Origin of the sequence: Aurantibacter crassamenti, from assembly GCF_016811105.1 — a bacterium.
Classification (GTDB): Bacteria; Bacteroidota; Bacteroidia; order Flavobacteriales; family Flavobacteriaceae; genus Aurantibacter_A; species Aurantibacter_A crassamenti.
Genome location: NZ_JAFBGM010000001.1, coordinates 115,344 through 173,014, shown reverse-complemented (window position 1 = coordinate 173,014; position 57,671 = coordinate 115,344). Strand labels below are relative to the sequence as shown.

Sequence of the window (57,671 nt, the reverse complement as noted above, 5' to 3'; positions counted from 1 at the left end):
GAAAAGAGTAGTAGCTAAAAAAGTAACAGCTAAGAAGACTGTTGCTAAAAAAGCGGCTCCAAAGAAAAAGGCAGTTGCTAAAAAGGCAGCTCCTAAGAAAAGAGTAGTAGCTAAGAAAGTAACGGCTAAGAAGACTGTTGCTAAAAAAGCGGCTCCAAAGAAAAAGGCAGTTGCTAAAAAGGCAGCTCCTAAGAAAAGAGTAGTGGCTAAAAAAGTAACAGCTAAAAAGACTGTTGCTAAAAAAGCTGCTCCAAAGAAAAAGGCAGTAGCTAAAAAAGCAGCTCCTAAGAAAAGAGTAGTAGCTAAAAAAGTAACAGCTAAGAAGACTGTTGCTAAAAAAGCGGCTCCAAAGAAAAAGGCAGTGGCTAAAAAGGCAGCTCCAAAGAAAAGAGTAGTAGCTAAAAAAGTAACAGCTAAAAAGACTGTTGCTAAAAAAGCGGCTCCAAAGAAAAAGGCAGTAGCTAAAAAGGCAGCTCCTAAGAAAAGAGTAGTAGCTAAAAAAGCAGCTCCTAAGAAAAGAGTAGTAGCTAAGAAAGCGGCTCCTAAGAAAAGAGTAGTAGCTAAGAAAGCGGCTCCTAAGAAAAGAGTAGCAGCTAAGAAAGCAGCTCCTAAGAAAAGAGTAGCAGCTAAAAAAGCAGCTCCTAAGAAAAGAGTAGCAGCTAAAAAAGCAGCTCCTAAGAAAGTAACTGCTAAGAAATCTACAGCTAAAAAAACAACTAAAGTAATGGTTGTTCGTAAAACTACTGGTAGAAGAGCAAGAGCTTAAGTATAAGATTCTCTTAACGAGTTTTCATAAAAACCATCTGCTTTAATGTAGATGGTTTTTCTTTTGGGGTATTCCCAAATGATATGAATACAAAAAAACGGCCCTGATTTTGAATCAGAGCCGTTTTTAATTTATTACCCGAAGGTTGATGTTATTACATCATGCCTGGCATACCGCCGCCATGTGCATGACCACCAGCTGCAGGAGCTTCTTCTTTGATATCAATCAAAGCACACTCTGTAGTTAAGATCATACCAGCTACAGAAGCTGCATTCTCTAATGCTACACGTGTTACTTTAGTTGGATCAATGATACCAGCTTTAAGCATGTCAACATACTTATCCGCTTTAGCGTCATAACCAAAATCACCTTTACCTTCTTGTACTTTTGCCGCAACAACAGAACCTTCACCACCAGCATTTTCTACAATTGTACGCAATGGTGCTTCAATAGCACGTGCTACAATTTGTACGCCAGTTTCTTCATCTGCATTATCAGTTGCAATTTTAGCAAGAGCACTTTTAGCGCGAATTAAAGCAACGCCACCACCAGCTACAATACCTTCTTCAACTGCAGCACGTGTTGAGTGCAATGCATCATCTACACGGTCTTTTTTCTCTTTCATTTCAACTTCAGAAGCAGCACCTACATAAAGTACAGCTACACCGCCAGCCAATTTAGCCAAACGCTCTTGAAGTTTTTCACGATCGTAATCAGAAGTAGTAGTCTCAATTTGAGATTTTATCTGATTCACACGAGCTTTGATGTCTTTTTTAACACCTTCACCGTTTACGATTGTTGTATTGTCTTTGTCTACAGTTACACTACCTGCAGTACCTAACATATCTAAAGAAGCATTTTCTAAAGAGAAACCTCTTTCTTCAGAGATTACAGTACCACCAGTTAAAATAGCGATGTCTTCTAACATTGCTTTTCTTCTGTCACCAAAACCTGGTGCTTTAACTGCAGCGATTTTTAAACCACCTCTTAATTTGTTTACTACTAAAGTAGCTAAGGCTTGACCATCAACATCTTCAGCAATAATCAATAAAGATCTTCCGGCTTGTGCAACTGGCTCAAGAATTGGAAGTATCTCTTGTAAGTTTGAAATCTTTTTGTCAAACAATAAGATGTATGGATTCTCTAATTCAGTAACCATTTTGTCAGTATCCGTAACGAAGTACGGAGAAAGATAACCACGATCGAATTGCATACCTTCAACAACATCTACATATGTATCTGTTCCTTTAGCTTCTTCAACAGTAATTACACCTTCTTGACCAACTTTACCAAAAGCTACAGCGATAAGATCACCAATTGTTTCGTCATTGTTCGCAGAAATTGAAGCTACTTGCTTAATTTTTTCTGAAGAGTCACCTACTTTTTTTGATTGCTTAGCAAGGTCAGCAACAATAGCTTCTACTGCTTTGTCAATACCTCTTTTCAAATCCATTGGATTTGCACCTGCTGCAACGTTTTTCAATCCTTCTTTTACGATAGACTGTGCTAAAACGGTAGCGGTAGTTGTACCATCACCAGCAAGGTCGTTGGTTTTAGAAGCAACTTCTTTAACCATTTGCGCACCCATATCTTCGATAGGATCCGATAACTCAATTTCTTTTGCTACAGATACACCATCTTTAGTTACTACAGGTGCTCCGAATGATTTACTGATAATAACATTTCTTCCTTTTGGGCCTAATGTTACTTTTACTGCATTTGCTAAAGCATCAACGCCTCTTTTGAGTCCGTCACGTGCTTCAATATCAAACTTAATATCTTTTGCCATTATAAATATATTTTTTTAGTTGGGTTATACGATTGCAAAAATGTCACTTTCGCGCATCATTAGGTAATCGCCGCCGTCAAGCTTTAATTCAGTACCTGAGAATTTTCCGTAAAGTACAGTATCTCCTACTTTTACTGTTACCTCATAGTCTTTAGTACCTGGGCCTACAGCCACAACTTTTCCTTTTTGAGGTTTCTCTTTTGCTGTTTCTGGAATAATAATTCCAGACGCTGTTTTAGTTTCAGCTGCCATAGGTTGTACGAGTACCCTATCAGCAAGCGGCTTAATGTTAACTTTGGCCATATTTCTAGATTTTTAATTTAATTAAGGTTCGGGCTATAACAGACAGAAATTGTGCCACTACGCAAAACCTGACATATTGTAAAACAAAAATGCCAGCTTGTCATTAAGCTGGCATTTGAATGTCATGTATGTTGTATCTGCTATAGACTGTCAGTTGGGTCAGTACCCTCTGTTGCCGGAGTAGTTACCGGCGCAGCTTCAGGAATTGACTCTGGTATTGTCTCAGGAATTACATTCTCAATATCATCACCATCAAGTAGTTTTGAGTCAACGGTACCGAAGTCACCTTTTAAAGCAACGTTTGATGCTAATATTAATACGATTAATAGAATGGCTAGTGTCCACGTACTTTTATCTAAAAAGTCACCCGTTTTTTTGACACCACCTACTACTTGGCTACCGCCACCACCGAAAGATGATGATAATCCGCCTCCTTTTGGATTTTGAACCATAATGACCAAAACCAATAGAAAACAGACAATGATAATTAACATTAAAAATATATTGAAAGTACCCATTTTGCTACTTATTTTCTTGTTGTAATTTCTTTACTGCCCGAATTCGGTCTGCAAAGAAACCACTTTTTTCCGGATATTTCAAACTTAATATTTTGTAAGCCTGTATGGCGTTCTTGTACTTTTTTTGCTCTAAATATACCCGAGCCAAAGTGACTGTCATTAATTCGTTTTTATCGATTTTAACTGAGTCTTTAATCTTTACCTGAGCCACATTCTCTTTGGGCTCTATTTTTGGCTTGTCTTCTAAAAATCGATCGATTAAATCAAACTTCTTCTTTTTAGTTGGATCTTCTTCAAGCGGGAACTCAATAGGTTCTATTTCTGCTTCTTCTACTACGGGTTTCGTTTCACTACGGTCTATTGATTTTAGCGTGGTTACCTGTAGCCATTCCGAAAACGAATATTTCTCTTTTTTAGTGAAGGGTAGGGGGGCGCCAAGCTCTAATTCTTTTTCTGCTTCTTTTTTCGATTTAAAAAGCTTTGGGTCTAAAATGGTATCAGCATCTTTTAAGTTTCTCGGTAAGGGTGCATCTTCTGAAGGTTCAATCAGGCTTTTTCCTTCTTTTTTCTCCGGGATGATTTCTTCTAATACAACATCGGTTTCTACCAAAGGTGTTGTTTTGCCTGAAATGGTATCGGCAATACTATTTTGAATAAATTCTGGAGAGGTGATAAACTCAAACAAAATATCACGATCCGCTGTATGTGCTGCCGTAACTTTTAGCGCATCATTGTATTTGAAACTGTGATTATTTTTTAGTCCTTTTAAATGCAAAGCACGTGCCGCTTGAAAATACGGATAGGTAGCAAGAACATCTGCAAGATCATTGGTGGCGTCTTGTGAAATGGCGTCATCTGGATGTTGTAGTAGTTGAGAAAATTCTTGTACGTTCATGTTTTGGTTACTTCTTGTTGTGCGCCTAAAACTTATACTATTACCAATCTGCTAATGAGGCATTAAAAATGTCTTGTGTAATTCGCTCAAAAATTACTTCAAGGGCTTCATCTTTTACCGAAGGTAAATTCTGAGCTGCCGGAAAATCATAGAAAAATGAAAAGCGTGTTTCAAAATCAGCATCTTCTTTGGTGCGATTGTAAAACCGAACTTTTACCGCCATTGATAATCGGTTTTGAGCAGCTGTCTGTTGTGCAGTTGCCGTCATTGGTGAAACTCTATATTCTACAATCTCGCCTTCATATAATAAATCTGCTGTGCCAGAATTAGTTAAATCTAAACTGGTTTGGTTCATGATTCTTTCTTGTAGCGCTTGAGTGAAATCTCTTTCTAAGCCGGGTTCAAAAATAGAACCGGGACTCTGGGTTGCAAAATTTTGAAAATTAGGAACCTGAAAAGTTTCTGCCGTACCAATATTACCACCTGTAAAATTATAAATGCCACAACCACTTAAAAATGTAGTGCAAATTGCCACTACGAGAATACTAAGGGTGCGTTTTATTTTTGCAATTTCTACTCTCAAATTTCTACTTTTTAAAATAACACTACAAATCGTATTGCTTAATTTTTCTGTACAAGGTTCGCTCTGATATACCCAGTTCAGTTGCGGCAGCTTTTCGTTTGCCTCGGTTACGCTCTAACGATTTTTTAATGAGTTCTACTTCTTTCTCTTGTAAAGATAGTGTTTCCTCTTCTTCAATTTCTTCTGCAAAATGATATCGGTCATCTTGTTGTTGCTGAAGATAAGGCTGCTCTTCATTGGGTTGTGGCAGTTGTAAAACTTCTAATGAGTCTGCAATTTCTTCCTCTTCTTGATCCTCATCTTTTTCATTGTTTCCGTAAATTTTCTGGATCAATGTTTCGTTTTCTTCTTGTACTTTTTCTGTGTCATTATTCTTGAGTAGAGAAAGGGTCAACTTTTTTAAATCGTTGAGGTCACCCTTCATGTCAAAAAGAACTTTGTACAGTATTTCGCGTTCGTTACTGAAATCGCCTTCTTTTTTTCCTTTACCGATAACAGCTGGTAAATTAGAATTGTTTGAATTGGGTAAGTATCCATTTAAAGTAATTAATGAAATACTTCTACCTTCTTCAAGCACTGATATTTGCTCAGCAATATTTCGCAATTGTCTGATGTTACCTGGCCATCTGTATTTTAGCAAAAGTTGCACAGCATCATCTTCTAATCGGATTGTTGGCATTTTATATTTCTTGCCAAAATCTGAAGCGAACTTGCGAAACAATAAATGAATGTCTTCTTTTCTTTCGCGCAACGGTGGAATACCAATTTCAACAGTACTCAATCGATAGTACAAATCTTCACGAAATTTTTCTTTCTCAATGGCTTCAAACATATTCACGTTTGTAGCTGCCACAATTCGTATATCTGTTTTTTGAACTTGCGAGGATCCTACTTTTAAGAATTCACCATTTTCTAAAACTCGCAATAATCGTACTTGAGTTGTTAGTGGTAGCTCACCTACTTCATCTAAAAAAATTGTACCACCATCTGCAACTTCAAAATAGCCACTACGGGTTTGAGTAGCACCGGTAAAGGCACCTTTTTCATGACCAAAAAGTTCACTGTCTATTGTGCCTTCTGGAATTGCACCACAGTTTACAGCAATATATTTTGCATGCTTTCTGTGTGAAAGTGCATGTATTATTTTGGGGATAGACTCTTTACCTACACCACTTTCACCTGTCACCAATACCGAAATATCAGTGGGTGCAACTTGTGTTGCTTTTTCAAGAGCACGATTGAGTTTTGCATCGTTACCAATGATCTCAAAGCGTTGTTTTATAGCTTGTATATTACTCATTAGCTGCTTATCTTCTTGTGATTTTTATTACTAAATCACATTAATTATTATGGCTTAGGCCTACTGCTGTGCCAATTAAAGTAGCAGAGGTACATTCTTCCATTTTTACATTTACAAAATCACCTAGTTTGTAATTTTCTTTCGGAAAAACGGCTACGGTATTGTGTTCGTTTCTACCCATCCAGTGGTTCTCATTCTTTTTTGAGGTGCCTTCAATGAGTATTTCTTGTGTTTTGCCAATATGTTGTGTGGTACGTATTTTACAATGTTCACGCTGCACCGCAATAACTTCAGCTAATCTTCTTTTTTTAATGGCTAGCGGTACATCATCTTCTAGTTTTCTTGCCGCAGCGGTTCCTGGTCTTTCAGAATATGCATACATATATCCGAAATCGTATTTCACATATTCCATTAAAGACAGCGTGTCTTGATGATCTTCTTCAGTCTCAGTCGGAAAACCAGTAATCATATCTTGCGAAATAGAACAATTCGGAATGATTTTTCTGATGTTGTCTATCAGTTCAAAATATTCTTCACGGGTGTGTAATCGGTTCATTTCCTTTAAAATACGGTTGCTTCCGCTTTGTACTGGTAAATGAATGTAATTGCAGATATTCTCATGTTTTGCCATGGTATGAATGACATCTAAGGTCATATCTTGCGGATTAGAAGTTGAAAAACGAATACGCATTTTAGGTTGGGCAAGTGCCACCATTTCTAATAACTTAGAAAAGTCAACGGCCATTGCTTTTTGCATTTCAGAGGCATTGGTGAAATCTTTTTTCAAGCCACCCCCATACCAAACATAGCTGTCTACATTCTGACCTAAGAGCGTAATTTCTTTATAACCTTTATTCCATAAATCATTAACCTCTTCAAGAATTGACTGCGGATCTCTACTGCGCTCACGACCTCTTGTAAAAGGTACTACACAAAAGGTACACATGTTGTCGCAACCTCGTGTAATGGAAACAAATGCATTTACCCCATTGGTGTTTAACCGAACTGGTGCAACATCACCATAAGTTTCTTCTTTTGAAAGAATAACATTTACAGCATTTCGGCCTTCATCAATCTCTTGTATAAGATTTGGCAAATCTTTGTAGGCATCTGGCCCTACGACCATATCTACTATTTTTTCTTCTTCAAGAAATTTATCTTTTAAGCGTTCTGCCATACAGCCCAATACACCCACTTTCATGTGTGGCTTCGTTTTTTTAATGGCATTGAATTTCTCTAAACGCTTACGAACTGTCATTTCAGCTTTCTCACGAATAGAACAGGTATTCACTAAAACCAAATCTGCCTCTTCTAAAATATCAGTAGTGTTGAATCCTTCTTTAGATAAAATGGACGCAACAATTTCACTATCTGAAAAGTTCATAGCACACCCATAGCTCTCAATATACAGCTTGCGAGTGTTTGTATTCTTGTTTTCTATTGCCAAGGTGGTACCTTGAACTGATTCGTCTATGATTTTCTCCATCTATAAAAATATACCTACCTTAAAATAGGGTTTGCAAAGATAGTACTATATTCAAAAACGTGACAATATGACAGTGTTTTTTAGCACTAATTTAAGTATCGTGTCGTTAATGCTTAACTATTTAGTATAAATCAAAAACCATCGCATGAATTTTGAAACTGTAATAAATAAAATCAATGAGAAGCCGAATCTTGACTTCGGAAGTATTTTTTCTAGGTCTATAGACTTATTTAAACTGGTTTGGGTACAAGGCTTAGTAACATTACTGTTAACAATGGTATGTATGTTACCCTTTTATATAATCTTGTATTTGCCAATGATAGCAATGGGTATTTCTAGTCCTGAGACCTTGCAAGCTGGTGAATTGCCTCCTGCTACGGCTGTTATGATGTTTGTTTTAATGCCATTTTTCATGCTTGCAGTTATGATTATAAGTATTGCTTTAAACGCTGCTTTCTTGCGCATTTGCAAGCAGAAAGATTTAAATGAGATGGCTAAAGAGAATTACTTTTATTATTTGAAAGGAAAAAATTTAGGCAAGTTATTGCAACTTTCTTTGTTGTGCTTGGCGATTTCAATTTTAGGTATGTTAGCTTGTGGTGTTGGACTTATCTATGTTGTTGTGCCTATGTCGCTTATTCCTGCTTTTTTAGCTTTTGATGAAGAATTATCACCTATGGAAATGGTTAAAGCAAGTTTTAAACTAGGAAATAAAAATTGGCTTGTCATCTTCGGATTGATCATAGTAATGAGTTTTATTGCACAACTAGGTATGATTCTATGCTTTATCGGTGTCTTATTTACCGCGATGTTAGCTAAAGTTCCTGTCTATTTTATGTACAAAGACGGTGTAAGCTTTCCGGTGGAAGAATAGGTAAATTGTTTTCCGTTGGTCGATCCATAACGCAACCTTTTACAGGGCTAGCCATCTAAATAGCACAACCCTACAAAAAAATGAAGTTATGAAAAAGCTGTGTTTATTAGTGCTATTTGCTATAAGTTTAGTATTTGTTTCGTGCAGTGATGATGATCCAAATTCAGAACTGTATGCAGATTATGTAGTTGCTACTCCAGTGATGATGAGTCAATCGGAGTTTCGAAATAGTATTGACGTTTTACCCCCACAACCCATTAAAGAGTCTGGTAAAATTTATGCCTACAAGAATTACATTTTTGTAAATGATAAGTATGAAGGAGTTCATGTAATTGATAATTCAGACCCGAGTGCACCTAATAAAATCAATTTTATAAAAATTGCCGGTAATGTAGATATCTCTGTGAAAGACGATTATTTATATGCAGATAGTATTATGGATTTGATTGTATTTGATATTTCAGATATTACGGCAATTAAAACTGTAAATAGGTTAGAAAATGTTTTACAACAATATTTGAATTGGCCTATTGAAGCTGATATTTTTAATTGGGAGTCTACAGGTAATGGTGATGTTCAGGTTGGTTGGGAAACTAAAACTGAACGTATGTTGATTGCGGATTATGAAGAAAGATTTCTTTTTAGAGATGGTGACGTTGCTTTAGAGAATTTAAGTACTGCTGATGGTGCAACTGGGCAAGGTGGTTCATTGGCTCGGTTTAAAATTGTTAATGATTTTCTCTATGCTGTTGATAGTCACTACATCAATATTTTTGAGATTTCAGATTTAGCCAACCCATTAGATTTAGAAGATATTTATGCTGGGTTTGATATTGAGACCATCTTTAATAGAGGGCAACATTTGTTTTTAGGCAGTATGCGTGGGATGTATATCTATGATATTTCATCACCTGCAAAACCCGAATTTGTTTCAGAGTTTGAACATGGCACCGCTTGCGACCCAGTGGTTGTTGATGGTGATTATGCCTATGTTACTTTACGAGGCGGTAATAATTGTGGCGCTACTGAAAGTGGATTATTTATTATTGATATTACGAATATTAGTAATCCAACATTAACCACTTCGTATGCCATGGATAGCCCCTATGGTTTGGGTATAAAAGATGAAAAACTATTTATTTGTGATGGTGATTCTGGTTTAAAAGTCTATGATAAAACCGATGTTGAAAATCTAGTATCACTAAATCATTTTGAAAATATAAATACGTTTGATGTGATTCCGTTAGCTGAAAGTCTTTTGATGATAGGCGACCAAATTCTATACCAATACACGTATTTAGATAACAATATTGAGTTGATCAGTACGTTAGATTTGAACTAGTTCGCTAAAAGAATGATGTCTAAACACTCCTTTTTTTAGGGGTGTTTTTTTTATCTATACATTAAGGTACGACTTGATATAAATTTTTTCATATACATTTGTGCCCTCAAATTTAATTACATGGCTAAGAATTTAGTAATCGTTGAGTCACCTGCAAAGGCAAAGACTATAGAGAAGTTTCTCGGAAAAGATTTTAAGGTAGAGTCCAGTTTTGGGCATATCGCAGATCTTCCTTCAAAGGAGCTTGGGGTTGATGTTGATAACAATTTTGAACCCAAATATATAGTTGACGAAGACAAGAAAGCTCTAGTCAAAAAATTAAGAGATTTAGCTAAAAAAGCAGACACCATATGGCTCGCGAGTGATGAGGATCGCGAGGGTGAGGCCATATCTTGGCACTTAAGCGAAACATTGGGTCTTGATAAAGACAAAACCAAAAGAATAGTTTTTAACTCCATTACTAAATCAGCTATTCAGAAGGCTATTGAGAATCCGAGAGATATCAATTATAACCTTGTGAATGCACAACAAGCACGAAGAGTATTGGATCGATTGGTGGGGTATCAACTTTCACCAGTGCTATGGAAAAAAATAAAACCAGGTCTTTCTGCTGGGCGGGTACAATCTGTTGCCGTTCGATTAATTGTAGAGCGTGAAAGAGATATAGAAGGCTTTACACCTGAAGCATCATTTAAAATAGCTGCTGAATTTAAAACAGAAACAGGAAGCGTTTTTCAAGCAAAACTAAATAAGACTTTTAAAACCAAAAAAGAGGCGCAAGCCTTTTTAGATACAAACTTAGGTGCAAATTTTTCGGTTGGTAATCTTGATAAAAAACCAGCAAAAAAATCACCTTCAGCTCCGTTTACAACTTCTACTTTACAACAAGAAGCATCCAGAAAATTATATTTTTCAGTAGGTAGAACAATGCAGGTTGCACAACGTTTGTATGAAGCGGGTCTTATTACCTATATGAGAACAGATAGTGTGAATCTATCTAGCGAAGCAATTAATGCTGCTAAAGATGCTATTGTTGAAAATTACGGTGAATCATATAGTACTATTAGAAATTTCAAAGGAAAATCTAAGGGTGCACAAGAAGCGCATGAGGCCGTAAGACCTACTGATATGAAAAATCAATCGCCTTCTTTAGAACGCGATCAGTCTAAATTATATGATTTAATTTGGAAACGTACTATTGCCTCACAAATGAGTGATGCGCAATTAGAACGTACCAACGTAAAAATAAAAGCCAGCACGCATAGCGATGATTTTTCTGCTAATGGTGAGGTAATTAAGTTTGATGGTTTCCTTAAAGTTTATATGGAAGGATTGGATGATGAAGATCAAGCTGAAGAACAAGAAGGTATGTTACCAGCGATGAAAGTTGGTGATGCTTTGTCTAACAATTATATTACTGCAACAGAGCGTTTTACAAGACCACCTTACCGTTATACGGAAGCATCCTTAGTAAAAAAGTTAGAAGAGCTTGGTATTGGTAGACCATCTACATATGCACCAACTATTTCAACAATTCAGAATAGAAAGTATGTTGAAAAAGGTACTATTGAAGGCGTTGAGCGTTCATATGCACAATTACTTTTAGCTGATAATACTATTGCAGAAAAAAAATTGACGGAAACTATTGGTTCTGATAAAGGTAAATTAGTACCGACTGACATTGGTATGATTGTAAATGATTTCTTAGTGAGTCATTTTGCGAGTATTCTTGATTATAATTTCACTGCTCGAGTAGAAGAGAATTTTGATGAAATTGCAGAAGGATCTGAAGATTGGCAAAAAGTTATCAAAACATTTTATAATGATTTTCACCCTAAAGTACTAGATGTTGAAGAAAATGCGGATCGAGCTAGTGGTGAACGTGTTTTAGGTAAAGATCCAAAAACAGGCAGACAGGTTTCTGTTCGTTTAGGTCGTTTTGGACCAATGGTTCAAATAGGTACAGTAGATGAAGAAGAAAAACCTTTGTTTGCAAGTCTATTGCCAGAACATTCTTTGAATACAATTAGTTTTGATGAAGCCATGGTGCTTTTTGAATTGCCTAGAACTTTAGGGGATTACAAAGGTGAAGAGGTGCTTGCAAACGTTGGTCGTTTCGGACCATATGTGAAATTTGGTGATAAGTTTGTTTCACTTGCAAAAGGTGAAAGCGCTTTTGATGTAGATTTAGAAAGAGCTATTGAACTTATTGTTGAAAAAGAAAAGGCAGATGCTCCTATTTATTCTTATGAAGACAAAGATGTTACCAAAGGTACAGGTCGTTTTGGACCTTTTATCAAATGGGATGGCATGTTTATTAATGTCAATAAAAAGTATGATTTTGATAACCTTTCAGAAGCAGACCTTGTTGAATTAATTGAGACTAAAAAGCAAAAAGAGATTGATAAGGTTGTGCAAAACTGGGAAGATGAAGGTATTCGTATTGAAAAAGCGAGATGGGGCCGTCACAATATTATCAAAGGTAAAATAAAAGTAGAAATTGCAAAATCTGTTGATGCTACAAAAATAACACTTGAGGCTGCCAAAGATTTTATAGAGAAAAAGACACCTAAGAAAAAAGCAAAAGCTAAGCCAAAAGCAAAGGCGAAAGCAAAACCAAAGGCAAAAAAGTAATTGTTTAAGCTTAATTAGTCTTATCAGTTTTAACTGCTGGAAAAAAAAGGTTAGGTAATCTTATAAGTTTGAGCCCTAAAATTAATTTTTAGGGCTTTTTTATGTCTTTTATTTTCCCAATTAATATTCTTTTGAGAATTTCGATTTTACAGTTGTTCCGTAAATGTTAACCAAATAACTTTGCAAGTGAACACTAAACAGCTACTACATGGCTTTTGATTTTTTGGTTCCGGTTGCCGATAAGGTTTTGGCACACTGTGAATTATTACCTGAACAATCGATTGGAAAAAATATTTACGTACATACAGCGCAAAAAGGTTTGCCTGTTTTGGCCAATGCCTCTATGGCAATTGTTGGTGTAAGAGAATCGCGAAATGCCTTTGAAAAGAAAACAGAAAAGCTAGATACTACTGGCATTCGTATTCAATTGTATAAGCTATTAATGGGCAATTGGAATTCTACTTTGGTAGATATGGGCGATATTGAAGAGGGTGAAAGTGTAGAAGATACCTATTTTGTGGTTAAAGAAATTGTCGCTGGCCTACTTGAAGAAAATATAATTCCGATTATTATAGGCGCTACACAAGATATAACCTATCCAACATATAGAGCTTTTGACGGAATAAGAAGTATGATAAATCTGGTATCTATAGATAGTAGATTTGACTTTGGAATGGATGATGAATTGATATCTTCTCATTCTTATATGAGTAAAATTATTACGGATAAACCCAATAATTTATTCAATTTTTCAAATTTAGCATACCAAAGTTACTTCAATGCACAAGAAGAAATGGACCTTATGGAGCGCCTATTTTTCGATGCTTGTAGGCTAGGCGAGCTAACTGCAGATATTAGTGTAGCAGAACCAACCTTGCGTGATGCCAATATGGTAAGCTTAGATGCAAGAGCAATTAGAGCATCTGAAATGGGTATGTCTGATAACTTTTCACCTAATGGTTTAACAGGTAGAGAAATTTGTGCTTTATCAAGATATGCAGGTTTAAGTGATCGAGTTGATGTGTTTGGTGTGTATGAAATGGATAATAATATGCAGTCATACCAACTTGTTTCACAGATAATTTGGTACTTTATTGAAGGTTATAATTTTAGGGTTAAAGAATCACCTTACCTAAATAAAGAAGACTTTGTTAAATATAATGTGCCAACAGAAATTGAAAATTTAGTTTTTTATAAAAGTAATCTTACCAATAGATGGTGGATAGAACTACCTTCTATTTACGGATCACATACTAAAACGAATACGATGTCGTTATTACCTTGCACCGAAAAAGACTACTTAGATGCATGTGATCAAAATATTCCAGAACGCTGGTTTAAAGCCTATAAGAAAGGGTATAATTGATCAAGTTTTTTTTTTAAGTATCATGGTGTTCCATACAATATTTTACACAAAAAGCAGTTTTAGTGAGTAGAAAAATATTGTGTTTACAGTTTTTAACCATAATCGAAATTAACCTAAAGTATGAAAAAGCTATTGTTATCATCTATAGCGTTTGTCTTTTTACTCACCAGTTGTGGGTCTAAGACAAAAGGAGAACTAATCGGAGCTCAAGGAAAGCGTTGGTATCCGGAGAAACCTTATGGAATGGAGTTGATCCCTCAGGGGTCATTCATTATGGGTAAGAGTGAAGAAGATCAAGCGAAAGTTCTCAACGCACCAACTAAAACTGTTACCGTACGATCATTCTATATGGATGACACCGAAATCACAAACAGCGAATATCGTCAGTTTGTAGAATGGGTAAAAGATTCTATTACTAGAACTAAATTAGCAATTCTTGCAGATGAGCTTGGTTTAGGTCCAGAAGATGGTGGAATCGGTGAGTACGCATTTAAAGATGCAGATACTACCAAATCTTCTGCATATGACAAGTACATGTTAGATAATTATTCTGGTATGGGCGAAACTGGTTATGAAGGAAGAGGTCTGAATTTAGATGAAAATCTAGTTTGGGATACTTCTGAATATCCAGATGAGTACTATACTGAAATAATGGATTCTTTATATATTCCTGAAGAGGAGTCTTATAATGGTCAACGTACAATTGACGTTACTAAATTAAAGTATAAGTATAGCTGGATGGATATCGAAGCTGCTGCTCGTTCTAGAAACGGTAGAAGAAAAGATTTTATCAGACACGAAGAGTTAGAAGTTTATCCTGATACTACAGTTTGGATTCGTGATTTCGAATACTCTTACAATGAGCCAATGCACAATGATTATTTCTGGCATGATGCTTATAGTGATTATCCTGTTGTTGGAATCTCTTGGGAACAAGCAAGAGCATTCTGTAACTGGAGAACAAAATTCAAGAATGACGATCAAAAAGAAAAAGGTAAACAATTTGTAAACCAATTTAGATTGCCTACTGAAGCGGAATGGGAGTATGCAGCTAGAGGTGGTATCGAAGGTGGTACATATCCTTGGGGTGGCCCATATGTTATTAGCGATACGGGTTGTTATATGGCAAACTTTAAACCGCAACGTGGTGATTATGCAGCAGATGCAGCATTATATACTGTAGAAGCTAAATCTTACGAGCCAAACGATTTTAACCTATACAACATGGCTGGTAATGTTTCTGAATGGACAAATTCAAGTTACGATGCAGATTCATACGACTATGTATCTACAATGAACCCAAATGGTGGTGGCGGTGCAAATGCTAGAAAAGTTATACGAGGTGGTTCTTGGAAAGATGTTGCTTATTTTTTACAAGTAAGTACAAGAGATTATGAATACGCTGATTCTGCTCGTAGTTATGTAGGTTTTAGAACTGTACAAGATTACATGGGTGAAGAAGATTCAACACAATAAAATATAAAAAATCCTAAATACAATACATCGATTTAAAACGTATATAAAATCGGAGGTATTAAAAGTTAACCAAATCCTTATTATTAACATTAAACTTAAATTAAATTAAAAATTATGGCACAGTCAAAAGCAACAAAGAAATTATTTAACATGGCCTACGGCCTAGGAGCATCGATTGTAATTATTGGTGCATTATTCAAAATCTTACACTGGGAGTTCGGTCCACTTACAGGTGGTTTATTACTAGCGGTAGGTTTAATTACTGAAGCACTTATTTTTGCTATTAGTGCATTTGAACCTTTAGATGATGAGTACGATTGGTCTTTAGTATACCCAGAATTAGCTGGTGGTGCTTCTCAAGACAGAGGTAATGAGCTTAATGCAATTAAAGAATCAGAAGCTTCATTGTCTGGTAAATTAGATGAATTATTAAAAGAAGCTGGTGTTGATGCACAACTTATGGAAAGTTTAGGATCTAGTATCAGAAACTTTGAAGGTGCTGCTAAAGGAATTGCTCCTACAGTTGACGCTATGGAATCTACTAGAAAATATTCTGATGAAATGGTTCAGGCTGCTTCTCAAATGGAATCTTTGAATAGTTTATATAAAGTACAATTAGAAAGTGCTAGCAAACAAGCATCTGTGAATGAAGAGCAATTGCAAAATGCTGCTGCTTTAAAAGATCAAATGCAGTCTTTAGCTACTAACCTTTCTTCATTGAATGGAGTATACGGTGGTATGTTAAGCGCAATGACCAAAAGCTAATTAGTTTTAGTTAAATAACCCCAAATTTAGTATTAATTAAAAACTAATTAGAAAACATGGCAGGAGGAAAACAGTCACCAAGGCAGAAAATGGTAAACCTAATGTATTTGGTATTCATTTGTATGCTAGCCCTAAATATGAGTAAAGAAGTTCTCGCGGCGTTCGGTATTATGAACGAACGTATGGAAGCTTCTAACGCTAAGACCATAGAAAGTAATGAAACTTTCTTAGCTAGTCTTGGTACTAAAGCATCTGAAGATGCAGCTAAGTATGATAAGCTGTACAAAGATGCACAGAAGATCAAAGAAATGTCGAAAGACTATTATGACTATATCGAAAGTCTAAAATCAGGTATGATGGAAGGTGTTGAAGACCCGAAAGATTACGCTGTAATGGACAAGTCTGATTGGTTAGATCAAAAACTTTTTCAAGGCGATGCACTTGGAGAAGGTGGTAAAGAGTTCATGAAAAGATTGAATGATTACCGAACAAACGTTGCAGCTATTGCACCTGCTAGTGTTAAAGAAGCAGTTAAGACTCGTTTCGAAACTGGTGATGCTAATGGTAAAGTTGAAAAACGTGATGGAACTAAGCAAGATTGGATTAACTATCATTATGAAGGTTTTCCACTTGTAGCTTCTTTAGCTAAATTAACTGCGCTTCAAGCAGATGTTAAGGCTACTGAAGAAGATGCTTTAAAATCAATGTTAGCAGGTGAGTTAACTGAACAAGTTTCATTAAAGAACTTTGCGACATCTCTTATGGCAAGCAAGTCTGCTTACTATACTGGAGAAAAGTATGATGGTAAAATTATCATTAGTAAAACTGATAATTCATCTACACCAGTAAGAGCTGAATTGACTTTAGACGGTAGAAAACTTTCTGAAGGAAAAGATTATAAGATTGAAGCTGGTGGTATTAAAATGCTAATTGGTTCTGGTAATGCTGGTGATCATGAAGTAGCAGGTAAATTATTCTTTAAGCAAGATGGTGATGAGATTGAAGTGCCAGTGAAAAATTCATTTGCAACTATTTCTAAGCCTAACGCAGCTTTAATTGCTGCTGATAAAATGAATGTTGTTTACCGTGGTGTAGCTAACCCTATGTCAATTTCAATACCTGGTATACCTAATAACAAAGTACGTGCTTCTGCACCTGGTTTAAAACAGAGTAATGGTAGTAAGTATATCATGAATCCTGGTACAGGTAGAACAGTTACTATTACTGCTTCTGGTACTTTACCTGATGGTCAATCAATATCTTCTAAATCTGAGTTCAGAATTAAAGATATACCAAGACCTTCTGGTTCTGTTAGAGGTGAAGCGGGTAGCATTAAAATGCCAAGAAAGAACTTAGAAGTTGCTACCATTGGTGCAATGCTAGAAGATTTCGATTTTGATTTGAATCTTGCAGTAAGCGGATTTAAATTGAAAGTACCTGGTCAGCCTACAGTTGCTGTAAACGGTGGTAAATTAGATGCTAGAGCTAAGTCTGCTCTTAAGAGAGCTAAAAGAGGTGACGCTGTTCAAATCTTTGACATCAACGCTTATATTACAAATAACAAGAGTTATAAATTGAAAAAAGTATCTCCAGTAGTTGTGGAGATTACAAACTAATAATTAATTGAATTCCGGACAATCTTATCGGTTGTCCGGTTATTTTAAAGTCAAACAGACATGAATTGGAAAAATGTTTTATTGATCGGGGCCGTTACCATATTGCCCGCATCTATGATGGCTCAAGCGAACTTATTGAACGCTAAAAAGCCAGAAGAGATTGGAATTAAAACTGAAGCTCAAAAAGCTTTAGATAATGATACTCCACTTGAATATGGTTATGTAGATGATAGAGATATTCTATGGTCTAAAACTACATGGGAGACTATTGACCTTGATGAACGTGTCAATTTTCCAATGTATTACCCTATCGATACTATTGATATAGGTGCAGATAGAAGATCTTTGTATGATGTATTTATTAAAAATATCAAGAACGGAAAACTTCAAGATGTTTATGTAGATTCATATTTTACTGAGAAAAGAAAATTCTCTGATTTGCAAGCTACCTTAAGAAAAGTAGATACTACTGATCTTGGTTATGAGCAAATCAATGCTGGTGAAGAACTTTCAAGAGAGTTTGTTAACGAGCGTGATCTTACAGCTGCAGATATTGAAGAATATCGTATTAAAGGTATGTGGTATTTTGATAAGCGACAAGGTGAATTAAAATACCGTTTATTAGGTATTGCACCGGTTGCACCAGACGTTAACTTTATAGATGATGACTCTATGGCTCCGGGTGAGTCTTTGGTTGAACTTTTTTGGGTATGGTACCCAAGTGCCAGGCAGATTTTACATGAAGCTAAAGTTTTCAACCAACGTAATTCAGCGCAACCTATTTCTTATGATGCACTGTTGAATTCTCGAAGATTTAGTGGAGTTATTTATAGAGAAGATAATGTTCATGGTGATCGTAAGGTCAATGATTATATATCTGATAATGCATTGTTTCAGTTATTAGAGGCTAAACGAATTAAAGAAGCCATTAGAGACAGGGAACAAGATATGTGGTCTTATTAAGACAGAATTTATTCCAATTCAATAGATTTAAAAGCCCCAACAGCAATGTTGGGGCTTTTTCATTTCAACAATGCCAGCAACAATAGCTAACTTTGTAAAATGGTAGATTATTTGGTAGTTGGTTTGGGTTTAGCGGGAGTTACTTTTTGTGAAACCTTAGAGAAAAATGGTAAATCATTTCAGGTCATTTCTGACGCTTCGCAGACTTCTTCTCAAGTTGCCGCTGGCATGTACAATCCGGTAATTTTGAAAAGATTTTCATTAACATGGAAAGCACTTGAGCAAATGCAAATGGTGGTTCCGTTTTACTCGAAAATCGAAAAAAGGCTAAATGTTGAACTAGACGAAAAACTATCAGTTGTTAGAAGATTTGCATCCATTGAAGAGCAAAACCTTTGGTTTGAAGCTTGTGATAAAAACGGAATGCAACAGTTTTTATCCACAGAAATAATCCAGAATAATAACCCGAAAATTGACGCTCCATTTGGATTTGGGGAGGTTATAAATACTGGAAGAATCAATACAAAACTACTATTAGACGTTTATAAAAATGATTTAATTGAAAAAGGTAAGTTTGAAAACGAGACTTTTGATTATAATCAGCTTACTTTTTCAGAGAATAGTATTTCATATAAAGGAATTTCTGCAAAACATATAGTTTTTGCAGAAGGTTTCGGTCTTCACAACAATCCTTATTTTAATTATTTACCATTAACGGGTACAAAAGGTGAACTACTTACCATTAAAGCGCCTGATTTAAAAGAAACACGTGCTGTAAAGTCATCTATATTTATTATTCCGATTGGTAATGATTTGTATAGAGTTGGGGCAACCTATAAATGGAAAGACAAAACAAACCTACCAACAGCGGATGCTAAACGTGAACTTTTAGAAAAATTGAATACATTTTTGAAATGTGACTATACTGTTGTAGATCATGTTGCTGGTATTCGCCCAACGGTTACTGATAGACGCCCTTTGGTTGGCAGACACCCAGAACATCAAAATTTATATGTTTTAAATGGATTTGGCTCTAGGGGAGTGATGATTGGCCCGTTTGTTTCAAAAATGCTTTATGAATTTATTGAACAAGAAAAACAGCTTGATGCTGAAATTAACATCGACCGATTTAAAGTTAAATATTTAAAAAATTAATTTTTTAGTGCCTGCGGATTGTAATGAATGAAAAAATTAATCCAAATATTACGTGAGATTCGAATTATAAATGGCATAAAGGCAATTAGCGTTGCAATAATTGAAATAAAGATACCAATTAAAGAAGCCTTGAAAACAAAATAAGAAATCACAAAAGCGGCTACAGCAAAAGCAATTCCAACACTATAACTTACATACATAGCTCCAAAAAAGAAAGAAGGCTCAATCTTATATTTTGTATTGCAATGTGAACATCTTTCATGCATTTCAAAAATATTAGACATATGATAAGGGTTTTTATCCTTATACATGCTTTCTTCATGACATTTAGGACAACTTCCTGTTAAAATGCTGTACGCTTTCGATCCTTTTTTTAACATTTGCAAAATCTTTTCACAAAGATACTATTTTGCCTTTTTATTGGTAGCAATGACCATTGTATAATTCAATTCTGTAATCGGTCTTATTTATACCTCGTATTTTTAATAGAATACACTATATAGATGTGAAAAAGCAAAATTTTAGCACAAAATTTAATCAATAATAATCAAATAGCTTGATCGCAATTCTATGTTAAACGTACACAATCTTTCAGTCTCTTTTGGCGGCGAATACTTATTTGAAGAAATATCATTTCGTTTGAATGGTGGTGATCGAGTAGGTCTTATTGGTAAAAATGGTGCAGGGAAATCAACTCTGTTAAAATTGCTATCAAAAGAAATGGCGTATGATACAGGTACTATAGCAATTGAAAAAAACACCAATATTGGTTTTTTAAAGCAAGATATTGATTTTGTTGTAGGGCGCACTGTTCTTGAAGAAGCGTATCAGGCATTTGAAGAGATTAAGACATTAGAGGCTCAATTAGAACATATTAATCAACAACTTGTTGAACGAACTGATTATGAGTCAGAGTCTTATAATCAGCTGATGATAGATTTGAGTGATTTAACTCATAGGTTTGAAATTGTTGGCGGCTATAATTATCAAGGTGATACCGAGAAAATTCTACAAGGTTTAGGCTTTAAGCGTGAAGATTTTGATAAAAAGACCGATACCTTTTCAGGTGGTTGGCGTATGCGTATTGAATTGGCAAAATTGTTGCTTCAAAGTAATGAGGTGCTTTTGTTAGATGAGCCTACGAACCACTTAGATATTGAATCTATTATCTGGTTAGAACAGTTTTTAAAAGGTCATACCGGAGCTGTAGTTATCGTTTCGCACGATAAAATGTTTCTTGATAATGTAACCAACCGTACCATTGAAATCTCTTTGGGACGTATTTATGATTATAATAAGGCATACTCTGAGTTCTTGACATTACGTGGAGAAATCAAACAACAACAGATGAATGCCTTAAAGAATCAAGAGAAAGAAATTCAACAAGCTGAACGTTTAATTGAGAAATTTAGAGCAAAATCATCAAAAGCATCAATGGCGCAGTCGCTTATCAAGAAATTGGATAAGATGGAACGTATTGAAGTTGATCAAGATGATAATGCTGCTATGAATCTTCGTTTTCCTATTTCAGTGGTGCCTGGTAAGGTTGTTACGGAAATTGAAAACTTGTCTAAAAGTTATGGTGATCATCAGGTATTGAAAGATATCGATTTACTTATTGAACGTAATAGTAAAACCGCATTTGTTGGGCAGAATGGTCAAGGAAAATCAACTTTAGCCAAAATAATGGTGGGTGATTTAAAGCATGACGGTCATTTGAAATTAGGCCATAATGTTCAAATCGGATATTTTGCTCAAAATCAGGCTGAGTATTTAGATGGCAATAAAACCATACTAGATACCATGATTGATGCCGCCAATGAAAAGAATAGAAGTAAAGTTAGAGATATTCTTGGCTCTTTTTTGTTTCGTGGTGAAGAAGTAGAGAAGTACGTAAAAGTGCTTTCCGGTGGTGAACGTAACCGCCTAGCATTGGCTAAAATGCTATTACAACCTTTTAATGTTTTGGTGATGGATGAACCTACAAACCATTTAGACATTCAATCAAAGAACGTTTTAAAAACGGCATTACAGAATTTTGAGGGTACTTTGATAGTTGTTTCGCATGATAGAGATTTTCTTCAAGGCTTAACTAATAAAGTCTATGAATTTAAGGATAGAAAAATAAGAGAATATTTAGGTGATATTGATTATTATCTTGATGAACGAAAAGTAGCCAACTTTAGGGCTATTGAAAAAAAACAAGAAGTTCAGAAGGCAAAAGTTGTTTCAGATAAAGGGCAGAATAGCTTCAAAGATCAGAAAAAGATAAAATCGATTAAGAACAAACTTAGTTCACTTGAAAAAAAGATTGCTGAATTTGAAAAGAGCATTTCTGATGATGATCATGATTTACTTATGAATTATGATGCAACTATAGCAAAACCTAATTTTTACGATAAATATAATCGCAAGAAAAAGGAGCTTGAAAATTTAATGGCGTCGTGGGAAAAAACTACATTAGAGCTTGAAAATCTTGCATAATTTGTTGGCTAAATGAGCCGTTTATTTTTTTTACCACACTTTTAGATACTTTCACAACAAAAAGTTACCGTTCGTCGATATTATTTGTTTTTTAGCTTGTGTAAAAGTTAATTTGTAAGATAATTCTGATGAAACTTGAAGATATTTAGATTGTTATGTATTTGAAAATGAACACAAAACTACATTTATTTTTATTCTTAATTGCTTGTCAATTTTTGACTGCAATGGTGCCTAATAATGAGAAGCAAGCACTTATTGATTTATATATAAGTACTAACGGTGAAAATTGGTATAATCAATGGAATGTAAATGAACCGATTTCTACATGGAGTGGAATTGAGGTTGAAAATGGAAATGTTGTAGGTATTTACTTAATGGATAATAACCTAAGTGGACAGTTGCCTGAATCTTTAGGAGATTTGACAAAATTACGTGTGTTAGATATTGCATTCAATAAAGTTAATGGACAAATACCAAACTCAATAACTAAAATGAAACGTTTAGAAGTATTACGTTTTGGTAAAAATGAGCTAACAGGTGAAATTCCGAATGAAATAGTAAAGCTTAAGAAATTAAGAATACTTGATTTGTTTTATAACAAGTTGACTGGCAAAATTCCTAATGATATTAATAAGCTTGAGAATTTAGAAATAATATCAATTTCCGATAATTCTTTGTCTGGTGTGCTACCAATAGGTTTAGGTGAACTAATTAATTTGAAAAGGCTAGAATTAAATAATAATAAGTTTGAAGGTGAAATACCAAACAATCTTAGCAATCTGAAAAACCTAAAATCATTAGTTGTAGCAGAAAATAATTTCCAAGGAAAATTTCCAACGGCAATCTTTACATTGCCTAAGTTGAAAGTAGTTCAATTACAAAATAATAGTTTCGATCAACTACATCTAAAAAATAGTATACCTCAAGAATCTGAAATTGCATTAATAGATTATAAAGAAGAACAGCATATTTCTGAGGGAAGTTTTAAAGATTTCTATTTGAATACAGAAATTAGAACGGCAGACACAAAATTTGAAGAAGACCAAAATTAAAGCTAGACGATGATGCGTAAAAAAATAAATATGAGTAAATTTTCGCTGATGGTAGCTTTGATGTGTATCACTGTTACAAGCAATATGATTGCCCAGGTGTCCTCTAATGAGAAAGACGTTCTGGTTGATTTATATAATGCCTTAGATGGAAATGCTTGGAATCAGAAATGGAATCTAGAAGAACCAGTGGCCAAGTGGCATGGGGTAAAAGTTTTAAATAATCATGTTGTAGAAATTAATTTATTCAGAAATAATTTAAAAGGCAGTTTGCCAGGAAGTATTAAAAACCTTGAAAAATTAAGATATTTAAATTTAGCATTTAACAATATAGAAGGTCAATTGCCTGTCACTTTAACTGAGCTTTCAAATTTAGCTGTCCTTAAAATTGAAATGAATAGAATTGAAGGTACGCTTCCTACGGAAATAGGAAACTTGAAAAATCTGAAAGAGTTTACAGCATTTAATAATTTTATATCCGGATCTATTCCAGAGTCTTTAGGGCAAATTCAAAATTTAAAAATATTAAATCTATCAAGTAATAAACTCGTTGGAGTTATTCCAAACTCTCTTGGTAGTTTATCAAAATTAGAAAGTCTAGGCCTATTTGAAAATGCATTAGAAGGTTCTATTCCAAGGCAATTAGGTAATCTGTCAAAATTAAAAGAACTGGTCTTAGCAAACAATGAATTCAGAGGAGAGATACCAATGGAGTTTGGTCAGTTGGCTAGTCTTGAAGTTTTTCAAATTCAAAATAATAAATTCGATTCATTCAAGAGTTTAGAGTATTTAGACTCAAAACAGTTCTTGGTGTTTGACTATGATAATAAAGAAGATTTAAATATAGATTTTAAAGATGTCAATTTTAGTAAAACCCGTATGGCAGATACTAAATTCGATGATGAAGAAAGTGAGTAGTTGTGTGTAACTTTAGTTAGTTTGGTTAAAAGGGGTGCGCAATGCACCCCTTTTTTGTTTCTGAAAAACTAAAAAAAAATCGATAAAAATATCATAAAATCGGATTTATTACGTTAAGGACTAACAATCAGTTCACTATTTGCAATTTGAAACTTTTAACGAGGTCATGTTGACCTTTAATTATGTACATGATAAGTGAATTTATATTGTAACCCAAAATCTAATAATTATGACCAAAAAACTACTTTATGCTTCATTTCTTTTCATCTTTTTCTTTCAAACTGCTATTCAAGCGCAGTTGCCAGATTCTGAAAAGAAAGCCTTAATTGATTTGTACAATGCCACCAAAGGTGATTCTTGGCTGGTACAATGGAACCTGAAATTACCTGCCAATCAATGGTATGGTGTAGATATATTAGACAACCATGTTGTTGGCTTAAATCTGTACAAGAATAATTTAATAGGTTCGATACCAAATAGTATCAAAAACCTAAAAAACTTAGAAGTTTTAGATTTAGCTTTTAATAACCTAGAAGGTAACTTACCTGCAGTTATTGCTAACCTTTCTAAACTCAAGGTTGTAAAATTAGAGATGAACGGATTAAAAGGTAAACTACCTGAGAACTTTACTGCCTTACAACAATTAGAAGAATTAATTTTGTTTGATAATAAATTAGAAGGTGACATACCAGCAGGTTTAGCTGCTGCTAAAAACCTTAAGATTCTTGATCTTTCTAATAATTATTTTGAAGGTAATTTACCAGCTACAGTTGCTGATTTAACTAATCTTACAAATTTTAGTGTTGCTGGTAATAAACTAGAGGGCGAGATTAACTTTAGCTTTAGTCACATGAAAAACTTGTCTGAATTAATGTTGTCTTTCAATAACTTTAATGGTAAAGTTCCTGAGGGAATAGAAACTTTAAAAGACCTACAATTTGTACAACTTCAAGGTAATGGTTTTAGCTCTTTTGAGAGTTTGAAGGAGATGGAAAGTGTAGATTTAGTAGCTTTTGATACTGATGATTTGCAATTGAATATTAAGTATAAGCAACTTCATGAAATCGATAATTCTGGTATGGCAAACAACAAGTTTGAAGACGTAGAAGAATAGACTTAAAATAAATAGTAATTATAAAGGGATACATATTGTATCCCTTTTTTTATGCAAAAATTTGAACCTTTTGTAAATCTATTCATGTTGGTAATTCACATTTAAGATATGTTTAACTTTAATAGCCTAAACTAATAGATAGTTTTGTAGTCTTAAATAGAATCAAACTTCCATACCAATACATGAATACTAGAAAAATTATACTATCAATAATAGGTGTCTTATTAATTATTGGGGCATTTTATGGTGCTAACCTTATAATAGACAGTAAAAAAACTTTTACGCCTAAGGCGCAGAAAGTTGTCAAAACTGTATTTGCAGAAACAGTTCAAAATTCTGATGTAGCTATTATAGTGCCCGCCAATGGAAACCTTGTAGCAAAAAATAGGGTTGAATTGTATGCTGAGGTACAAGGTGTATTTAAAAGAGGCAATAAATTATTTAAGACCGGAGAAACTTTTCGGTCAGGTGAAACAATAATTAGTATCGATGCTTCAGAATATGCCGCTAGTGTACAATCTGCAAAAAGTAATCTATATAATCAGTTGACGGCTATTATGCCCGATTTGCGCTTAGATTATCCTGATTTATTTCCTAAGTGGCAGTCTTATCTTACTGGTTTTGATTTGAATAAATCTACTCCTGAATTACCAGAAATGGTTTCAGAGAAAGAAAAGTTTTTTATTAGTGGTCGTGGTATTCTTACAACCTATTATAACGTTAAAAATCTTGAGCAACGACTTTCTAAATATAGAATTTCAGCCCCATTTAATGGTGTACTTACTGAAACTTTAGTAACAGAAGGAACACTGGTCAGATCCGGACAAAAATTGGGTGAATTTATTAATACCGATGTTTATGAATTAGAAGTTGCTGTAAGTAAAAATTTTAGTGACTTACTTAAGATTGGGGAAAATGTTGAATTATCCTCTTTAGGTGAAAATAAAAAGTATGTAGGTAAAGTTGCAAGAATTAATGGGAGCGTAGATCAGGCATCACAAACTATAAAGGCATTTATTGAGGTGAAAAATAGTGATTTGAGAGAAGGTATGTATCTTGAAGCTAACCTTGATGCTAGAAATGAAACAGATGCAATTGAAGTTGATAGAGGCCTTTTGCTTGAAGGTGATAAGATATTTGTAGTTAGAGATACCATTTTAGATTTGATTGACGTAAAGCCTGTTTATTTCACTGAAAAGAAAGTGGTGTTGAAAGATGTGCCAAACGGAACAGTTATCGTGTCTAAACCCATCTTAGGGGCCTATACTGGTATGGCAGTACGAATCTATGAAGATGAATCTACAAATACCGACAAATAATGCGCAAGTTAATAGAGTATTTTATACGATATCATGTAGCTGTTACAGTGCTGATATTGGCTTTTGCAGTTTTTGGAATTGTAGGTGCGGTTTCGCTTAAATCATCATTTTTTCCACTTACCGATTCAAAAAATATTTCGATTGCCATTACCTATCCAGGAGCTTCTCCACAAGAAGTTGAAGAGGGTATTGTTCTAAAAATCGAAGATAACTTAAAAGGATTAGAAGGGGTTGATCGGGTAACTTCAACATCACGAGAAAATAGTGGAAGCATTAATGTTGAGATTGAAAAAGGTAGAGATATTGATTTCATGTTACTCGAAGTTAAAAACGCTGTTGATAGAGTACCTACTTTTCCAACAGGTATGGAACCGCTTATTGTTTCTAAACTTGAGGTAGTTCGGCAGACCATTGGCTTTGCTATTAGTGGTAGTCAAATTCCGTTAGCAACCTTAAAACAAATTGGTAGAGAAGTTGAAAATGATATTCGTGCTATTGATGGTATTTCGCAAATTGAAATTTCAGGATACCCCGATGAAGAAATTGAAATAGCGGTTGATGAAAATCGTTTATTGGCATATAATATTTCTTTCACAGAAGTTTCGAATGCAGTTGCTAACGCAAATATTCTGGTGACTGGTGGTACAATTAAAACTAGTGCAGAAGAGTATTTAATTCGAGCAAATAACCGTTCGTATTATGGTGATGAATTATCAAATATTATAGTGCGTGCTAATCCTTCTGGGCAAACAGTTCGTTTAAAAGATGTTGCCGTAATCAGAGATCGATTTTCTGAAACTCCGAATGCATCTTATTTTAATGGTAACCTTTCTGTAAATACAACAATTACGAGTACCAATACAGAAGATCTTATAACATCTGCGGATAAGGTAAAAGAGTATATTGAAGAGTTTAATCAGAAGTATGATAATGTAACCTTAAGTATTGTCAGTGATTTATCTAAAACTTTAAAGGGTAGAACAGATTTATTGGTTAAAAACGCATGGCAAGGAATGTTGCTTGTACTTATCTTTTTATCATTATTCTTAAATACACGATTGGCATTTTGGGTGGCATTTGGCCTTCCTGTTGCATTTTTAGGGATGTTTATTTTTGCTGGTTTCTTTGATGTTACTATTAACGTTCTTTCATTATTCGGAATGATAATCGTAATAGGTATTCTCGTTGATGATGGAATTGTTATAGCTGAAAATATTTATCAGCATTACGAAAAGGGGAAGTCTCCTGTTGATGCTGCTATTGATGGAACTTTAGAGGTGTTGCCTCCGATTATTTCAGCCATTATTACTACTATTTTGGCTTTTTCAATTTTCTTGTTTTTAGATAGTAGAATTGGAGAATTTTTTGGTGAAGTCTCTGTCATTGTAATACTTACTCTAGCAGTATCACTAGTTGAAGCTTTAATTATTTTACCTGCTCATTTAGCGCATTCAAAAGCATTACAGCCTACTGATAAAACACCTAAAACTGCTATTGGTAGGGCTTTTGGTAAACTAAGGATTATCAATGAAATGGGTGATCGATTTATGAAGTGGATGCGTGATAATATGTATGCACCAACATTGAAGTTTGCCTTAAAATACAAAGTATTGACCTTTGGTATTTTTGCTATGGCTCTCATTTTAACTTTAGGTTCTGTTGGTGGGGGTATTGTAAGAACTGCTTTCTTTCCTAGAATAGCTAGTGATAGAGTTTCAATTGAATTATTGATGCCAAATGGAACTAACGAAAAAGTGACAGATTCAATTATCTCACTAATAGAAGATAATGCTGAGATTGTTAACCAAGAATTAACGAAAAAATATTTAGCTGGGACTGATAAAATTTTATTTGAAAATGTAATAAAAAGAGTAGGTCCTGGATCAGCAGCGGCAACTTTAACAATCAATCTGTTGCCAGGTGAAGAGCGGCCAGATGCCATAAAAGCTGATTTGGTTACCAATAGATTGGCAGAATTGGTAGGGCCTGTAATTGGGGTTGAAAGTTTGATTTATGGGTCTGGAGGAAATTTTGGTGGGTCACCGGTTTCTGTTTCGCTTTTAGGCAATAATATTGAAGAATTAAAAGCTGCTAAACTAGAATTAAAAACAGCTTTAATTAATAACCCAACCCTTAAGGATATAGCAGATAATGATCCTGCTGGGATTAAGGAAATACGCTTAGAATTAAAAGAAAATGCTTATTTGTTAGGTCTTGATTTAAGAAGTATAATGAATCAAGTTCGTGCTGGATTCTTTGGTTCTCAAGCACAACGTTTTCAAAGAGGTCAAGATGAAATTCGAGTTTGGGTACGGTATGACCGTGAGAATCGATCTTCGATTGCAGATTTAGATGAAATGCGAATTGTTACTCCTAGCGGCAATAGGGTTCCTTTAAAAGAAATTGCCAGTTATGTAATTGAAAGAGGTGATGTTGCAATAAATAGACTTGAAGGTAGGCGTGAAATTCAAGTTTCTGCAGATATGAAAGATCCAAAGGATAGTCCGACTGATGTTATGAACCAAATTCGAGATGAAATTATGCCCGAAATTCAATCGAAATATCACTCAGTGACGGCTTCATATGAAGGGCAAAGTAGAGAGCAAGGTAAATTGGTAGGATCTTTAAAATTTGTTGGCTTATCAGTTCTCGCTTTAATCTACATAACAATTGCATTTACTTTTAGAAGTTTTAGTCAGCCTTTATTATTGATTTTGCTAATTCCGTTTAGTTTAACAGCGGTAGTATGGGGGCATTGGATCCATGATTTTCCAGTAAATATATTGTCGTTATTAGGTATAATCGCTTTAATCGGTATTATGGTGAATGATGGGCTCGTATTAATAGGCAAGTTCAATACAAACTTGCGACTTGGAATGAAGTTTGACGATGCAATTTATGAAGCTGGTAAATCTCGTTTTAGAGCTATCTTTTTAACCTCAATTACTACAATTGCAGGTTTAACACCCTTATTATTCGAAACTAGTAGACAAGCACAATTTTTAAAGCCTATGGCAATTTCAATTGCATATGGTATTGGCTTTGCTACGGTATTAACATTGTTAGCCTTGCCATTGTTTTTATCTTTTAGTAACAAGATAAAAGTGAGTGCAAAATGGTTGGCAACGGGTAATGATATTACAAAAGAAGAGGTTGAAAGAGCTATTAAAGAACAACAAGATGATTTGCACCTTCAAGGTCAAAAATCTATACCAACAAGTGATTAAACTCAGCAATTAATAGCTAGCGGAATTTAGTTTCAACTCCCCAATGATTAAGAATGCATACAAGAATGAAAAATTTATATCTAAGCACAATACTTTCGCTAGTTGTTACTAGTACTTTTTTTGCACAAGAAAATATACTTTCTAAAGAAGAGGCTGTCAACTTAGCACTCGAGAATAACTTCGGAATTAAAGTAGCTAATAATCAAGTAGAAATAGCTGAAAACAATAAAGGAGTTCTAAATTCAGGTTTTCTGCCCACACTTACTGGTAGTGCAGGTGCTAATTATCAAAGAGATGATAATAACATTGAATTTCCAGGGCGTACTACAACTGATCCCGATTCTGGTGATATTATCCCTTTTCCGGATACAGATATATACAAAGCAGAAGCGCAACGTTATAACACTGCATTAACTGCAAATTATACTTTATTTGATGGTTTAGGGCGTTTTTATAATTACAAACGTTTGAAAGAGCAATACCAATTAAGTGAGCTGCAGGCAAGAGAAACAATTGAAAATACAATTTTACAATTGTTTGGTGTTTATTTTGAAATTGCTAGACTTACCGAAAATGAAAACGTATTACAACAAGCATTAGAAATATCTACACAGCGAATTACACGGGCAGAATATGCATTTGAATACGGGCAGAATACTAAATTAGACATCTTAAATGCCCAAGTTGATGTTACTAATGATAGTATTAATTTATTGAACACAAAACAACAGCTTGAAAATACAAAACGCGATTTAAGTGTATTGCTTAATCAAGATTTAAATCAAGTTTACGAAGTAGATACCTTAGTAAATTTTATTCCTAAAATTCAATTAGAAGAGTATATGTCTCAAGCTGATTTGAATAATGTGGCACTTTTACAAACTGAGAAGAATCTAGCAATAAATGCCTATGATATTAAAGTTAGTAAATCGGGTTACCTACCTACATTGGGAGTCTCAGGTACTTATGGTTGGGGACTGAATCAATCTGCAGCGTCAGCGTTTTTTCCAGGTACCAATAGTGAAAACACTAGAAATTTTGTTTTAGGTGCTAGTCTTTCTTGGAATCTTTTTGACGGAGGTAGTACTACCGTTCAAGTGAAAAACGCAAAAATAGCGTATGAAAATCAAGGGTTATTGAAAGAACAAGTATTGTTAGAAGTTAATAGAGATATGCAGAATGCGCGAGCTATATATGAGAATCGATTAACCATTTTTCAGATTCAAGAGCAAAATGTACTTACCAACATTAATAATTTTGAACGTTCTAAAGAACAGTTCCAGTTGGGCCAAATTACTTCTATTGAGTTCAGACAAGCACAAATTAATTTACTTAATGCGCAAACAAATAAAAATCTTGCCAAATATGATGCTAAGCTTGCAGAGTTACAATTATTACAATTGACAGGACAATTATTAAATGTTGAACTTTAAATAACAAAGTAGCATTTGCTATTTTGTTTTGACGTTTAAAAAAAGCTATCTTTTGAATCTAAATAAAAAGTTAGATGGCCAAAATAGGAATTGGAATAATTGGAACAGGATCTATAGTAAATACTTACGTTAAATGTATAGAAGAAATTGAAAATGCAGAGCTTATAGCTTTGTATACAAAATCTTCTTCTAGAGTTGCTGCTGTAGAAAAGCACTTTGGCGTACCTGTTTTTGATGACATTGATAAATTGTTAGCACTGTCTGAAATTCAATTAATTTGTGTCTGTAATGAAAGTGGAAATCACGGATCTGCAATATTAAAAGCAGCTGCTGCCGGTAAACATATTCTTAGCGAAAAACCTTTAGAGGTAACCCCTGAAAAAATAGATGAAGTCATTGAAAGCTGTAAAAAGCACAATGTAATATTAGGTTGTGTCTTGCAAAACAGATGCAGTAAAGACTACATGCTTGCAGAGAAAACCATTAAAGAAGGCAAATTAGGTAAATTGTTAATGGGGAATGCCCATATCAATTGGTATCGAAATAAAGAATATTATGCGACCAATCCATGGCGTGGTACGAAACGAATTGATGGTGGTGCTGCCTTTATGAATCAGGGTATTCATACCATAGATTTGTTATTGAATTTAATGGGAGGTGTGAAATCTGTTTTTGGCAATGTAAAAACAATGGTGCATTCAATAGAAGGTGAAGATGTTGGTATTGGCGTGTTGAATTTTGAAAGTGGTGCAATTGGCACAATAACAGGTGGTACCGCGCTTTATCCGGGTTACTCTGAACGATTAGAAATTTATGGAGAGAAAGGAAGTATCTTATTAGAAGGAGGTAGCATTATTCAATGGAATGTTCAAGATTCTGATAAGCCAGTGTCTATAGCTGCAGTAAGTGATGGTAGTGGGGCATCAGACCCAACTAGTATTGGACATCAAAATCATAAGACTGTAATTCAAGATATGATTGGCGCAATTAATGAAAACAGAAAGCCACTCGTAGATGGTGCGGAAGCTAAAAAAGCTGTAGAGGTCATAACTGCATTTTATCGTTCATCGGAAGAAGAAAAACTTATTAAAATCTAGATGCTAGAGCATTTTTTTCAATGCCCTTATTGTTGGGAAGAAATATCGATGTTAATGGATCCGTCAATTCAGCAACAAACTTATGTTGAAGACTGCGAAGTATGCTGTAACCCGATGGAGATTACAACTGTATTTACATCGGGAGAACTTACGGCATTTGAGGTGAAAGAATTAGGACAATAATAATAGTTCTATTTTTTATCCTTCACCAAGAATTACTTCTAAATCATCTTTGTTGTCGGCAATGTTTTTTGCCGTTTCGGGCTTTACATTCGTACCCCACAAATAAACACGTTTTAGACTATTAATTTTATCAATACTAGTTAGACATGCATCAGTAACATTTGTGTTGTAAAGATTTAATGCTTCTAAATGACTTAAACTTATGAGATGTGACACTCCCTTATCAGTTACTGCCGTTTTCTCTAATTGAAGTCGTGTTAAATTGGTGAAACCTGATAAAGAGCTTAACCAATCATCTTCAATGTTTGTTTGCGCTAGTGAAAGCCAAGTAATATGATCTTTTACATTTTCAAGCGCTTTTATCTTTTCTTGGGTTAACTCACTGCCCGAATATTTAATATCTAGAAGATTATTTGTTGCCCCTAATGTGTTTACAGTAAAGCCTATTTTTTGCAAATTGATAATTAGAGTACTATCTGCAGCGGCAATAGTTACTGTTTCATACCAAGGTTTGGGATCTGTGTCAATACCAAATCGTCGTAATAGAACGGGTTTAATATTATCATCTACAGCAAAAGCAGAAACAGGGTCTTCGTATGAGGCTCCTTTATTAATCCACCATTCAACGGTCTTAATTTCATCATATGTCAATGCATTCTGCGTAGGTGGCATGAACTTGATACTTTTCTGTGGCAGCGTTATTCTTCTAAAAAGTTCACTTTCTGCAATATTACCTGGTGCAATGGCTAAACCTCCTTCACCACCTAATTGCAGTGAATCAGCATGTGCCATATTAAGACCTCCTCTTTTGATTTCATTGTTATGACAAGCAACACACTTGGAATCAAAAATGGGCTTGATAAGATCTCTATAAACAAGTACTGAATCTGGTGTTCCTAACGATGTTATTGAATCTTTGGTTGTAGAAACTCCAAGAATACTTTGAATTGATTCAGGTGCATATTCAGTTAAATACGTTTCGCCATGGGTAAGGTTTCCACCTTTGTGCCCTTCAATCGAAAGCATTATTAAAAGAATTATGTTAAACCCATTCTGTACTAATTTTGAATAAGAATTTGGTTTTTTCTTCAACCACCAGCCTACAAAGGCAAACACTACAAGGGTGATACCTAACCAACGATGTGAAAATAACATGTCTTCTTCATAAAGACCAGTTTCGCCTAGCCACCATCCTGAAAAGGCTGCAGCTGCAGCACTAATGGCGCCTAATAGCCATGCAATTGGAATTAATTTACTTTTAGTTTCAGTCTTTCTAAAGTTTTCAATCCATTCTAATACTATTGCCAATATTAAAAAACCTATTGGTAAATGAACAAAAAGGGGATGAAATCGACCCAGAAAAGTAGAGAATTCAAGTGCAATCATAAGAAGTTAGTTTGGCTTAAAGTTTTTATAATCGGTTTAGTTTAATTGGATAGGTTTTACCTGAAGCCCATTGTGGAACGTATAGATTTTCATCATCGTCAACTAGAACATCATGTGGGTTTCTAAAGGTTTTATTATCATAAATGGGTGCGGATAATACGCCATTAATATACTCAGGATTATTTCCTCCAGGTAAAGAAACAACTTTATTGTCTTTATCTAAAATGGCTATCATGCCATCCCAGTCATCCCATGTTTTTGTGACGATTACTGCAAAATAAATATTATCACCATGTATCACCGGACGACAGATTGAGCATCCTGGTAATTTTATTGTTTCAATGTGTTTTCCTTCCAAAGAGAACCGTTTGAATTCTTGACTTGCTCTAGAAGTAATTAAAAGTGTTGGTTTAGTATTATCTCTGGTATCTAATGTGATTCCATGGCAACAGTTAAATTTGTCTTCCGCTTCACCATTTCCTCCGAAATGACGAATGTATTCACCTTTGGCATTAAACTGAGTAATATAATTTAGGCCGTACCCATCAGCAACATAAAAATCACCATTTGGCATAATTGCTGTTTCAGTAGGTAAAAATTGGTCGTCACTTGTATAAGCACTAATTTCTTTTGGTCTTTTTATGCGCAGTATTATATTGCCTTTTAAATCTGTTTTGGTGACGGTATTTGTTTCTGGATCTGTGATTAATAGAAATTGGTCATTGCCTTCACCAGCAATTGAAAGTCCGTGCGCCCCAGGAAATGTGTTGCCCCAAGAATCTAATACTTTACCTGATTTATCATAAATAATGATGTTATTATTGTTGGCTCCAGTAGTGGTCATGAATATTCTACCTTGGCTATCTAACTCCATTTCATGACAATCGTTTACGGGAATTTTAGAAGGATTCTGTACGCCCCATTCTCTATCAACGGTATACTTAAAATCTCCGTGACCTATCATACGAATTACTATTTTTCAATTTGAAAGTTAAGCTAAAATTTCTTTTACCACATCACCATGTACATCAGTTAGTCTATATCTTCTACCTTGAAATTTAAATGTTAATCGTTCATGATCAACACCCAATAAGTGCATTAGAGTTGCCTGAAAATCGTGAACATGCACAGGGCGTTGTGCTATATTATATCCGAAATCATCTGTTGCGCCTAAAGTAAAGCCTTTTTTAATGCCTGCACCTGCCATGAATATTGTAAAACATTTAGGATGATGATCACGACCAAAATTATCAGGAGTTAGTTTGCCTTGAGAGTAATTTGTTCGGCCAAATTCACCACCCCAAATTACCAAAGTATCTTCAAGCATACCACGCTGCTTCAAATCTGTTATTAAAGCCGCCGTTGCTTGGTCTGTTTCTTTACATTGTCCTTTAATAGCATTTGGTAGGTTACCATGTTGATCCCATCCTTGATGATATAATTGAATAAATTTTACATCACGTTCTGCAAGTCTTCGCGCCAATATGCAGTTTGCAGCATAGGTGCCTGGTTTGCGACTATCTTCACCATACATGGCGTACGTGGCATCTGATTCGTCTTTTGTGTCCATTATTTCAGGTACTGAGGTCTGCATTCGAAAAGCCATTTCATATTGGGCCATCCGTGCAAGTATTTCAGGATCACTTAAATCTTCATGATTTAATTGCTCTAGTTTTTGAAGGTGATCTAATTGTTCACGCCTACTTTTACCGTCAATACCTGGTGGATTCGTTAAATATAGTACTGGGTCTTTACCAGATCTAAATTGCACACCTTGATGTTGTGACGGTAGAAATCCATTTCCCCATGACCTTGAATACAAAGGTTGACCAAATTTGTCTTTTGTCACTAATACTACAAATTCTGGTAGGTTCTTATTATCGCTTCCTAGTCCGTAACTCACCCATGATCCTATTGACGGTCTACCTGGTAATTGAGAACCTGTTTGAAAGAAAGTAACGGCCGGATCATGATTAATAGCCTCAGTGTACATTGATTTTATAAAGCACAATTCATCTACAATTTTAGATGTATGCGGCATTAAGTTTGACATCCATGCGCCGCTATCACCATGTTGTTTAAAGTCAAAAACACTTCCAGCAATTGGTAGTGTTGCTTGACCAGATGACATACCGGTTAATCGTTGTTCCCCTTGTACGCTTTTGGGTAAATCTTGTCCTTGCATCTTATTCAGCAAAGGTTTGTAATCAAATAAATCTAACTGTGATGGTGCTCCACTTTGAAAAAGATAAATAACACGTTTGACTTTAGCTGGGAAATGTGGTTGACCTAATGTACCTCCGCTACCAAAAGAATTCACCAATTTCTGTTTGTCGCCGGCAAATAAATCCATTGGGTCTAACAATGAAGCCATAGACATAGCGCCCATGCCCAATGTGGTCTTCGTTAAAAAGTCACGTCTTGAAAAGTTTTTTTTATGATCGTGCGTACACATATATTTAAAATTCAAATGTCAACAACAAATACCTAGTTAAAATACTATAAATAATTTAAGCCTGAATCTAGTATTTAACTAATTAGCGCTTCATATAAGCTTCATCATGGTTTAATATAGTATTGGCTACCATTGTAAGGGAAGCCGTTTGCGTGTTTATTAATGCCTTGCTTAAGTTTTTATTACCTACGGATAAAAGTTCTTGTATTTCTGATGGATTTTTTTGGAATCGTTCGTTTTGGGTATTGAATAAATCTGTTAGAATGGATGTTTCTTCTACCTTGGGTTGTCTACTAACTGCTAAACGGAAGCCATAAGCAATTTGTTCTTCTAAAGAACTACCACCTTCTCGTAACATGCGTTCTGCTAACATTTTTGCAGCCTCAACAAATTGGGTGTCATTCATTAATACTAGAGCTTGCAAAGGTGTATTGGTGTTTTCTCTTTTAATAATACATACTTCTCTTGATGGGGCATCAAAAGCAGTCATTGCCGGATGAGGAGAAGTACGTCTAATAAATGTATATAGTCCTCTTCGGTATAAACTATCACCTTCAGATTCTTTGTAGTTCAATAATTTGTGTGAAAAACTATTTTTTTCAATCCATAGATTTTTTGGTTGATAGGGCTTTACACTTTTTCCACCTACATGTTGCACTAGTAAGCCACTTGCGGCTAATGCGTTGTCACGTATCATTTCAGCAGGCAAACGGTAACTATTGCTTCTGGCCAAGTATATGTTGTTCGGGTCTTTTTTAGCAAGAATTTCAGATGGTTTTGAAGTTTGTCTGTAGGTGTGTGACATGACCATTGTTTTTAATAATGCTTTTACATCCCATTTATTTTCTTCAAAATCAACGGCCAACCAATCTAGTAATTCAGGATGGGTTGGTAAAGCACCTTGAACCCCAAAATCTTGAGGTGTTGTTACTAATCCTTCTCCAAAAATCATTTGCCAATAACGGTTAACAGTTACTCTAGCTGTTAAGGGATTATCTTTTGAGAATATCCATTCTGCAAGTCCTAATCTGTTCTTTGGTGTATTTTCTGGGAAAGCAGGAAGCACTTCCGGTGTATTGGCACTTACTTTATAAAGTCGCTGTTCATAGTCTCCACGGTTGTAAGCGTATGCTTGTCTCTTTTTAGGCATTTCTTCCATAATCATGACCTCCATTACTGGCATCATCAATTCAAGCCATTCACCTCTTAAACTTTTTAGATCTTTTTCAATTTCTTGTATTTCTGGTGCTTGTTCAATTGAATATGCTAATACTTGATCTTTTGTTGGTTCTGGTGAATCTTCAGAAGCTAAAAGTGAAACCTCAAAAGGAGTTAAAGTTTTGGAATATAAATAAATGTCATCTAAAGCACCTTTGAATATACCGTTTTCACCCGTAAAACTACGATAGCTTTTAGCAACTACTACAGGTCTATTTTCAATACCATGTACGGCTGATTGCAATGTTTTAATTGATTTATATAGATTGTTATAAGGTAACGTTGCTTCGGCTTTTTTCCCGTCAACATAAAGGCTTAGTCCTTCTGCTTTTCCTGACCCATCATACGTAAAAGCAACATGCTTCCAAGTATTGATTTTGATAGAATCTTTAGACCGAATTTGAATGTAATTGTGCGGTAATGAATGTATTAATCTTGCATTTAAGTGGTTAAGACTGTCTAAATACAAATCCCAACCGCTCCAAAAATTATTTTTTTGCCCTGAAGTGCCAATTAATTGTTGTGTTTTTCCTTTTTCTCGTTTGGTTGTGTTGAGCCAAAGTGCTCCTGAAAATTTATCATTTAATTCAAAATTCGGAGAATTTCTAAGATAAACTTCATCATACTCACCATTAAAAACAAATGCATTTCCTCGTTTGCCTTTTATAATTTCAGGAGATTTTGATGCGGTTACTTTTGCGTTATTGTCTACAATAAAATTGCTGCCATTTTTACTGATTTTATCTAATGGGTAATGGTCTATTAACTCTTTTTCGGTAATATTTGAAGGAATTTGAGCGATAAAAGAATCAAGATCTTGAAGTTCTTTTTTGGTCAATTTTAATTCACTTTCTTTTTGAGCAATCGATTTTTTAATTTTATTAAGTTTGGTTTCAGTGGTTTCATCTGGCAAACTCATTAATGGTCCATAATTGCCATCATCACCTGTCATACCCAATTCTTTAACATTATTAAAGAAAGCTGTCAGTTGAAAATAATCTTTCTGAGAAATGGGGTCAAATTTATGATCATGGCATCGTGCACACGCAACTGTTAAGCCCATAAGTGCTGTACCTACTGTTTCAGCACGATCCCAAACATAATTTAATCGAAATTCTTCTTCAATAGCACCACCTTCAGCAGTCATTGGATGATTTCTATTAAATGCAGTAGCAAGTTTTTGCTCTTTAGTTGGGTTTGGTAAGAGATCACCAGCAAGTTGCCAAGTAACAAATTGGTCATACGCTCTATTCTCTTTAAAAGAATTGATAACCCAATCACGCCAGGGCCACATTAAACGCCAACCATCTGCATGTAAACCATGTGAGTCAGCATAGCGTGAAAGATCCATCCAGTCTACTGCTAGGCGTTCAGCAAAAGCATCAGTAGCAAGCAAATTATCAACCACTTTTTCATATGCATTAGGACTCTCGTCTTTTAAAAAAGTGTCTATTTGTAATATAGTAGGAGGTAGTCCAGTTAAATCCATCGAAACCCGCCGTAATAAGCGTTCTTTATCCGCTTGCGGTGAGGGTTCTAAGCCATTTAAACTTAGCGTTTGCTGCACAAAATTATCTATTGAATTTTGAACAGGACTTTTTGTGAATTTTGGTTCTGGTATTTGTGCTTTAATGGGTTTGATAAAAGCCCAATGGTCTTTCCATGCAGCGCCTTGTTCTATCCATTTCACAATCATCGCTTTTTCAATAGCGCTTAAAGATAAATGGGCGTCAGGCGGTGGCATTTGAATTTCAGGATCATTACTTAAAATTCGCTGTATACTCTCACTATTTTTCGGATTTTCTGAAACAAAAGCACGTTTGCCACTTGGTAATTTTTTGAAAGCTTCTTCTTCAAGGTCAAATCGTAATTCAGCTTGTCTTGTATTATCATCTGGCCCATGACAATTATAACATCTATCTGAGAGTATAGGTTTAATATGAAAATTGAAATCAATAGTTTCGGGGAGCTTTTGATACGCAATTTCAACATCCTCAGGAAGATGCAAAGAGCATGATGTTAGTAGAAATATGAATATATACCCTAGCGTAAATTTAATTTTCATTCTTTAAGTAGTACGATTTTAAAATACTTCTTAAAAGATACAACTTATATGTAATTCTACTGCGTAGATAGTTCTGAATTTATATGGTGATTGACAAGTTTTTTTAGATTAAAAGAATATCTAATATTCGCTAAGACGTTAATCATAACTTTTAATTATTTTTGTCTCACCAATTTAATAATTGATAAATAGGGTTATTAGCTCAGTTGGTTTAGAGCGCTGCCTTGACAGGGCAGAGGTCACCGGTTCGAATCCAGTATGACCCACTTCAGCAAAGCTTCCGAAACTTCAGGAAGCTTTATTTTTTGGTTAAAAATTCTATCAAATAATTTTTTTTTAAAAAAAAGTGACTTCTTTAAAATGTTAGTGTCTTACTAAATAGAACGCATAAGAATACTGAATAATAATGTTGAATATTTCACAATTAGATTTTTTTACAATGCTAGGTATATTGACTTTTTTAATTGCATTATGTATGATTTTACCATCATTCTTTATCCTTAAAAATAAGGATAAGATAAAAGGACAATCAAATTATGTACCTGTATTAATAAAAAAAAAGTCTTTAAGAAACTAAAGAAATTGTTGGCCTAACTATATAAACACTAGCCAAGGCTAAACAATATATAATCAAAATAATATAAACTTATACTGGTATACGAAAGTTAAAAGTAAAGCGGTGTATTCGGAAATCAGAATTTATGTTCCCCCTAATTCAGATTACGAAATTTCCTCAAAAGTTTTGAGTTTTGGTTGTAAGAAGGGGCCTCATTTAATGAGGCTCTTTCTATTTGTAATGATTAGCTTAACTTAGTGTTAAGTTCAAAGTGACATTGTTATATCTATGGTGTCAAATACTATATAAGAAGTAACTAAACTTAAATTTGGAAACAACTCTTACCACTAGTAAACTTACCGATGAAGAACTTGTGCGTAATATCGTAAAGGATAATAATACCCTATTGTTCGGTGTGCTTTATGATCGTTACGCAACACGAATTTATAATAAATGTTACGGATTTTCAAAATCGCAGAAAGAAGCTGAAGACCTTACGCAAGACGTTTTTTTACAATTGTTTGTGAAATTAGCTAGTTTTAAGGAAAGGTCTAAATTTTCAAGTTGGGTGTATTCATTCACCTATAATTTTTGTGTTAATTATGTAAACAGAAATAGAGAACGAAAAATTAGTGATGCTTCAGATTCAATAACTGAGAATGAAGCCGGAGTTCAAATGTCTGATGATAATAGCCTTTATGAAATGAAGGCAGAGAAATTAAAGCAGGCGTTGACTTTGATAGATCCTGAAGAAAAGAAACTTCTTTTATTAAAATATCAAGATGATATTTCAATAAAAGAATTGACTGAGCTTTTAGAAATAAGCGAAAGCGCAGTAAAAATGCGGCTTAAACGGGCTAAAGCTCGGATTTTAGAAATTTATAAAAATTTGGATTAATGGAAGAACAAAAAAACAATCCGTTTGAGGAGTTGGAACGTTCAGTACATGAAGTTCCGGCAAATATGAAGAGTAAAGTAATGAGCGATATTGCAAATGCAAAGTTGGTTATGGAAATGGCTTCGCTTTTCACATGTAATATTAAATCAGCTATTAACGATTCTATAAAAACAAATAATTAAAAAATAAAATAAGCACTAATGGAACAGATGAATGATTGGACGAAAATGGCAACAGATACCCTAATGGGTATTTTGAGTGATATTGCTTCTGCCTTGCCAAATATCTTTGGAGCGATTGTAGTATTGGTCTTCGGATGGATTATTATTAAAGTAGTTCGTTTTGTACTAAAGAAAGTTTTTAAGGTAGCTAAGCTTGATGCAGTATCTGAGAAAATAAACGATGCTAAACTTTTTGGAGAAAGCAAGATTAAAGTTGATATCAGTAAAATATTATTGGCCTTTGTAAAGTGGATCTTAACCATGGTGTTTATCATTGTAGCTGCTGATATTATGAAGCTTGCAGTGATTTCTCAAGAAATTGCTAATCTACTCCGTTACCTGCCTATTCTTTTGAGTGCAATGGTGATTTTTATGATAGGTCTATTTGCTGCAAAGCTGATTAAAAAAGCCTTGTTAGGGGTTTTTGAATCTATGGGATTTAGTGGTGGTAAATTGGTGAGTTCTATCGTTTTTTATATTATTACAATTTTTGTAACCATTACTTCACTGAATCAAGCAGGTATTGATACCTCATTAATCACCAACAATTTTTCGTTAATTATAGGTGCTTTTTTATTAGCATTTGCGCTGGGTTTTGGTTTAGGTTCAAAAGACGTTGTAACCAATCTTTTAAAAACATTTTATGCAAGAAAAACCTATGCTACTGGTGATAAAATTAAAACGAAAGATATAGAAGGTACTATTGAAAAGATAGACACTATTTTTATTACCATAAAAACTGAAAACGGAAAGGTAATCTTACCAATCAGTGAAGTGGTTGATACAAGGGTTGAGGTTAGCTAGAATATTTTGGACACTCTTAAGTAGTTATTTGGAGTTTTCGTTTTATTAAATAAAATCTAGAACTCTTTCTAGAGCCATGCCTCTAGAGCCTTTGATTAATATACTACTTGAAGGAAGTTTTGTTTTTGTTAAATAGACTTTTAAAGCTTCAAAGTTCTCTAATTTTTGAGTTTTAGTATCTGTATTGTAAAAGTTTTCGCCAACCAATAAAACCATGTCAAAAGACATTGAAGTAGCGACTTCAGCTATGTTTTGATGTTCTTTTTTAGCAGAATTGCCAAGCTCAAACATATCACCCAAAATGGCAATTTTATGCGCAGCTTTCATCGCCTTGAAGTTGTGTAGCGCTGCAATCATACTTGTTGGATTAGCATTATAGGCATCTAAAATAATTTGATGTCCATTCTTGTTGATTAATTGTGAACGATTGTTTTCAGGAATGTATGAGTGTATCGCTGCGCTAATATCCTTTGGGGTAACATTAAAAAATTTGCCCATTAAAATAGCCGCACAGCAATTGGTGAAATTATAGCTGCCCACTAGTTGAGACGTAATGATTTCATTTTCAAAACTTAGCTTTACATATGGGTCTGCACCTAAGAATTTTATTGTGTAATACTCATGTTGATCCTGACTAAAGCCATATTTTTTAACATAAGTACTTAGTTTTTGAAACTGAATTGAGTCGTCAGCATTCATAAATATAGCCTTGATGTTTTCAATTAGGTAGGTGTAGAGTTCGCTTTTGCCTTTAATAACACCTTCTTCGCCACCAAAACCTTCTAAATGAGCTTTACCAAAATTTGTAATGTAGCCAAAATCTGGTTCTGCCAATGTGCATAAAAATTCAATCTCTTTTTGGTGGTTAGCACCCATTTCAACTATTGCAATTTCTGTTTCTGGTTTAATTCGTAATAAAGTTAATGGTACGCCTATATGATTATTAAGATTACCAATAGTTGCTATAGTTTTATACTTTTTTTCAAGTACTGAATGAATCAATTCTTTTGTTGTCGTTTTTCCGTTGCTACCCGTTAGTCCAATTATTTTTGCTTGTGAATATTTTCGGTGATAGTTAGCTAGATTTTGTAGTGCTTTGAGCACGTCATGTACTAAAATAGTTTTATCATTTAGTTCGTAATCAGATTCATCAATAATAGCTAAAGTAGCGCCTTTTTTAATTGCTTCATTGGCATAAGTATTACCATTGAAGTTGTCACCTTTCAGTGCGAAAAAGATACAGTCTGCTGTAATCTTACGAGTGTCAGTACAAACTATAGGGTGTTTTAAAAATATATGGTGTAGCTCTGCTGTTGTCATTTATCAAAAAATTGTTACGAATGCTTTCAATTCAAAATTCAAAGCTACGAGTTTTTCTAATGAGATTTGGTCAAAAAAAAAGCGCCCCATTGGGGGCGCTTTCGTTTAAACTCGCTCTTGTAACCTACTCAAAAGCGAAACCAGTCGAAACCCTAAAAGCAAATGCGTAAAGCATTATGAAATAACTTGCTAGGCAAAACCATGAGAATGCCTTAAAATATTGTTTAACAAACCTAGAACCTAAGCCTTTGAATGCCTCTAAATAAATCTCTTTAATTAATAGTAAATTTTTTGTCATAAGAATTTATTTGGGATGATAATTCGTATTAAAATATATGTAACTGTTACATCACATTAATAGAAGGAAAAATCTTACTTTTTATTATAAAAAATCGATGTAATGTATGAAAAAAACGTTAAAATGTAAGCTATGGTCATGTTGTCCCTATAAATTTGTTTTTTATCGATTAATTTTGATAAGCTTTCGATGAACTGTAATTGAGCTTTTTTGGTCCTAAATATTCATTTGCTATCCTTTAACTAATAACCTCATTTCGAGGTTGAAAATGGCTCAGATAGAATGTAAAGTTCTGGCAATTGACTATAAACTAAGATTTTATGTAAGATTCGAATTTGGTAATTGGTGTTGAATGAATGCTAATTGGGATCAGTAGTGCTTTTAATAGGCTTATTTTAGAATAGCATGATTTATAATATGAATGCCACTTAGTCTCTGTGATGTCAAATTACTATGTGGTTATGCTAATGAATGTTGATAGAACTATTCATTGATGTTAAGTATCATTAGTAAACACAAAAAAGCCCTGACGATAAACGTCAGGGCTTAATTACCTTTTCTTAGCAATATTTATCTTGCCTTTTTCCCTCTAGGGGTTTTGTTTTTAGTTTTAGATTTTGAGCCAACTCTTGACATTGCACATCTAAACCCAATATAATCTGTTGCCATATATTGTGGTAAATAGCGTCTTTGTGCTGGATCTAACCAATAAGCTCTATCATTCCAAGCTCCACCTTTGAATACTCGTACTTCATCATTAATTAATGAAGTTCTGTTGTTAGAGTGGTCATATGTTCTTGTTAGTTTGCCTATTGAATCATACTCCACTTTGTGTTTCGGAGAGTCATACATTTTAGGTTGGTCTTCAGCATCATCTTCATCGCTAAAGCGATCAAAGAACCTTGAAGAACCTGCGTCACCATCTCTATATCCTCTGTTATCACTTGAGTCAAAATTGGTTCTTAAATAAGTTTCGTTTTCATCAACAGGAACCATTTTAATTTCTCCTGGTAAATTCATAGCTACTACTTTACCATTTGGCAATGTATCAAAGACTATAGAATCTCTTAAGATATTTACTTTTCCATCTTCGCCAATAGCAGTCTTCATATAAATGTTACCTCTATAGTAGTTGAAATCACTTATTTCATCATCAACAATAGGTCGGTATACATCAGCTACCCATTCGGCAACGTTACCAGCCATATCATATAGACCTAAATCATTTGGCTTGTACGATTTAACTTGAGCAGTAATATCAGCACCATCGTCTGACCATCCTGCAATTCCACCGTAGTCACCTTTACCTTGCTTGAAGTTAGCTAATTGATCACCTCTACCAACACGTTGTCCGTTTCTAGTATAGTCACCTTCCCAAGGATATTTTTTTCTTCCTCTATAATTATTGTATTCACGTGTGCCTTGATTTGCCTGAGCAGCATATTCCCATTCAGTTTCAGTTGGCAAACGATATTCTGGTACGATAACACCACTACTACGCTTAGCGTAAGTAGAAACACTATCCTTTTTCATTTTACCTTGTAAAGAATCTATCTGTCCGTTGTAAACAGATTCTGGTCTGTTTAAATAAGCTTCAGTACTAAACGTACCTTCAACTTCACCAGATACAGCTTGATATTTAGCATCTTTAGCTAAGTAACCTTCTTTCTCTAACATTGCTTCGTTAACACGGTCAGTTCTCCATTCTGCAAATTGAGTTGCTTGAACCCAATTCACACCTACTACAGGATATTCTGCATATGCTGGGTGACGTAAATAATTATTCGTCATGGTTTCATTGAAGCCTAAACGGTTACGCCATACCAATGTATCAGGCAATGCGCCTTTATAGATATTTGCATATTTAGGATTTTCTGGAGGATAAACACTCTTTAAATAATCAAGATATTCCAAGTACATAACATTGGTAACCTCTGTTTCATCCATATAAAATGATTGTACATGCTGTGATGTTGGAGTGTTGTTCCAATCATGCATTACATCATCTTGTACTTTACCTTTTGTAAACGTACCACCTTCAACAAATACAAGACCCGGAGCAGTTTCTTGCTCTTTAAAATCTGTATTGTACTGAAATCCGCCTTCTTTGGCATTGATTTTCCAACCGGTTGCTTTGGATACGTTTTTCGAAGAGCCAGAAGACTTTTTACAGCTGGTAACTGTAAAACCTCCCGCTATTACGGCACAAGAAAGTACAACTTTGATAAACTGTTTTTTCATAATTACGACTTGAGTTCAAACATGTGAACTACAGTTAATGAGTAGTTCGAGAATTGTGTTTTGATTAATTTTAAAGGTCACTTTCGGCTAATAAAACGATGAATTGGCTATAATATTTTATGGTGTTAAAAAATATTTACCGCAACTAGTTTGCTATAAGGCTAAAGTGATTTATTTCATCATTATTAATAACGATATAAAACACCATATAGTATTGTATATAGGTTTTCTTTTAGGTGGGTAGCTTTAATCGCTGACAGTCTACTATAAATGCATAGTATTTATTTGTCTCTTTATACATTAATCTACATAGGCGAATATATGGACTAATAAAAACGGTAAAATAATTTTGTACAGACATAAGATATCATATAAATGCACGTTTACATGTTAACAAGGGGTATCTGTATTACATTAAAATAGGTATACTTGTTCTATGTTTTTATGACCAATTAACTTTACTGATTTAAGATGAAGAAATTAACGATAATACTATTTTTGGTTTTTGCCATTAAATTATCTGCACAGAGTGAACAGCGTGTGATTACAACGGCAGTGCCGTTTTTAACTATTGCTGCTGATGCAAGATCTGCTGGTATGGGTGATATGGGAGTAGCAACTTCTGCTGATGCATTTTCGCAACAATGGAACCCTGCTAAATTCGCATTTGCAGAAAGACAAATGGGTATTGGTGTAAGTTATACACCGTACTTAGAAAGTATTATTACTGATATTTCATTATTAAATGCAAGTTTTTACAATAAAATAAATGAAAGAAGTGCTTTTGCAGTAGGTATACGTTATTTTACTTTAGGTGAAATTGAGCTGAGACAAAGTATTGATGATCCTGGTACTAGAGTTAAGCCAAACGAATTGGCAATTGATGGTACGTATTCGTTAAAACTGAGTCCAACATTTTCTATGGCCGTAGGCGGTAGATTTATTAGCTCAAACTTAAAACTACCACAAGACCCTTCTGTAGATTCACAAGGGGGTAGCACTTTTGCAATTGACGTTGCAGGTTATTATTATTCTCGCGAAAAAGCCTATAATAGTTTTGATGGAAGATGGAGAGCTGGTTTTAATTTATCCAACCTCGGTGGAAAAATTCAGTATGATGAAGGTGGTCAAGAAAATTTCTTGCCAGCTAATATGAAGTTTGGTGTCGGTTTTGATTTTATATTAGACCAAGACAATGTTATTGGGTTAACTACAGAATTCAATAAATTATTAGTTCCTACTCCTCAGGATTTTGATGGTAATGGTCAAATTGATGCAACAGATAATGACGAGTATCAAAAAATAGGTGCTTTTAGTGGTGTTTTTAAATCTTTTGGGGATGCCCCAGATGGTTTTGGTGAAGAATTAAAAGAGATGACTTGGGCTATTGGTGCAGAGTATGTTTATCAAGATGCATTTATGGTTCGTACGGGTTATTTTAATGAAAGTGAAGAAAAAGGTTCTCGTAAGTTTTTTACGTTAGGTGCTGGTTTTAGATTTAAAATGGCTCAGGTTGATTTATCATATTTGTTTGCTACATCTCAAGTTAGAAATCCATTAGAAAATACTTTGCGATTTTCTCTTACCTTTAATTTAGGGCAAGAGTATATTAATGAATAAATAAAAGAATAGATATTTATTAGACCCTGATGGTACTCCGTCAGGGTTTCTTATTTTTGAATAATACCTTATTGATTTATGCAAAAACGAAAATTAGTATTCGATTATAATTTGTTTGATTCAATTGAAGAACTTTCTTCTGTGCAACAAAAGTTAATGCATAGTGCTATTGCCGCTAGAAAAGATGCTTATGCACCATATTCCAAATTTCATGTGGGTGCTGCGGTGCTTTTGAAAAATGGTAAAACCGTAATAGGTAGTAATCAAGAGAATGCTTCGTATCCTGCAGGTGTTTGTGCTGAACGTGTTGCTATTCTATATGCCGGGGCAAAATATCCAGGTGTAGCTATAGTAGCTATTGCCATAACTGCAACTTCTAAAAATCATAAAGTTGATGCACCTGTTACTTCTTGTGGTATTTGTAGACAATCTATGGCTGAGTATGAACAAAAACAAAAAACACCTATTGAAATACTGATGATGGGTGAAATAGGGCAGGTTATTCAATGTAATTCTGTTTTGGATCTTATTCCTTTTGCCTTTGATAGTGCCTTTTTGTAGTAGTTTTAGTCACTTTATGATTTATCTCTAGAAAACCTTTTTAAAGCCTGTTTTTTTCTGAAAATTAATATGTATTTTTGTTTTTTCGTGTCAATTTTTGCTGCGGAATACTAGCATTTATAAAATTGGAATAAACAGGTGTAAATGGATAAGATAACAAAGGAAACATACCTTAAATGGTATGAAGATATGTTGTTCTGGAGAAAGTTCGAGGACAAGCTTGCAGCAGTATATATTCAACAAAAAGTTAGAGGTTTCTTGCATTTGTATAATGGGCAAGAAGCGGTATTGGCTGGGTCATTGCATGCAATGGACCTGACTAAAGATAGAATGATAACTGCTTATAGAAATCACGTACAGCCTATTGGTATGGGGGTTGATCCAAAACGCGTGATGGCTGAGCTTTATGGTAAAGTTACTGGTACTTCACAAGGTATGGGTGGTTCAATGCATATTTTTTCAAAAGAACATAGATTTCACGGTGGTCATGGTATTGTTGGTGGTCAAATTCCTTTGGGTGCAGGTATGGCATTTGGTGATAAATATTTCAATCGCGATAATGTAACTTTATGTTATATGGGTGATGGTGCTGTAAGACAAGGTTCTTTACACGAAACCTTTAACCTAGCAATGCTTTGGCAATTACCAGTGGTATTTATTTGTGAAAACAATGGTTATGCAATGGGTACTTCTGTTGCTAGAACATCACACTCAACAGAAATCTGGAAATTAGGTTTAGGCTATGAAATGCCTTGTGGACCAGTTGACGGTATGGATCCTGTTGCGGTTGCACAAGAGGTGAGTAAGGCTGTTGAAAGAGCAAGAAGCGGTGGAGGACCAACTTTCTTAGAAATGAAGACTTATCGTTATCGTGGACATTCAATGTCTGATGCACAGCACTACAGAACTAAAGATGAGGTTGAAGAATACAAGAAGATTGACCCAATTTCGCAAGTATTAGAAATAATAAATACGGAGGGTTATGCCACTGAAGATGAAATTAAAGAAATAAACAAGCGTGTAAAAGCTTTGGTTTTAGAATGTGAGAAATTCGCAGAAGAATCAGAGTATCCGCCAGTAAATCAATTGTACGATATGGTTTATGAGCAAGATGATTTTCCGTTTGTACAACATAAATAAAATAGAATGGCCGAAGTAATAAATATGCCCCGTCTTAGCGATACCATGGAAGAAGGTACTGTTGCTAAATGGTTGAAAAAAGTAGGTGATAAAATCGAAGAAGGCGATATTCTTGCTGAAATTGAAACGGATAAAGCTACTATGGAGTTTGAGTCTTTTCATGAAGGTACGCTTTTGCATATCGGTATTGAAGAGGGTGATGGAGCTCCAGTAGATTCGCTATTAGCAATTATAGGTGAGAAAGGTGAAGATATTTCAGGCTTATTAAATGGATCTGCTACTGAGACAGTAGAGGAGCCTAAAGTTGAAGAACAAGTTGCTGAATCTACTCCAAGTGCTGCAGCAGAAATTCCTGAAGGTGTTGAGGTAATTAAAATGCCTCGACTTAGTGATACCATGGAAGAAGGTACTGTTGCTACTTGGTTAAAAAAGGTTGGTGATGAAGTTGAAGAAGGCGATATTCTTGCTGAAATTGAAACGGATAAAGCCACAATGGAATTTGAGTCATTCTATAATGGTATTCTTTTACATATTGGTATTCAAGAAGGTGAATCTGCTCCTGTTGATGATGTTTTAGCGGTTATCGGACCTAAAGGTACTGATGTTGCAGCCGTATTAAGTTCTGCGGGTGCACCTGCAAGTGCATCCAAAGAAAAAGAACAAACAAAATCGGAACCTGAAGTTGAAACTTCTACTGAAGCAAAGTCAACAACCACAAATGATGGGCAACGAATTTTTGCCTCGCCATTAGCTAAAAAGATAGCTGCTGATAAAGGAATTGATTTAAGTAGTGTAAATGGTAGTGGTGATAATGGCCGTATCATTAAAAAAGATGTTGAGAATTATCAGCCATCTCAAAAAGCTGCTTCTAAACCGGCAGCAGATGTTACAGCATCAAGTGCTGTGGCAGCAATGCCAGTGAATTTACCAGTAGGTGAAGAAAGCACTGAAGAGGTGAAAAATTCACAAATGCGTAAAACTATTGCTAAGCGTTTGAGTGAATCTAAATTTACAGCACCACATTATTATTTAACTATTGAAGTTGATATGGATAATGCTTGGGCTTCTCGTTTGCAAATAAACGATTTGCCAGATACCAAAGTGTCTTTCAATGACATGGTGGTAAAAGCATGCGCAATGGCGTTGAAAAAACATCCACAAGTAAATACAACCTGGAACGGTGATACTACAAGATATAATCATCATGTAAATGTTGGAGTAGCGGTTGCAGTTGATGATGGTTTGGTTGTACCTGTGCTTAAATTTACAGACCAAATGAGTTTAACTCAGATTGGTGCTTCTGTAAAAGATTTGGCAGGTAGAGCTAGAGTTAAAAAATTGACTCCAGCTGAAATGGACGGAAGTACATTTACGGTTTCTAATTTAGGAATGTTTGGTATTGTTGAGTTTACCTCAATTATCAATCAACCAAATTCTGCTATTTTATCAGTAGGTGCTATTGTTGAAAAGCCAGTTGTAAGAAAAGGTGAAATTGTAGTTGGTAAAACTATGAAAGTTACTTTGGCTTGTGATCACAGAACTGTTGATGGTGCAACTGGGTCGCAATTCTTATTGACGTTAAAAGCTTATTTAGAGAATCCTGTTACTATGCTGGCTTAAGTTATTAACCAGTATTGTTTGCAATAAAGTAGGGAAGAAAATCATGATGAAAAAAATATTCGTAGTATGTATTGCGACAGTTTTTTTTGCATGTGGTACTTCTAAATTGAGAACTACTGATCCAGCTAGTATTCAATCATCTACAGATGATTTGAAAGGCAATGCAATTCAGTCAGCAACAGAAAAAACAGTTACTAATCTTACCACCTTCTCAACTTCAGAGAACGTTGGTAAGATTATTTCTTTTTTGGCCTCAGATGAATTAATGGGTCGTGAGGCAGGATCTGAAGGTATAGCCAAAGCAGCGAACCTTATTGAATATACATTTAAGGAAAACGGAATTCCGTCTTACTTCTCATCTTATCGCGATACATTAACAAACTTCGAGGGCACAGCCTATAATATGGTTGGTTTTTTAGAAGGAAACGATGAGAATCTCAAAAATGAGATTGTAATTTTAGGCGCGCATTATGATCATATAGGAACTGCACAAGCTGTTGGACAAGATTCAATTGCAAATGGCGCAAATGATAATGCTTCGGGTACCACTACAGTTTTAGAATTAGCACGATATTTCAGTGCTAATAAATCAAATAAACGTAGTATAATTTTTGCCCTCTTTACTGCAGAAGAGAAAGGTCTATTAGGTTCAAAACATTTAGCTGAAAGACTTAAAAAGCAAGATATTAACTTGTATACAATGCTAAATTTTGAGATGGTAGGCGTGCCACTTCAAAATAAAGATTACTTCATGTATGTTACGGGGTATCAAATGTCAAATTTAGCTGCTGTAGCAAATAAATATGCAAACGAAAATTTAATAGGCTATTTGCCTTCAGCGGCCCAGATGAATTTATTTAAACGCTCAGATAACTACGCATTTCATTTAGAGTTTAATGTGCCGTCACAAACATTTTGCACTTTTGACTTCACTAATTTTGATCATTATCATAAAGTAGGTGATGAGTCAAGTATTATGAATTTTGATCATATGGCGGAAGTTGTCAATAAAACTATTCCTGCTGTAGAAGGTATTGTAAATGCTCCTATCAAAGAAATTAAATACAACTAATGGCTAATGTAATTATTACAGGTACTAGCAGAGGTATAGGTTATGAGCTAGCTCGTCTTTTTGCAGATAATGGTCATCAGGTTTTAGCATTATCTAGAAATGCTTCTACAATAGAAAGTTTAAATCATAAGAACATTATTTCATTTCCTTTTGATTTATCTAGTGCAGATGACTTAAAAACACTTCAGAATTTCTTAAATACAAAATGGTCAACGGTTGATGTACTTATTAATAATGCAGGTAGATTACTCAATAAACCTTTTTTAGAAACCACTTCTAAAGAGTTTGAAGAAGTTTATAAGGTCAATGTTTATGGTGTTGCTGATGTTACTAGAATTGTAATACCTAAAATGCCTAAAAGTGGCCATGTAATAACTGTCAGTTCTATGGGTGGAGTTCAAGGTAGTATGAAGTTCCCCGGTCTTTCGGCCTATAGCTCAAGTAAAGGAGCTGTAATAACACTTACAGAATTATGGGCTGAAGAATTTAAAGAAACAGGACCATCTTTTAATGTATTGGCATTAGGTGCTGTACAGACCGAAATGCTTCAAGAAGCTTTTCCCGGATATGAAGCTCCTACTACTGCCTTAGAAATGGCTTCATATATTAAAGAATTTGCACTTACCGGAAACAAACTGTACAACGGTAAACTTTTACAAGTAAGTAATAGTACGCCGTAGTTTATTGGAATACTTTCTAAGTAATTCATGATTTCTAGCTTTAGAGTTGTTTACAGGTGGTAAATTATTTCTCATTATTCGACTCACCCATAATATTTACTTTCAACAAAAAATACATTCATTTATTGAGTGGAATTGTAGTGAAAATTCAAAACATTATAATATTCTACTCTCTTTTTAACCTAGAAATGACCCCAATTTGTGCAATTATTTACGCTAATTGGTAAAAATTTAATCAAGTCTGCTGTTTTTCTTAAAGATGCTTGTGAAGCACTGCTATAGTTTAAATAGGTGCTTTTCAACTCACGCTGAATTCTTGATGAATTAGTTGATTATATTAAAAATTAACACTTTTTTTTTAGGGTAAATGACTTTTCATTTGTTCAATAGGCTACAAATCTTAAAATAGTAAAACCTTATGAAAAATTATTTAAAATTAAGTGCTGTTATTTTGACTTCAGCAATCATGTTAGTGGCGTGTAGTAAAGATGATAGTGATGCAAACGTGGAAGCACAATCTTATGATACGACTTTCAAGATTACTGATGCACCTATAGATAATGCCAATGCAGAGGCCGTATTTATAACGGTTTCAAGCGTTAAAGTTGATGGTGTTTCTTTAGAAGGATTTAGTAAAACTACCTTTGACTTAGCAGCTTTGGTAAACGGAAAGACCAAAACCTTAGGAAACTTAGAACTTAAAGCAGCTTCTTATTCCAGTATTGAACTTGAATTAGATTATGCTACCGATGCAGCTGGAAATGCTCCGGGATGTTATATTGAAATGGCCAATGGGCAAAAAGACCAACTGGAAGCAACGGCAAATACAATTCAAATAAATGATACGTTTGAGATATTTGCGTCAAGTACGAACGAGATTGTTCTTGATTTTGATTTGAGAAAAACTATTAAAGAAGAGCAAGGAAGCGTATCGAATAATTTTGAGTTTGTTTCAATGACTGAACTGTCGGCAGGAATCAGAACTGTAAATCAAGAAATGACTGGCAAAATATCTGGATCAGTTAATGACGCTGGTGATAATTCAGATAAAATTATTGTTTACGCCTACAAAAAAGGAAGTTTTGATGCCGATGTTGAAACAAAAGGACAAGGAGAAAGTAATATAGTTTTTGCTAATGCGATTACCAGTTCTGAATTAAGTGGATTGAATAACGCATACAGTTTGAATTTTTTAGCAAATGGAGAATATGAACTTGTATTTGTGTCATACTCAAAAAACAATAATGCATTTGCTTTTAATTCATTGTTAGAAGCAGAATCTACTACTGGTTTGAATCTTGGAAGTATAAGTGTTACTTCAGCAATTCAGATTAGTGCTAATGTAAGTATTACTGGCACTAAATAATTCCGTTTTATATCAGTTAGTATACCGAGCCCCTTAACAAATAGTTTTGGGGCTTTTATTTTTAAAATTTTTGTGTAACTCTTTCTGATATTCCACAATATTTAAAGTATTAAAGATTGATTTGTTGTCGTTCTATTTGTTAAAGTGGTTTATCTAGAAGCTTTTGATGTGTTTTTCGACCTTGATTAACAATTATAGTAATACACTCTTCAATATCTTTTTTTGTGGTTCTAAAGTTTACGATACAAGTTCTCAAACAATATTTTTTTGCTACAATGGCATTTGATAAAAATAGTTCACCGCCTCCTTGCAATACGGTCACTAATTCTTCATTTAAGTTGTTTAAATAAGTTTCTTTCTGTTCGTCTTTTATTGCTAAATTTTCAGGGATATATCGCAGCGTAGTAATGCTTAAGTTTTGAGTTATTGGTTCTAACTCATTATGCTGTGCTGCTAATGCATAGAAATATTTTGATAATTCTATATCTTCTCTTATTAGTTTGATGTATCCGTTGCTTCCAATTTGTTGTAATGCTAGCCAAACCTTTAAGGCTCTAAAGCCACGTGAGTTTTGAAGTCCGTATTCAAAGTAATTGAGCGAACCACCTTCTTCTGTCAAACTAAAATTATAATATTCAGGATGTGAACTATAGGTGTCAATAAGATGCTTTGGATTCTTAACTAAAGTGCAGCCCGCTTCTAAAGGGCTGTATAACCATTTGTGCGGATCTAACGCTATGGAGTCCGCTTCTTTTACACCTTTAAATAGCACTTTTAATTCAGGAATGATTGCAGCGGGAATTCCGTATGCACCATCTATATGAAACCATAAATTATACTTTTTTGAAATTGTGGCAATTGTTTCAAGATTATCAATTACTCCTGTACTAACATCTCCTGCCGTGCCTACTACCATAAATGGTTGATGACCTTGTTTTAAATCATCTTTAATGGTTTGTTCTAAAACTTCATTATCCATTTTATTTGATGCGTCAGTGGGTATCCACCGAACAGAGTTGGAGCCATGACCAAATAAAATAGCAGCTTTATCAATCCATGTATGCGTTGATTTTGAACAGTAAGTAATTAGTTTATTGTTGGAATTTGAAAGTCCTTCTTCTTTAATTTTTTTGGGTGCTTTTGCAGTTCTTGCCGCTAAAAAAGCAGTAAAATTAGCCATGTTACCTCCACTAACTAAAACTCCACCATAGTTTGATGATACACCAATAAATTCAGCCAACCACTTAATCGTTTGTTTTTCTATTTCAGTAGCTATTGGGCTTAGTATTTGTCCACCCACATTTGCATTAACAGATGAAGCTAACAAATCTGCCAATGCGCCAATCGGAGCTGCCGAAGAGGTGATAAATCCAAAAAATTTAGGATGACCGTTAAATAAAGAATGATCTAAAACTAATTTTGAAGTTGATTCAAGTAATGCCTCAGCCGATGTTCCGTTTTCTGGTAACGACAAATTACCTAATATTTTTTGAAGCTCTTTTGGTGACTTACTGGTTGTTACAGGTTTATCAGAAATGTCAACCAAAAATTCAGAAATAGTATCGATAAGTTTATATCCAATTTTTTGAAATTCTGCCTTGTTAATTTCAATAGAATTATCTCGCTTTTCCATGTTTCTGATTGTCGTTAATGATATTTATTAGTCTAGTGCGATACTATTTTTAAACCAACTATTGATAAAATTAAGGTTGTCAAAAAAAACACTCTTGATAATGTTGTTGGTTCTTTGAAAATAAATATGCCCACCAATACAGTTCCAACCGCTCCAATTCCGGTCCACACAGCATATGCTGTGCCTATTGGTAATGTTTGTGTAGCTTTTATTAATAGTGTCATGCTGATGCATAACGTTATTAGAAACCCTACATACCATAAGTACATCTCGTTGCCATTTGTTTCTTTTGCTTTGCCTAAACAAAAAGCAAACGCTACTTCAAAAAGTCCTGCGATGATTAATAGGATCCAGTTCATATTATAGGTAAATATATTTTGTTCTGACACTATGTTGAAACGACATTGAGTTTTAAATGATAGAATTATACCTTGGTTTAAAAATAAGAAATTTAAGAAGTAATAGTTGCTTAATTCATAACTTATAACCACCATATTATAGATGTGAAACACCGATAATTATTTCGAAAAAAAAGGCCATTTTAAAATAAAAACCTTTTACTTTTTTAAGTAAGCGTACAGAAAATGAAACTAAAATAACCCGGATGAAATGGTTAATTTAACAATTAAAATGGCAACTGTAAGTTTGTTGTAGTTACAAACTTTTTAATAGTAATAAATGAAAAATAGAAATTCATGTTTCTTACTCTATAATCCTATTTATCTTTTTATTCTGGTGGTGTTTTCTTTATCTGTGAGTGATACCATTACGGCACAGTTAAAGTCAGAAATAAAGTGGGATAATGGTAACCCTTCAATTGTTATTGACGGTGAATCCTATCCTCCTTATGCATACATGTCTTATTTGGGTGAGGAAAAATATTATAAAGAAATAGCGGAAACGGGCATCCATATTTATAATCTTCCTGCTTATTTAGGGGAAGGAGGTATTAATACTACATCAGGTATTGGTGCATTTCGATCTCCTATTTGGTTGGGTGAAGGTGAATATGATTTTTCTAGCTTACGAACAGATTTTGAAAAGATTATAAAAACTGATTCCAAGGCAAAGGTTATAATTCGCTTCTATTTAGACCCTCCAGAATGGTGGACTAAATTATACCCAGAAGCATCAGCACAGTTACCTGACGGAAGTAATTTTCGTCAGTGTTTTGCATCCGACATTTGGAGAGAAAAAACTGGAGAAGTATTTAGTGACTGTTTGAATTGGTTGCAAAATTCGAAATATGCTAATTATTTGGCAGGAATACATGTGGCTAGTGGCTTTACAGAAGAATGGTTTTACCATCCCAAACAATATCAAGATAAAAATCCAGCTCGTTTACAAGCTTTTAGAACTTGGTTAAAAGATAATTATAAGAGTAAAGCGGCATTGCAAAAAGCATGGAATAATAGGTCAATCACTTTTGAAAATGCACAACTAGCAAATATTGATGAACCTACAAAAAGAGAGGACTGGAGAAGTAAAGAGCATGAGCGAAATTACATTGATACATATCGTTTTCAAGCTGAGGTCATGGTTAAAAATATTGTGTACTTCTGTAAAATTGTAAAAGAAGAAAGTCATGGTAAACTTTTAACAGGTGCGTTTTATGGCTACCATTATTTTGTTGGAGACCCTAGACGAGGGCATGGTGCATTAGCTAAATTATTAGATTGTGATGAACTTGATTACCTGTCGAGTCCAAATGTTTATAATCGAGTTATAGGTGAAGACTGGCCTGCAATGGCTGCAATAAATTCAGTTCAATTACATGGCAAATTATGGCTGACAGAAAATGATACTCGTACCGCTATTACCACCTTATTAAAAGATCGCTCAAATGATATTGCTCCACCTGG

General features: G+C 34.5%; 47 protein-coding genes and 1 tRNA gene (2 of these 48 cut by a window edge). 31 read left to right on the top strand and 17 right to left on the bottom strand.

Translation table 11 applies throughout. From position 1 onward, the window contains the following. A protein-coding gene (locus JQC67_RS00720; RefSeq protein ID WP_203250949.1) for a histone H1-like repetitive region-containing protein crosses the window boundary here: on the top strand, positions 1–766 show its 3' portion. Its footprint begins 536 nt before the window's first position; only the last 766 of its 1,302 coding nucleotides appear in the window; its start codon lies off the left edge, out of view; its stop codon occupies positions 764–766. 154 nt (positions 767–920) lie between these two features. Here the strand turns inward: JQC67_RS00720 and groL are convergent, their stop codons facing one another. From groL to miaB, 7 genes are all read right to left on the bottom strand, one after another. After that, the gene (gene groL / locus JQC67_RS00715; RefSeq protein ID WP_203250948.1) at positions 921–2,555 is read right to left on the bottom strand and encodes a chaperonin GroEL; all 1,635 of its coding nucleotides are present in this window, start codon (positions 2,553–2,555) and stop codon (positions 921–923) included. Between the two features lie 24 nt (positions 2,556–2,579). Then, positions 2,580–2,858 (bottom strand): co-chaperone GroES, encoded by a 279-nt coding sequence (locus JQC67_RS00710; protein ID WP_203250947.1) that lies wholly within the window; start codon positions 2,856–2,858, stop codon positions 2,580–2,582. A gap of 140 nt (positions 2,859–2,998) precedes the next feature. Beyond that, positions 2,999–3,376 (bottom strand): preprotein translocase subunit SecG, encoded by a 378-nt coding sequence (secG, locus tag JQC67_RS00705; RefSeq protein WP_203250946.1) that lies wholly within the window; start codon positions 3,374–3,376, stop codon positions 2,999–3,001. 4 nt (positions 3,377–3,380) lie between these two features. After that, positions 3,381–4,271 (bottom strand): hypothetical protein, encoded by an 891-nt coding sequence (locus tag JQC67_RS00700; RefSeq protein ID WP_203250945.1) that lies wholly within the window; start codon positions 4,269–4,271, stop codon positions 3,381–3,383. A gap of 40 nt (positions 4,272–4,311) precedes the next feature. Continuing rightward, positions 4,312–4,833: an LPS assembly lipoprotein LptE gene (gene lptE, locus JQC67_RS00695; RefSeq protein WP_394369461.1), complete on the bottom strand. Its 522-nt coding sequence runs from the start codon at positions 4,831–4,833 to the stop codon at positions 4,312–4,314. 43 nt (positions 4,834–4,876) lie between these two features. After that, on the bottom strand, positions 4,877–6,154 hold the full coding sequence (locus tag JQC67_RS00690) for a sigma-54 interaction domain-containing protein (RefSeq protein ID WP_203250944.1): 1,278 nt from the start codon (positions 6,152–6,154) through the stop codon (positions 4,877–4,879). 40 nt (positions 6,155–6,194) lie between these two features. Continuing rightward, on the bottom strand, positions 6,195–7,640 hold the full coding sequence (gene miaB / locus JQC67_RS00685) for a tRNA (N6-isopentenyl adenosine(37)-C2)-methylthiotransferase MiaB (protein ID WP_203250943.1): 1,446 nt from the start codon (positions 7,638–7,640) through the stop codon (positions 6,195–6,197). 145 nt (positions 7,641–7,785) lie between these two features. Between miaB and JQC67_RS00680 the strand changes: the two genes are divergently transcribed. From JQC67_RS00680 to JQC67_RS00640, 9 genes are all read left to right on the top strand, one after another. Further along, positions 7,786–8,514 carry a hypothetical protein gene (locus tag JQC67_RS00680; protein WP_203250942.1) on the top strand — a complete coding sequence of 243 codons (729 nt, stop codon included), beginning with the start codon at positions 7,786–7,788 and terminating at the stop codon, positions 8,512–8,514. Positions 8,515–8,602: 88 nt separating this feature from the next. After that, the gene (locus JQC67_RS00675) at positions 8,603–9,856 is read left to right on the top strand and encodes an LVIVD repeat-containing protein (RefSeq protein ID WP_203250941.1); all 1,254 of its coding nucleotides are present in this window, start codon (positions 8,603–8,605) and stop codon (positions 9,854–9,856) included. A 120-nt stretch (positions 9,857–9,976) separates the two neighbouring features. Further along, on the top strand, positions 9,977–12,490 hold the full coding sequence (topA, locus tag JQC67_RS00670; RefSeq protein ID WP_203250940.1) for a type I DNA topoisomerase: 2,514 nt from the start codon (positions 9,977–9,979) through the stop codon (positions 12,488–12,490). A gap of 208 nt (positions 12,491–12,698) precedes the next feature. Further along, positions 12,699–13,856 (top strand): formimidoylglutamase, encoded by a 1,158-nt coding sequence (locus tag JQC67_RS00665; RefSeq protein ID WP_203250939.1) that lies wholly within the window; start codon positions 12,699–12,701, stop codon positions 13,854–13,856. 120 nt (positions 13,857–13,976) lie between these two features. Then, on the top strand, positions 13,977–15,332 hold the full coding sequence (porK, locus tag JQC67_RS00660; RefSeq protein WP_203250938.1) for a T9SS ring complex lipoprotein PorK/GldK: 1,356 nt from the start codon (positions 13,977–13,979) through the stop codon (positions 15,330–15,332). Positions 15,333–15,446: 114 nt separating this feature from the next. Then, on the top strand, positions 15,447–16,097 hold the full coding sequence (gene porL, locus JQC67_RS00655; protein ID WP_203250937.1) for a type IX secretion system motor protein PorL/GldL: 651 nt from the start codon (positions 15,447–15,449) through the stop codon (positions 16,095–16,097). A gap of 56 nt (positions 16,098–16,153) precedes the next feature. Further along, positions 16,154–17,713, top strand: coding sequence for a type IX secretion system motor protein PorM/GldM (porM, locus tag JQC67_RS00650; protein WP_203250936.1), 1,560 nt, complete (start codon positions 16,154–16,156; stop codon positions 17,711–17,713). A 60-nt stretch (positions 17,714–17,773) separates the two neighbouring features. Then, positions 17,774–18,676, top strand: a complete 903-nt coding sequence (gene porN, locus JQC67_RS00645; protein ID WP_203250935.1) for a type IX secretion system ring subunit PorN/GldN — start codon at positions 17,774–17,776, stop codon at positions 18,674–18,676. A gap of 99 nt (positions 18,677–18,775) precedes the next feature. After that, complete coding sequence (locus tag JQC67_RS00640; RefSeq protein ID WP_203250934.1) at positions 18,776–19,831, top strand: NAD(P)/FAD-dependent oxidoreductase; 1,056 nt, start codon at positions 18,776–18,778, stop codon at positions 19,829–19,831. Here the strand turns inward: JQC67_RS00640 and JQC67_RS00635 are convergent. After that, positions 19,828–20,211, bottom strand: a complete 384-nt coding sequence (locus JQC67_RS00635) for a DUF983 domain-containing protein (protein ID WP_203250933.1) — start codon at positions 20,209–20,211, stop codon at positions 19,828–19,830. The genes JQC67_RS00640 and JQC67_RS00635 overlap by 4 nt on opposite strands. 190 nt (positions 20,212–20,401) lie before the next feature. Between JQC67_RS00635 and JQC67_RS00630 the strand changes: the two genes are divergently transcribed. The 9 genes from JQC67_RS00630 (at position 20,402) to JQC67_RS00590 (ending at position 32,655) form a co-directional block, all read left to right on the top strand. Beyond that, complete coding sequence (locus JQC67_RS00630) at positions 20,402–22,315, top strand: ABC-F family ATP-binding cassette domain-containing protein (protein ID WP_203250932.1); 1,914 nt, start codon at positions 20,402–20,404, stop codon at positions 22,313–22,315. Between the two features lie 167 nt (positions 22,316–22,482). Beyond that, a complete protein-coding gene (locus JQC67_RS00625; RefSeq protein WP_203250931.1) occupies positions 22,483–23,367 on the top strand; it encodes a leucine-rich repeat domain-containing protein in 885 nt (294 codons plus the stop codon). 9 nt (positions 23,368–23,376) lie between these two features. Continuing rightward, a complete protein-coding gene (locus JQC67_RS00620) occupies positions 23,377–24,282 on the top strand; it encodes a leucine-rich repeat domain-containing protein (RefSeq protein ID WP_238934422.1) in 906 nt (301 codons plus the stop codon). A 229-nt stretch (positions 24,283–24,511) separates the two neighbouring features. Beyond that, positions 24,512–25,396, top strand: a complete 885-nt coding sequence (locus tag JQC67_RS00615; protein WP_203250930.1) for a hypothetical protein — start codon at positions 24,512–24,514, stop codon at positions 25,394–25,396. 182 nt (positions 25,397–25,578) lie between these two features. Then, entirely contained in the window at positions 25,579–26,715 is a 1,137-nt protein-coding gene (locus JQC67_RS00610) for an efflux RND transporter periplasmic adaptor subunit (RefSeq protein WP_203250929.1), read from the top strand. Then, entirely contained in the window at positions 26,715–29,942 is a 3,228-nt protein-coding gene (locus JQC67_RS00605; protein WP_203250928.1) for an efflux RND transporter permease subunit, read from the top strand. The genes JQC67_RS00610 and JQC67_RS00605 overlap by 1 nt, the downstream gene beginning before the upstream one ends. Positions 29,943–30,007: 65 nt before the next feature. Continuing rightward, complete coding sequence (locus JQC67_RS00600; protein ID WP_203250927.1) at positions 30,008–31,375, top strand: TolC family protein; 1,368 nt, start codon at positions 30,008–30,010, stop codon at positions 31,373–31,375. 74 nt (positions 31,376–31,449) lie between these two features. Next, on the top strand, positions 31,450–32,472 hold the full coding sequence (locus JQC67_RS00595; RefSeq protein WP_203250926.1) for a Gfo/Idh/MocA family protein: 1,023 nt from the start codon (positions 31,450–31,452) through the stop codon (positions 32,470–32,472). Beyond that, positions 32,473–32,655, top strand: a complete 183-nt coding sequence (locus JQC67_RS00590) for a CPXCG motif-containing cysteine-rich protein (protein WP_203250925.1) — start codon at positions 32,473–32,475, stop codon at positions 32,653–32,655. It begins immediately after the preceding gene. 15 nt (positions 32,656–32,670) lie between these two features. Here the strand turns inward: JQC67_RS00590 and JQC67_RS00585 are convergent, their stop codons facing one another. From JQC67_RS00585 to JQC67_RS00570, 4 genes are all read right to left on the bottom strand, one after another. Continuing rightward, complete coding sequence (locus tag JQC67_RS00585; RefSeq protein ID WP_203250924.1) at positions 32,671–34,041, bottom strand: c-type cytochrome domain-containing protein; 1,371 nt, start codon at positions 34,039–34,041, stop codon at positions 32,671–32,673. 25 nt (positions 34,042–34,066) lie between these two features. Further along, entirely contained in the window at positions 34,067–35,005 is a 939-nt protein-coding gene (locus JQC67_RS00580) for a 6-bladed beta-propeller (RefSeq protein WP_203250923.1), read from the bottom strand. Positions 35,006–35,032: 27 nt separating this feature from the next. Beyond that, on the bottom strand, positions 35,033–36,496 hold the full coding sequence (locus tag JQC67_RS00575; RefSeq protein ID WP_238934420.1) for a DUF1501 domain-containing protein: 1,464 nt from the start codon (positions 36,494–36,496) through the stop codon (positions 35,033–35,035). 82 nt (positions 36,497–36,578) lie between these two features. Then, the gene (locus JQC67_RS00570) at positions 36,579–39,779 is read right to left on the bottom strand and encodes a DUF1553 domain-containing protein (protein ID WP_203250922.1); all 3,201 of its coding nucleotides are present in this window, start codon (positions 39,777–39,779) and stop codon (positions 36,579–36,581) included. A 191-nt stretch (positions 39,780–39,970) separates the two neighbouring features. Between JQC67_RS00570 and JQC67_RS00565 the strand changes: the two genes are divergently transcribed. The 4 genes from JQC67_RS00565 (at position 39,971) to JQC67_RS00550 (ending at position 42,258) form a co-directional block, all read left to right on the top strand. Further along, positions 39,971–40,045: transfer RNA gene (locus JQC67_RS00565), tRNA-Val, on the top strand. 618 nt (positions 40,046–40,663) lie between these two features. Continuing rightward, positions 40,664–41,233, top strand: a complete 570-nt coding sequence (locus tag JQC67_RS00560; protein ID WP_203250921.1) for an RNA polymerase sigma factor — start codon at positions 40,664–40,666, stop codon at positions 41,231–41,233. Continuing rightward, on the top strand, positions 41,233–41,415 hold the full coding sequence (locus JQC67_RS00555; RefSeq protein WP_203250920.1) for a hypothetical protein: 183 nt from the start codon (positions 41,233–41,235) through the stop codon (positions 41,413–41,415). Before JQC67_RS00560 ends, JQC67_RS00555 begins: the two co-directional genes overlap by 1 nt. Before the next feature lie 18 nt (positions 41,416–41,433). After that, a complete protein-coding gene (locus JQC67_RS00550; RefSeq protein ID WP_203250919.1) occupies positions 41,434–42,258 on the top strand; it encodes a mechanosensitive ion channel family protein in 825 nt (274 codons plus the stop codon). A 45-nt stretch (positions 42,259–42,303) separates the two neighbouring features. Here JQC67_RS00550 and JQC67_RS00545 read toward each other — a convergent pair whose 3' ends face one another. From JQC67_RS00545 to gldJ, 3 genes are all read right to left on the bottom strand, one after another. After that, a complete protein-coding gene (locus JQC67_RS00545; RefSeq protein WP_203250918.1) occupies positions 42,304–43,578 on the bottom strand; it encodes a UDP-N-acetylmuramoyl-tripeptide--D-alanyl-D-alanine ligase in 1,275 nt (424 codons plus the stop codon). A 124-nt stretch (positions 43,579–43,702) separates the two neighbouring features. After that, positions 43,703–43,876 (bottom strand): DUF6747 family protein, encoded by a 174-nt coding sequence (locus JQC67_RS19160; protein ID WP_317198343.1) that lies wholly within the window; start codon positions 43,874–43,876, stop codon positions 43,703–43,705. A gap of 570 nt (positions 43,877–44,446) precedes the next feature. Continuing rightward, positions 44,447–46,117: a gliding motility lipoprotein GldJ gene (gldJ, locus tag JQC67_RS00540; RefSeq protein ID WP_203250917.1), complete on the bottom strand. Its 1,671-nt coding sequence runs from the start codon at positions 46,115–46,117 to the stop codon at positions 44,447–44,449. Positions 46,118–46,588: 471 nt separating this feature from the next. Between gldJ and porV the strand changes: the two genes are divergently transcribed. From porV to JQC67_RS00505, 7 genes are all read left to right on the top strand, one after another. Continuing rightward, a complete protein-coding gene (gene porV, locus JQC67_RS00535; RefSeq protein WP_203250916.1) occupies positions 46,589–47,737 on the top strand; it encodes a type IX secretion system outer membrane channel protein PorV in 1,149 nt (382 codons plus the stop codon). A gap of 78 nt (positions 47,738–47,815) precedes the next feature. Beyond that, a complete protein-coding gene (gene cdd / locus JQC67_RS00530; RefSeq protein WP_203250915.1) occupies positions 47,816–48,298 on the top strand; it encodes a cytidine deaminase in 483 nt (160 codons plus the stop codon). 144 nt (positions 48,299–48,442) lie between these two features. Continuing rightward, complete coding sequence (gene pdhA, locus JQC67_RS00525) at positions 48,443–49,438, top strand: pyruvate dehydrogenase (acetyl-transferring) E1 component subunit alpha (RefSeq protein ID WP_203250914.1); 996 nt, start codon at positions 48,443–48,445, stop codon at positions 49,436–49,438. Positions 49,439–49,444: 6 nt separating this feature from the next. Then, on the top strand, positions 49,445–51,058 hold the full coding sequence (locus JQC67_RS00520; protein ID WP_203250913.1) for a pyruvate dehydrogenase complex dihydrolipoamide acetyltransferase: 1,614 nt from the start codon (positions 49,445–49,447) through the stop codon (positions 51,056–51,058). A 46-nt stretch (positions 51,059–51,104) separates the two neighbouring features. Further along, a complete protein-coding gene (locus tag JQC67_RS00515) occupies positions 51,105–52,130 on the top strand; it encodes a M28 family metallopeptidase (RefSeq protein WP_203253147.1) in 1,026 nt (341 codons plus the stop codon). Further along, positions 52,130–52,810: an SDR family NAD(P)-dependent oxidoreductase gene (locus tag JQC67_RS00510; protein WP_203250912.1), complete on the top strand. Its 681-nt coding sequence runs from the start codon at positions 52,130–52,132 to the stop codon at positions 52,808–52,810. Before JQC67_RS00515 ends, JQC67_RS00510 begins: the two co-directional genes overlap by 1 nt. 418 nt (positions 52,811–53,228) lie before the next feature. Continuing rightward, entirely contained in the window at positions 53,229–54,176 is a 948-nt protein-coding gene (locus JQC67_RS00505) for a DUF4382 domain-containing protein (RefSeq protein WP_203250911.1), read from the top strand. 139 nt (positions 54,177–54,315) lie between these two features. Here the strand turns inward: JQC67_RS00505 and JQC67_RS00500 are convergent, their stop codons facing one another. Together JQC67_RS00500 and JQC67_RS00495 are read right to left on the bottom strand one after the other, a co-directional pair. Next, entirely contained in the window at positions 54,316–55,809 is a 1,494-nt protein-coding gene (locus tag JQC67_RS00500; RefSeq protein ID WP_203250910.1) for a pyridoxal phosphate-dependent decarboxylase family protein, read from the bottom strand. 32 nt (positions 55,810–55,841) lie between these two features. Then, the gene (locus JQC67_RS00495; RefSeq protein WP_203250909.1) at positions 55,842–56,168 is read right to left on the bottom strand and encodes a DMT family transporter; all 327 of its coding nucleotides are present in this window, start codon (positions 56,166–56,168) and stop codon (positions 55,842–55,844) included. Positions 56,169–56,487: 319 nt separating this feature from the next. Here JQC67_RS00495 and JQC67_RS00490 point away from each other — a divergent pair, with 319 nt between their 5' ends. Further along, positions 56,488–57,671, top strand: partial view of a beta-galactosidase gene (locus JQC67_RS00490; protein ID WP_203250908.1) — the 5' portion only. 808 nt of this gene lie beyond the right edge of the window; only the first 1,184 of its 1,992 coding nucleotides appear in the window; it begins with the start codon at positions 56,488–56,490; the stop codon falls past the right edge of the window.

Coding starts and splice junctions, on each gene's coding strand:
- JQC67_RS00640 (WP_203250934.1), top strand. CDS start 18,776: ATGGTAGATTATTTGGTAGTTGGTTTGGGTTTAGCGGGAGTTACTTTT.
- JQC67_RS00590 (WP_203250925.1), top strand. CDS start 32,473: ATGCTAGAGCATTTTTTTCAATGCCCTTATTGTTGGGAAGAAATATCG.
- porL (WP_203250937.1), top strand. CDS start 15,447: ATGGCACAGTCAAAAGCAACAAAGAAATTATTTAACATGGCCTACGGC.
- JQC67_RS00510 (WP_203250912.1), top strand. CDS start 52,130: ATGGCTAATGTAATTATTACAGGTACTAGCAGAGGTATAGGTTATGAG.
- JQC67_RS00710 (WP_203250947.1), bottom strand. CDS start 2,858: ATGGCCAAAGTTAACATTAAGCCGCTTGCTGATAGGGTACTCGTACAA.
- groL (WP_203250948.1), bottom strand. CDS start 2,555: ATGGCAAAAGATATTAAGTTTGATATTGAAGCACGTGACGGACTCAAA.
- JQC67_RS00585 (WP_203250924.1), bottom strand. CDS start 34,041: ATGATTGCACTTGAATTCTCTACTTTTCTGGGTCGATTTCATCCCCTT.
- JQC67_RS00630 (WP_203250932.1), top strand. CDS start 20,402: ATGTTAAACGTACACAATCTTTCAGTCTCTTTTGGCGGCGAATACTTA.
- pdhA (WP_203250914.1), top strand. CDS start 48,443: ATGGATAAGATAACAAAGGAAACATACCTTAAATGGTATGAAGATATG.
- JQC67_RS00620 (WP_238934422.1), top strand. CDS start 23,377: ATGATGCGTAAAAAAATAAATATGAGTAAATTTTCGCTGATGGTAGCT.
- JQC67_RS00665 (WP_203250939.1), top strand. CDS start 12,699: ATGGCTTTTGATTTTTTGGTTCCGGTTGCCGATAAGGTTTTGGCACAC.
- secG (WP_203250946.1), bottom strand. CDS start 3,376: ATGGGTACTTTCAATATATTTTTAATGTTAATTATCATTGTCTGTTTT.
- JQC67_RS00605 (WP_203250928.1), top strand. CDS start 26,715: ATGCGCAAGTTAATAGAGTATTTTATACGATATCATGTAGCTGTTACA.
- JQC67_RS19160 (WP_317198343.1), bottom strand. CDS start 43,876: ATGACAAAAAATTTACTATTAATTAAAGAGATTTATTTAGAGGCATTC.
- JQC67_RS00580 (WP_203250923.1), bottom strand. CDS start 35,005: ATGATAGGTCACGGAGATTTTAAGTATACCGTTGATAGAGAATGGGGC.
- JQC67_RS00520 (WP_203250913.1), top strand. CDS start 49,445: ATGGCCGAAGTAATAAATATGCCCCGTCTTAGCGATACCATGGAAGAA.
- JQC67_RS00570 (WP_203250922.1), bottom strand. CDS start 39,779: ATGAAAATTAAATTTACGCTAGGGTATATATTCATATTTCTACTAACA.
- JQC67_RS00555 (WP_203250920.1), top strand. CDS start 41,233: ATGGAAGAACAAAAAAACAATCCGTTTGAGGAGTTGGAACGTTCAGTA.
- JQC67_RS00600 (WP_203250927.1), top strand. CDS start 30,008: ATGAAAAATTTATATCTAAGCACAATACTTTCGCTAGTTGTTACTAGT.
- topA (WP_203250940.1), top strand. CDS start 9,977: ATGGCTAAGAATTTAGTAATCGTTGAGTCACCTGCAAAGGCAAAGACT.
- JQC67_RS00625 (WP_203250931.1), top strand. CDS start 22,483: ATGAACACAAAACTACATTTATTTTTATTCTTAATTGCTTGTCAATTT.
- JQC67_RS00700 (WP_203250945.1), bottom strand. CDS start 4,271: ATGAACGTACAAGAATTTTCTCAACTACTACAACATCCAGATGACGCC.
- miaB (WP_203250943.1), bottom strand. CDS start 7,640: ATGGAGAAAATCATAGACGAATCAGTTCAAGGTACCACCTTGGCAATA.
- porM (WP_203250936.1), top strand. CDS start 16,154: ATGGCAGGAGGAAAACAGTCACCAAGGCAGAAAATGGTAAACCTAATG.
- JQC67_RS00615 (WP_203250930.1), top strand. CDS start 24,512: ATGACCAAAAAACTACTTTATGCTTCATTTCTTTTCATCTTTTTCTTT.
- JQC67_RS00495 (WP_203250909.1), bottom strand. CDS start 56,168: ATGAACTGGATCCTATTAATCATCGCAGGACTTTTTGAAGTAGCGTTT.
- JQC67_RS00680 (WP_203250942.1), top strand. CDS start 7,786: ATGAATTTTGAAACTGTAATAAATAAAATCAATGAGAAGCCGAATCTT.
- JQC67_RS00500 (WP_203250910.1), bottom strand. CDS start 55,809: ATGGAAAAGCGAGATAATTCTATTGAAATTAACAAGGCAGAATTTCAA.
- JQC67_RS00690 (WP_203250944.1), bottom strand. CDS start 6,154: ATGAGTAATATACAAGCTATAAAACAACGCTTTGAGATCATTGGTAAC.
- JQC67_RS00610 (WP_203250929.1), top strand. CDS start 25,579: ATGAATACTAGAAAAATTATACTATCAATAATAGGTGTCTTATTAATT.
- porV (WP_203250916.1), top strand. CDS start 46,589: ATGAAGAAATTAACGATAATACTATTTTTGGTTTTTGCCATTAAATTA.
- JQC67_RS00575 (WP_238934420.1), bottom strand. CDS start 36,496: ATGTGTACGCACGATCATAAAAAAAACTTTTCAAGACGTGACTTTTTA.
- porN (WP_203250935.1), top strand. CDS start 17,774: ATGAATTGGAAAAATGTTTTATTGATCGGGGCCGTTACCATATTGCCC.
- gldJ (WP_203250917.1), bottom strand. CDS start 46,117: ATGAAAAAACAGTTTATCAAAGTTGTACTTTCTTGTGCCGTAATAGCG.
- JQC67_RS00635 (WP_203250933.1), bottom strand. CDS start 20,211: ATGTTAAAAAAAGGATCGAAAGCGTACAGCATTTTAACAGGAAGTTGT.
- porK (WP_203250938.1), top strand. CDS start 13,977: ATGAAAAAGCTATTGTTATCATCTATAGCGTTTGTCTTTTTACTCACC.
- cdd (WP_203250915.1), top strand. CDS start 47,816: ATGCAAAAACGAAAATTAGTATTCGATTATAATTTGTTTGATTCAATT.
- JQC67_RS00550 (WP_203250919.1), top strand. CDS start 41,434: ATGGAACAGATGAATGATTGGACGAAAATGGCAACAGATACCCTAATG.
- JQC67_RS00515 (WP_203253147.1), top strand. CDS start 51,105: ATGAAAAAAATATTCGTAGTATGTATTGCGACAGTTTTTTTTGCATGT.
- JQC67_RS00545 (WP_203250918.1), bottom strand. CDS start 43,578: ATGACAACAGCAGAGCTACACCATATATTTTTAAAACACCCTATAGTT.
- JQC67_RS00675 (WP_203250941.1), top strand. CDS start 8,603: ATGAAAAAGCTGTGTTTATTAGTGCTATTTGCTATAAGTTTAGTATTT.
- JQC67_RS00595 (WP_203250926.1), top strand. CDS start 31,450: ATGGCCAAAATAGGAATTGGAATAATTGGAACAGGATCTATAGTAAAT.
- JQC67_RS00505 (WP_203250911.1), top strand. CDS start 53,229: ATGAAAAATTATTTAAAATTAAGTGCTGTTATTTTGACTTCAGCAATC.